We start from the raw sequence: 57,671 nt of genomic DNA, 5'->3' as shown, positions 1-57,671 counted from the left end.
GTCGTTAAAAACTTCAATAAAGCGCCAGGATGTTCAGGAAACTCAAAGCTAAATAAGCGTTCTTCTAACGGCTCAAGAGGATGACCACCGACCATATAGCGTACATGCAGCTTAGCGGTTTCATCTTGAGATAAATCTTGAACGTCAAAACCTTCTAACTCGAGGTTAGCAATAATCTCTGCAAGCTCTGCTTGACCACCCGTTAAACGAATGCCGGCAAACACCACCGCCACTTCTCGACTGCTAAAACGGTAGTTAAATTCGGTCATTGGCCGTTTTTCAAGTAGCTCACAAAAGCGTAAAAAGCTGCCAGGTTTTTCAGGTACTTTAACCGCTAATACCGCTTCTTTCTGCTCGCCAAGTTCACAACGCTCTGACACATAGCGAAGACTATGAAAGTTAACATTGGCTCCACTTAATATGGCTGCGGCTTTTTTAGGCGCGTCGCTACTGTCGCCCTGTAATGCCATATACTTTTTAAGACCCGCAATTGATAATGCGCCAGCAGGCTCAGCAATAGCACGGGTGTCTTCGAAAATATCTTTAACTGCAGCGCAAATTTCATCCGAGGTCACTGTAACCACATGGTCAACGTATTCACGTGCCAGCCTAAAAGGTTCTGTGCCGATACGCTTAACCGCGACGCCGTCGGCAAATAAACCGACTTGAGCTAACGTTACAGGTTCATCGGCTTCTAATGCGGCTTTTAAACACGCAGCATCTTCTGGTTCAACACCAATAATTTTGACTTGTGGCATAACGGCTTTGTAATACGCAGCTATCCCCGCAATTAAACCGCCACCGCCCACGGGCACAAAGACCACTTCAATATCACGCTGTTGCTGTACCATTTCTTGAGCAATGGTGCCTTGACCGGCGATAACGGCCTCGTCATCAAATGGCGCGATATACACACGCCCTTCAGTTGCCGATAAGTTTTTCGCATAGTCATTTGCTTGATCAAATGCTTGGCCATGCAACACCACGTTGCCGCCAAGTCGACGCACCGCATCAATTTTAATGTCTGGTGTGGTACTAGGCATGACAATCACTGCATTAATGCCACGACTTGCCGCCGACATAGCGACGCCCTGTGCATGGTTACCCGCCGAGGCACACACCACGCCTTTATCACATTCATCTTGAGTTAGCGCAGCAATACGGTTGTAAGCACCACGTAACTTAAATGAATGCACAGGCTGCATATCTTCACGCTTTAAGTACACCTGACAACCAAAGCGAGCTGATAACTTATTCATGCTCGACAGTGGCGTCACTTTAGCGACATCGTATACAGATGACAGCAAAATTTTCTGCAAATAATAATGCGCTAGATCTAATTGAGTTTGAGACGCCAAAGCCAACATGCTACCCCTCCAGTTTGGTGCGATCGCGTACTGCACCTTTATCTGCACTGGTCGCTAACAGCGCGTAAGCTTTTAACGCTAAAGAGACATAACGCTCACGAGCTACAGGCTTCCAACCCAATGGGCCTTTAGCGTTCATTGCGTCACGGCGACGAGTTAATTCATCGTCACTCACATTCAATTGAATGCTTCGCTTTGGAATATCAATGGCAATTTGGTCACCATTTTCAATCAATGCTATGGCACCACCGGATGCGGCTTCTGGTGAAATATGGCCAATTGATAAACCCGATGTACCACCAGAGAAACGGCCATCAGTGATCAGCGCACACTGAGTGCCTAAGCCACGTGATTTAAGGTATGTGGTCGGGTATAACATTTCTTGCATACCTGGGCCGCCTTTAGGACCTTCGTAACGAATCACCACCACGTCACCCGCAACAACTTCACCACCAAGAATACCGGCTACGGCATCATCCTGGCTTTCATAAACCCGAGCGCTCCCGACAAACATTAAGTTTGACTCGTCAACACCAGCGGTTTTAACAATACAACCATCCGTTGCCACATTACCCGCAAGTACTGCCAAGCCGCCTTCTTGACTAAACGCAAATTCACGTGCGCGGATACAGCCATTTTCACGGTCATCATCAACACTGTCCCAACGGCAATCTTGACTAAAAGCTTTAGTGGTCGGAATCCCTGCTGGGCCTGCACTATAAAAACGAATCACTTCTGGGTCGTTGGTTTGCTTTAGATCGTACTTAGCTAACACAGATTTCAAGTCGCCGCCGTTATCTGCTGCCACGTGTGGTACGTCGTTATGCAATAAGCCTGCTCTGTCTAACTCACCCAAAATACCCATCACACCACCAGCACGGTGTACATCTTCCATATGGTATTTAGGGGTTGATGGTGCAACCTTACATAGGTGCGGAACAAGACGCGACATACGATCAATATCAGTCATATCAAAGGCTAATTCAGCTTCTTGGGCTGCGGCTAATAAATGTAATACCGTGTTAGACGAGCCGCCCATGGCGATATCTAAAGCGGTGGCATTTTCAAATGCTTTAAATGATGCAATATTACGCGGTAATACATTTTCGTCATCGTACTTATAATAGCGCTCAGCCAACTTCATGACGCGACGACCAGCTTCTAAAAACAATTCGCGGCGATCGGCGTGAGTCGCCAACATTGACCCATTACCGGGTAATGACAATCCTAAGGCTTCTGTTAAACAGTTCATCGAGTTAGCAGTAAACATACCAGAACAAGAGCCACACGTTGGACAAGCGCTTCGTTCAATTTGTTTGCTGTCTTCATCGCTAACATTAGTATCAGCGCCCGCCACCATAGCATCCACTAAATCAAGTTTAATTAACTTGTCAGACAGCTTGGTTTTACCAGCTTCCATTGGTCCGCCAGACACAAAAATGACCGGAATATTTAATCGCAGTGCGGCCATTAACATGCCAGGGGTGATTTTGTCGCAATTTGAAATACACACTAATGCATCAGCACAATGCGCATTGACCATGTATTCGACACTGTCTGCAATCAGCTCACGCGATGGCAAGCTATACAACATACCGCCATGCCCCATGGCAATGCCGTCGTCTACTGCAATGGTGTTAAATTCTTTGGCAATACCGCCGACTTCTTCAATCGCGCTAGCAACAAGTGCACCCATGTCTTTTAAATGCACATGCCCTGGTACAAATTGAGTAAATGAGTTGGCAATCGCAATAATTGGCTTACCAAAATCGGTTTCTTTTACCCCCGTCGCACGCCATAGTGCGCGGGCACCTGCCATGTTGCGGCCTTCGGTACTGGTTGCTGAACGTAATTTTGGCATTGCAAATATCCTTGTGTAATGTGGTGCGGGTTACCTGTGTTATCACAAGTCACGCATTTAATTGGTAATAATATAGGCTTAACTGTTTGCTGCTTGCCCAAGAGACACCGCTGGCATCACTTTACATTGGGTGACATCAATTAATTTAGTGAGCTGGTTGCTTAACAGTTCGATTGCACGTTCAGCCTCAACCCATAACTCTACAGCCATACTAGCATCGTCATTGATGCGCATCTGCATTTGGGTGACTTTAAATCCACGGTGGCGAGTAACACGCAATACACGCTCTAGCACTTCTGGACGTTGTTGAACGGTTATTTCAAGATTATGCATCATGTTTGCTTCTCCATTTGATCCATCATGTCGCTGTTACTGGCTCCGGGTGGGACTAACGGCCATACATTAAAGGCGTCATCAATCGCGACGTGCAGCATGTAAGGGCCGCTGCTGTTAAGCATTTCATCTAATGCTTGCTCTACTTGATCAGCATGATTAATAGTGCGGCCTGGAATATCAAAAGCCGACGCCATTAATACAAAGTTAGGGTTATCAGACAAATCAGTCTCGCTGTAGCGCTCTTCAAAAAACAGTTGCTGCCATTGCTTGACCATGCCGAGCTTTTGATTGTCTATGAGTAAAATTTTAACTGGCAGTTTACGGCGTTTAATGGTCGTCAACTCTTGGACATTCATCATAAATGACCCATCGCCAGAGACTGTGACCACTGTGGCATCTGGGCGAGCCACTTGAGCACCAATGGCTGCGGGTAAACCAAACCCCATAGTGCCAAGGCCAGCACTAGACAAATGATCTTCAGGGCGACGAAACCACATATGCTGGGCCACCCACATTTGGTGCTGCCCCACATCGCATGCAACAACACTGTCTTCTGGTAATTTGTTGGCTAAACGACGTAACATGGCTGGCGCGTATATCAGCTCACCTGGATGTTGATAATTCCATTGGTGTTGACGCGCTAATGCGTCAACTTCTGCCTGCCATTGATTAATGGCGACTTTCCCTTTTACCGCAGCCGTTAATGCCGGTAAAACTTGGCGTAAATCCGCGGCGATAGCCACTTCGGCTTGGCGTAACTTACCTAACTCAGCAGCATCGATATCTAGATGTAACACTTTGGCGTTACTGGCAAAGCTGGCTAACCGCCCAGTGACTCGGTCATCAAAACGTGCTCCGACGACGATTAATAAATCACACTCTTGCACAGCGAGATTAGCCCCTTTACCGCCGTGCATACCCAACATGCCTAAATAGCCTTTAGTGCCATGGGAAATACTGCCTAAGCCCTTTAACGTGGCAACTGACGGAATACCTGTGACATCAATAAACTCACGTAAATGAGATACCGCGCCCGCCATACCGACACCACCGCCAACATATAACATCGGCTTTGCCGCCTGAGTAAGCAACTCGATGGCAGCGTCTAGCTCGGTTTGTGTTGCGTGAGGTTCATCTGCGACACTTTGCAATGGGGTTTTGTACTCAAGCTCAGCGATTTGAATATCTTTGGGGATATCAACCAATACAGGACCTGGTCTTCCTTCTGCGGCAACTTCAAAAGCGCGATACAATGTTGGGATTAACTCATTGATGTCGGTAACCATAAAACTGTGTTTAGTACAGGACAGTGACATACCAAGTACATCAATTTCTTGAAAGGCATCAGTGCCAATCACCGCTGTAGACACCTGGCCAGTGATGGCAACTAAGGGAACAGAATCAAGCAAGGCATCGGCTAACGAGGTGACTAAATTGGTTGCCCCAGGCCCTGATGTTGCAAAACAAACACCGGTTTTACCACTGGCTCGAGCATAACCTACAGCAGCAAATGCCGCACCTTGCTCGTGGCGGCTGAGTAGATGCTCAACAGGGCTACCATAAAGCGCATCGTAAATGGGCATAATGGCTCCGCCAGGATAACCAAACACTGTGGTAACACCGTGCGCTGCTAGCACTTTGATGACTGCATCCGCGCCGCGCATTTTTTGTCCTGCTTCCATATTTTTATCTCTACTTCGTCAATGTTTGCTTGCTCTACTGATGTGATATCTGGGTGCTGATTTTTTACTTAAGCCTAGAAACTAAAAACCCCCGGTCCTTTCGGAGCGGGGGTTTTGCAATCTTTGTGACTCTTAGGTCAGTCTAGTTGTCAAACGCCACCCCCGCTGTGACTTAATAATCACTACGGTAATAATCACGAGAATGAGCATGGCTGCGCGGTTTAACATGTTTTAGACTGTATCCTAAGTTTTTAACATTATTTCGTTCGCTTATGTTCAATAAACGTTACGGTATGACTAACAAGTACCATAAAAGATTTATCAAACACAACTAAAAAATCGTCTTTGTAAAAAAAATTCAGCTTCCCTGCCGAGACAATGCAAACAACAACAAAAACTTAACCAATGAGTTCGCTAAAAATATTATTAAACTCAATCTAACAATTTGTTTTTCCACTACCCAATAATGGTTATTGGGTTGCTTCTATTGATGCCTGTCCGACTACACATTTTTTACAACCAATCTCTGAACAGGTACTACATCAGTTTTTTAACGCTTAGCCCGCTTCAACAATACGCTTCATGTCTGTCATGTAACCGCGTAATTCAGCACCGATAAACTCAACATCTGTATGACGAATTTGCTCATTGACTTCAATTAAACGTTGGTTATCAACACCATTTGAAGTGTCAGCAAGACCAGCACCTAAGTACTCTGAAGACATAGCATTCACGTAGTCACGTAGCATGGGTACCGCAGCGTGGTTGAATAGGTAACAACCGTATTCAGCGGTGTCTGAAATCACCACGTTCATTTCATATAAACGCTTACGAGCAATCGTGTTAGCAATTAACGGGGTTTCATGTAGTGACTCATAATAAGCCGACTCTTCAACAATACCTGCTGCAACCATAGTATCAAATGCTAATTCAACACCGGCTTTGATCATCGCCACGAGGAAAATGCCTTTGTCGAAATACGTTTGCTCATCAATATGCTCAGACGTTGTTGGTGCATTTTCAAACGCGGTTTCGTTGGTTTCTGCTCTCCAACGCAATAAGTTAGCGTCATCATTAGCCCAGTCTTCCATCATGGTGCGAGAGAACTCACCGCTGATGATGTCATCCATGTGCTTTTCAAATAGCGGCTTAAGGATGTCTTTTAACTCTTCAGCCATATCAAACGCTTTAATTTTTGCAGGGTTTGATAAACGGTCCATCATGTTAGTGATGCCGCCGTGCTTAAGTGCTTCGGTAACCGTTTCCCAACCTTGCTGAATAAGTTTGCCGGCATAACCAGGCTCAACACCGTCAGCAACCATTTTCTCATACCCTAAAATGGCACCGGTTTGCAACATACCACATAGGATTGTTTGCTCGCCCATTAAGTCAGACTTAACTTCAGCAACAAAAGATGACATCAATACACCTGCACGGTCACCACCGGTTGCACTTGCATACGCTTTAGCAATCGCTAAGCCATCACCGTTTGGATCATTTTCAGGGTGAACGGCAATCAGTGTTGGTACACCAAAACCACGCTTATATTCTTCACGTACTTCTGTGGCTGGGCACTTAGGCGCTACCATAATGACAGTAATGTCTGAACGCACTTGCATGCCTTCTTCAACAATGTTGAAACCGTGCGAATACGCTAGAGTAGAACCTTGCTTCATTAATGGCATAACGGCATTAACAACATGGGTATGTTGCTTGTCTGGCGTAAGGTTAAGCACTAAATCCGCCGCGGGTACAAGCTCTTCAAATGTACCCACTTTAAAGCCGTTATCGGTCGCTTTTTGCCAAGATGCACGCTTTTCTGTAATGGCTTCTGGACGAAGTGCAAAAGAAATGTTTAGGCCAGAATCACGCATGTTCAAACCTTGGTTAAGGCCTTGTGCACCACAACCTAAAATAACAATGTTCCAATCTTTGATATATTCGCAGCCGTCACTGAATTCAGTACGGTCCATGAAGCGGCATTGTGCTAATTGAGCTAATTGTTGACGTAAATTCAGAGAGTTAAAATAGTTAGCCATCTGATACCACCTTTAAAATGTAAAATTTGGGACGCAATTTATGTTTGATGCAAACTCAAACTTTGCGATTGAGTTGACTATAACCTATCCACAGCATTGCTTAAAATGATATATTCGGCATGTGACGTTGCATAATATGCAACGTCACTATTCTGATGAATTTAATCCTCTTTATGGAAACGCTATTTATGGATATTCGCTCTCTAAAATTGTATTTGCACTTATGTGATAGCCTGCATTTTGCCAAAACAGCTGAGCAATCTCATGTCAGCCCATCAACACTAAGCCGAGCGTTACAGCGCTTAGAAGATGAAGTCGGCAGTAAATTATTTGAACGCGATAACCGCAGCGTGACCATTACTCATGCAGGATTAGAGTTTAAACGCTTTGCCGAACAGACCTTGGCAGACTGGAGCCAACTGCGCAGCCGTATTGACCCTAGCCAGCAATATTTACGTGGTAATCTGAATTTGTATTGTTCGGTCACCGCGGCATACAGCCATTTACCGTCTTTGCTTGAGCGCTTTAGACGCGACCACCCGCATGTCGATATTCATCTCACTACCGGCGACCCAGCTAACGCCGTGAGCCAAATCCAAAAAAATCGAACCGATATCGCCATTATTGCCTTACCTGAGGTATTTCCAAGTACCTTGCACTTTACGCCCATAGACAAAGTGCCTATTTCTGTCATCGCCCCATTGATGCAATGCCAAGTGCAACAATGGGTAAATCAAAGCCACATTGATTGGGAGAAATTGCCCTATATTGTGCCGGACCACGGCCCAGGCCGAAAACGAATCGACCAATGGTTTAAACAAATGGGTATAAAGCCCAATATTTACGCACAAGTATCTGGTCAGGAAGCGATTGTGTCGATGGTGGCATTAGGTTGTGGTGTAGGGATAAGCCCAGATGCGGTGATCCATAATAGTCCGGTACGCGAGCGGATCCAAACCTTGATTTCACCGGTTGACATTCCAGCCTTTGAGTTGGGCTGTTGTTGCAAAGAAAAACGCGCTAACGACCCCATCATTAGCGCGTTTCTTGAGATTATTTAGTGACGTTAACAAAGGCGCACAGCGCCTTACAGTCAATCACGCAACTCGTTAAGGCAATGGCGGTGATTCGACATCAATCCGCGTTACCAGTAATTGGTCGACTTTATAGGCATCTATGTCGACGACTTCAAACTTAAAGCCTGCATAGTTTACAAAATCGGTACGCTTGGGGATCTTACGCAGCATATACATCATAAATCCGGCAATCGTTTCGTAATTTTGATTATGGGGAAATTCCTCAATATGAAATGCCCGCATTACATCGGTAATGGGTGTCACCCCGTCAACTAACCAAGAGTTGCCATCACGGGCCACTATTTGTTCTTCGCTTTCATGTAATGACCAGGCGCCCATTACCGCACTTTGCAAATCATTGGTGGTTACAATCCCCACCACTAATGCGTATTCGTTCATTACCACGGCAAAGTCGGCACGATTATTTTTAAAATATTCCATCGACTCTGACAAGGTTAAAGTGTCAGGAATAATCAAACAGTTGTGAACTAATGTACTGCCCTTGAGCGTAATTTTTTCGCCATTAATGACTCGGATAAGCAACTCTTTTGCATCCACAAAACCTTTGATCATATCTAACTGACCATCACACACCAAAAACTTGTTATGGGGATTATTGGCAATCTTTTGTTTAATGTCTTCTTCGGTGTCTTGCAGTAAAAAATACACGAGGCTTTCACGTGCTGTCATGGCCGATGTCACAGACACCGACTGCATTTCAAACACGTTTTCCATCATTTGTTGCTCACCTTTGTCCATCACACCCGCTTCCGTTCCGGCGGTCATCATGGCGTAAATGTCATCGTGCGTTACTTGATCATTTCGTGCCGTTGGCACCTGCAATAATTTAAAAATAGCATTAGCCAAACCATTAAAAATCCATACAAATGGTTTTAAAATGGTAATACAAAACGCAATGGGCATCACAAAGGTGACCGCCACCTGTTCTGGGATCACCATCGCAATGCGTTTTGGCATTAAATCAGCAAACAAAATAAATAATGACGTCACCGTGACGAATGAAAAAACAAAGCTCAGTTGTAAGCCCCATTCATTCCCTAGCAGCGGTAATAGGATTTCCTCAAAGTAAGGGCGAAATGCCGACTCACCGACAATACCGCCCATAATGGCAACCGCGTTTAAGCCAATCTGCACGACAGTGAAAAAACTGCCCGGATGAGCTTGTAGCTTTAACACCTTAGTGGCACGTAAATCACCTTCATCAGCCATGGTTTGCAAGCGGATTTTACGTGATGCCGCCAAGGCAATTTCTGACATCGAAAAAAAACAGCTAATGCCAATGAGGCACAATATAATTAAAAAACTATCTGTAATAGTCATACATTCTCTTTAGCTTAGGCACTGAGCACTAAGTCATAATGGGGTAGCGATTTTCGCTCATAAAGCAGTTAACTTTGTTGAATAACAAAGGGACAAAAATTCGGTTTGGGCCATTTGGGGATGATTTCATGACGAAAATGCCAGGAGGGTGACATCGAGGCTATCAATCAAAATAAGGCAATCATCGCTTGCTATTTTCTACAGTAAAATAGCTGTTTTATTGGAAAAGTGAGCCGCAATGCTGGCGTTGTATCATCACGTTATGGCTGTATTTAAACGCGCGCGTATTCTACTCAAAAGCCAACAAGATAACCAAGGTTTAGTTAACATAATTGATTATATTTTGTCTTCTTATACCAACAGACTCACCATAAAATCAGCAAAAACAGCCAGCGCTGCTAGACTGTATGCACCCCTTCATTTGTATATTATTCAAACAAAAGGATTTTGTTAATGGCAATTGCCTGTGTGTTTACTCGAGCGAGTTGTGGTGTTGAAGCCCCTAAAGTGACTGTTGAAGTGCATTTAAGTAATGGTTTACCCGCATTTAATTTAGTGGGCCTACCAGAGGCTTCGGTCAAAGAAGCCAAAGAACGTGTTAGGTCAGCATTAATCAATGCAGGTTTTGAATTTCCCCAGCGACGCATTACTGTCAACCTCGCGCCAGCAGATTTGCCCAAACAGGGCGGCCGTTACGATCTGCCCATCGCCATCGGTATTTTAGCCGCATCCAATCAGGTGCCAACCAAAGCCTTACACCAATGTGAATTTGTCGGTGAGTTAGCCTTGTCTGGGCAAGTCAGACCTTGCACAGGTTTGTTACCTGCCATTATTGCGGCGCGTAATGATCAACACCATTTTTTTATGCCTATCGATAATCGTCACGAAGCGGAGCTCGTGGGGTATCACCACAGCTACTTTGTGGCACATTTACAAAATCTGGCCGCATTTTTACATGGTCAAGCACAACTGCCATTACTCGACACCCAACCAGAATGGATAGACGAATCGCCAGTTGCTGACAACTTATTATGCATGAGTGATGTCATTGGCCAATATCAAGCAAAGCAAGGATTAGAAATTGCCGCGGCCGGCTCGCACAACATGCTGTTTCTTGGACCACCAGGAACAGGAAAAAGTATGCTTGCCAATCGAATTATCCCGCTGTTACCTGCGTTATCGTACGATGAAGCCATTGAAGTTGCAGCCATTCATTCGGTAGCAGGCTTGCATATTAAGCCACAAGATTTTTTAAATCGTCCCTTTCGTTCTCCACATCATACTTGCTCATCTATCGCATTAATTGGTGGTGGTAGCCACCCTAAACCGGGAGAGATTTCATTGGCTCATCGGGGGATATTATTTTTAGATGAAATCGCTGAGTTTCCCCGTAAAGTACTCGACTGTTTACGCGAGCCCCTTGAAACCGGCCGAGTTGAAATCTCGCGTGCAGCGGCAAAATTGACTTTTTCAAGCCGATTTCAACTCATTGCGGCCATGAACCCAAGTCCTTGTGGTGATACCGAACGTGCTCGTTCGACCCCAGACCAAATTCAGCGCTACCTCTCACGTTTGTCAGGGCCGTTTTTAGACAGATTTGATTTAACGGTTGATGTACCCAAATTGCCCTCAGGTACCCTAACCCAAAAACATCAACCCGGAGAAACCAGTGTCGATATCGCCAAGCGCGTTAAACTTGCGCGAGAGTGTCAATTGGCTCGCGCGGGCGTACTCAACAGCGAATTAACTCCGAAACAGTTAAAACAAGACAGTAATATTAGTCAGCAAGACTTAGTGTTTTTAGAGCAAAGTGTGGTGAGTTTAGGGCTATCAGTACGCAGTTTTCACCGCATTCAACGGGTCGCACGCACCATTGCAGATCTACAACAATCAACCACGACCGAGCGTGAACATATTGCCCAAGCGCTTGGTTATCGGGCGATGGATCGCTTACTCGCCAAACTTAATCAACAATAAAGTCGATTTTAACTGTTGTATTTATTGAGCAATACCTCGACTACGAGTAACATAGCTCTCCGTTTAATAGGAGAGAAAAATGTCGCTGTTTTCGAAAATCAAAGGCTGTTTAGCTTTCATCTTTTATGTATTGAATACTGTCTTTTGGACAATTCCAATCCTCGTCTTTAGTATTGTCAAGCTGATACCCATTGGTCTTTTTCAAAAAGGCTGTAGCCATATTTTAGATAACTGCGCCACTGGCTGGATTAGCGTAAATACAGTGGTTGAAAGCATTTTTCACCCAATGCGTATTCACATAACAGGCGATCAGCAGTTTTCTGAACAAGAATGGTACATGGTCATTGCTAACCACCAATCATGGGTCGATATTTTAATCCTGCAGCGCGTTTTCAATCGTAAAATCCCATTTTTAAAGTTCTTCCTCAAACAAGAATTGATTTTTGTGCCTGTACTTGGATTAGCTTGGTGGGCGCTAGACTTTCCTTTTATGCGCCGTTATAGCTCCGCTGAATTGCGTAAAAATCCAAAATTAAAAGGAAAAGATATTGAAATCACTCGTAAAGCTTGTGAAAAGTTTAAAACTAAGCCAGTGAGTATCATGAACTTTGTTGAAGGCACGCGTTTTACCCAGGCCAAGCACGACAAACAACAATCGACATTTAAACACCTATTAAAACCAAAAGCGGGTGGCATGGCTTTTGCGCTTTCAGCCATGGGCGAACACATTCATAAATTAGTCGATGTCACTATTTATTACCCCAATGATGTACCCAGTTATTGGCAATACATTTGCGGCGCATTAAACGACGTTCATGTGCATGTTAGTATCAGTGACATTCCGCAAGCAATGCGCGGAGATTACTTAACAGATCGCGAGTTCAAAATTAGCTTTCAAGAGCAGCTTAATCAGATTTGGTTAAAAAAAGACAAGCAGTTACAAATACTTGCCGACAAAGTTAACCACAAGGTATAGCCAGTCATGCTAACGTTTTTACCCAGTACGTTGCTGTTTATTATCAGTTCGACCCTGCTGATCATTAATACCAGTTTATGGGGTTCACTGTTAACGATTGGCGGTATCATTAAGTTACTGCTGCCATTTATGGCTGTTCGCAGAGCGCTAACCACTGTCATGAACCGCTTTATGTGGGCGTGGGCGACGTGTAATGGCGGAATCTTATATTTAATTTCAAATATTGAATGGGATGTTAGCGGGTTAGATAAGCTCGATCCAAACGGTTGGTACTTATTAATTAGCAACCATGTCAGTGGGTTTGATATTGCAGCGCAAACTTACCTGCTCCGTAACCACATTCCTATGTTGAAGTTTTTTCTGAAAAAAGAGTTGTTATACGTACCTATTTTAGGCCTAGGTTGTTGGGCATTAGACATGCCATTTATGAACCGCACCAGCGCAGCGAAACTCAAAAAAAATCCAAAACTAAAAGGCAAAGATCTACAAACAACCCGTAAAGCTTGCGAGCGATTCAAGCATACCCCAACGTCAATCATCAACTATGTTGAGGGCAGCCGCTTTACCGAAGAAAAACGTCAGCGTCAAAACTCACCTTATCGGCATTTATTGCGCCCCAAAGCCAGTGGCATCGCCTTTACGTTATCAGCCATGGGCGAGCAATTTACCAACTTACTCAACATCACTTTGGTTTACCCAGAAACATCTGAACGCGTTTTAGGTAATGTGATGCATGGCAAAACCAGTAAAGTTGTCATGCGAGTAGAAGTGTTACCTGTCCCCCATGTTGATGCCAAGACCTATTTTAGTGACCCTGAGACACGAGTCGAGTTTCAACGTTGGCTTAATAAACTGTGGTTAGACAAAGACCAACTCATTGACGATATCATTCAGCAATATCAACAACAAAAAAGTCTCCCATAGCTATCACATAAAGTCACAAAAAATGTATATTTCGATTGCGTATCGCATATAAAGCTGTCAGTTTTTATGCATAAATATTAACCTTATTGAACGCAATCACTTGGTAAATTGTGAGTAATTGAATTTAAGGGATTTAACCAACAGTTTTCCTGTTAACATAACGTTAATATATAGCCTGTTTTACATAAAATAGATAAAGGTGAGATTTGAATTTTCGTGTATTTAAGCATTTAGCACAGTGGTTAATGTTACTGACATTGATGTTTTCAATGTCAGTTTCAGCGCAAAAAATAAATGCTAACGATAATCTTGCTGAGGTGAAGTTTGAGCACTTTAATACTGAAGGTGGCCTTAACCAAAACTCTATCACCCGTTTATTTATGGACAGCGCGGGTATGTTATGGATTGGCACTCAAGACGGCCTTCACAGTTATAATGGCGTCGATTTCAATCTGTATTTAAAAAAATCAACTAACAGTAACAGCATATCAGGTAACTTTATTACCGATATTTTGCAATCTCCCGACGGCGATTTATGGGTCGGTACCTATAACGAAGGTCTCAATAAGCTCAACCTCACCACCGGTGAATTTACCCAATATAAGCAAGCACAAGGTTTAGCTGACTTACAAATCACTAAACTATCCGTGATTGGCGATACTTTATGGATAGGAACGCATGCAGGGCTTTACTTATTACCACTAAAAACCGAAAAAATTACCCCGGTAAATTTAGGGGCAAATATCATTGCGGATATAACCAGTCTTGCCAATGTTGATAACAAGTACATCGTTGTAGGCACTCAAGCACATGGTACATTTGCGATTGACAGCAACACCATTATCCGCCTCGACATTCCCGCTAACATGAGCGTAAACCAAATAAAATCCAGTTCGGTTTACTCCGTATGGCTGGCTATAGACAATCAAATTTGGCGCTATAACCTCGACACCCATGAAAGGGAGCTCATATGGTCACGTGGAAACAACTATACTGAAAATCGTCGTATTACCGATTTTACCGTAGTCAATGCTAATCAAATTTTTGCGATAGGCCAAAATACTGGCTTATTCAAACTCGATTATATAGATGGAAAATGGGTGAGTTCTGTATACAAACACGACCCACAAGCACTGAGCAGCATTAGTGCCAATACTCTGCAAACATTAATGCTCGACCCCAGCGGCACCTTATGGATAGGTACTGGTTATTCAGGCATAGACAAACTCAATCTTGACCAACAATTTTTTAGCCATTATTACGACTATCAAACTGGCTCACCCGGAATGGCGAACATGATCCGTGCTGTATTTCGTGATGAACAGCAGCGCTTGTGGATTGGTACCGATGGCGCTGGTGTAAAATATTTAAAGCCGCACGATGCCAATTACTATTATATCAACGACCTCTTTGCCAATAAGCTCTCGCTTCCTATTGAAAACCTTGCATTAACTGTGCACGACATTGTTCAAGACAAGCAAGGCTTATTGTGGTTTGCCACCAACCTAGGGTTATTTACTCTAGACAGCAATAATAACTTAGAACAAGTACAACCGGCCAACGAGCAATTTCGAGCCGACACGCAAATTCGCAGTCTCGAGTTTGATAACAAAGATCGCTTATGGATCGCCACATCGCAAGGCTTGTACTTTATTTCAGAACACACCGGCCGCATGATGGCCTATAACTTTGGTTTTCAATCTGAGTACTCGCCGTATAAACATCAAATTATTACCCTGCATTTTAGTCAAGATTTTCTCTGGCTAGGCACTATGGGCGGCGTTGTTAGGCTTGATCCAGAAAAACAACAACTCAACTTTTTAACCCACGACCCAGACAATGTTTATAGCTTAAGCGATAACCGAGTAAGAGACTTTTTATTAACTGAAAATGGCGACTTTTGGGTGGCCACCCATGGCGGTATCGACAAGCTCACCGTTGAATATGGTAGCTTTAAATTTGAACGTATGGATGTCAATGCCGACAACAGCAGCAATACGATTTATGCCATTTTAGAAGATAATAAGCACGATTTATGGTTAAGCACCAACTCGGGAATATCACGTTTTAACCCAAGTAGAAAAAGCTTTATTGCCTATAATGTGTTTGAAGGACTGCAAGCCAACGAATTTAATGGTGCAGCAAAATTTAAAGAAAAAGACGGCTCATTATGGTTTGGCGGGATTAAAGGCTTAAACCATTTTGACCCAGAAAAAGTGCCGAGTCAGCGCCCTGAGAACAAACTCGCACTCACTAAGTACACCATTGGTGAAACCTCATATCCTATTCTCGACCTGAGTCACGCTCCCAAAATTGATATGCCCTACGAGAAACAGGTCATCACCTTTGAGATAGGTTCGCTCAACTTTAATTACCCAGGCTTAAATCGATTCAGCTATAAATTAAACGGTGTAGACAATGAGTGGCATAGCCTGACTCAAGGCAACCATATTACTTACACAAACTTATCACCAGGTGAATACACCTTAAACGTTCGCCATGCACTGGGTACCAACCAATTCAGTCAATACACGCTTAATGTTAAAGTGTCAGTCGTACCACCGGTTTATATGACCGTTTGGGCTTATCTATTATATGGCACCATAGGGTTATTAATGGTGTTGTGGTTATTGCTATCAAGACAAAAGAAACTCGCTAAACAACGCGAATTTGACTCAAGTATTCGCGCTTCAGAAGAGCGCCTTAAACTTGCATTATGGGCCTCTGGCGATGGCATGTGGGACTGGAATATTAAAGATGATAAAGTCTATCGAACCAATATGGTTGAGCCAGTCAATGCCTCTTTAAAAGACCAATTACTAACCCACAGTATTCACCCAGAAGACAAACCCAAAGTAGAAAAACTGCTTAATGACCACCTTAATGGTGACACTGAATTTTTTGAAGCCGAGTACCGTGTTGAAATCAAGCCTGGGCAATGGTCTTGGCTTTTAGACCGTGGTCAAGTGGTTGAACGCGATAGTAATAACACTCCACTACGGATGGCTGGCACCCATAAAGACATTACCAGCCGTAAGTTGACCGAAAACGAACTCAAACTGTCATCACAAGTACTGTTTAGCATGAACGAAGCGGTAGTGGTCGGAGAGCTCGATTATCAAGTCCGCTCAGTTAACCCAGCATTTAGCCGTATTACCGGCTTTAAACACCGCGATGTGGTGGGTAAACACTTCTTATTTTTAACCATGGGCAAACAATCGCGCGAGTTTTATAACTCAGTAGAAACTCAGCTACTCAGGCATAAACACTGGGCAGGCGAAATCAACATTAGAACGCGTGACCGCCGTGGTATCTTAGCTTGGCTTGAAATCAACCAAGTTATCGATAACAAAGGTGAAACCAGCCACTTTGTCGCAGTATTTACCGACATTACTGCACGTAAAAAAGCGGAAGAAGATTTACGTGTATTGGCAAACTTTGACCCCTTAACAGGATTACCAAACCGAACCCTCTTTCAAGACAGGCTCAACCAAGCATTAACCAAAGCCATTCGGGCTGAAAGTATAGTTGCACTATTATTTTTAGACTTAGACCGCTTTAAACATATTAACGACTCTATGGGGCACCACATAGGCGATTTACTCCTCAAAGCCGTTGCTCATCGTCTACAAAATGCAGTGCGTGATGGCGATACTGTTGCCCGTTTAGGCGGTGATGAATTTACTATTATTTTAGAGGGTGTCGCTAAAACAAAAGCGGCCACTATTATTGCCGAGAAAGTATTACAAGCGTTCCAAACGCCCTTCTTACTCGACGATAAAGCACTGACTATATCGCCGTCGATAGGGATCAGCTTGTATCCCGAAGATGCTGACGATACAACCTCGTTAATTAAATATGCCGATACCGCCATGTATCATGCAAAATCACTAGGGCGCAATAATTTTCAGTTTTACACCGAAAAACTCAACCAATATGCCACACGCCATGTTCAACTTGAGGCTGGATTGAAAAAAGCCCTACAGGACAATGAATTTCATTTGGTTTACCAACCCAAATACAATGTTAAAACGCAAAAGATTGTCGGCCTAGAAGCGTTACTTCGCTGGGAAAGTCAGGAGCTTGGGGTAATTTCTCCGGTAGAGTTTATCCCGCTAGCAGAAGAAACCGGGATGATTAATCAAATAGGTAATTGGGCCATTAACCAAGCTTGCAGCCAACTGGCCTTGTGGCACAGCCTAGGATTTGAGCATATTTCAGTTGCCGTGAATCTCTCGGCAAGGCAGCTCAAAGCAGACATTATTTCTACCATCGAAGTCGCCCTTGCGGTGTCAGGTTTGCCAGCACACGCACTTGAGCTTGAGCTAACGGAATCGATGATTATGGGTAACCCGCAAGATTCCGTTGCGGTACTTTCTCAACTCAAAGCCCTAGGCTTAACGATTGCCATTGATGACTTTGGTACCGGCTATTCAAGCTTAAGCTATTTAAAACGGTTCCCAATAGATACCTTAAAAATTGATCAAGAATTTGTGCGCGACATTACCGAAGATCCAGACGATGCAGCCATCACCAGCGCAATAATCACGCTCGCCCACAGTTTAGAGCTCAATGTGGTTGCCGAAGGGGTTGAAACTCACGAGCAGCTTAATTTCTTGCGCGACGGTGGATGCGATCAAGTACAAGGCTTTTTATTAAGCAAACCGCTGACGGCCATTAATTGTTTAGCGTTACTCAACCAAGAAAAAAACGATTAATACCAATCCCTAGGTAAAATAAAAGCTCCCAAGGGAGCTTTTATTTTACCTAATCAGCTGGTGTAACCTTAAGGCGCAACACGCTCAACCCGTTTAACCCAACCTTGCGGCGCAGCCACATGGCCTTTTTGTAAATCGGTAAACAGCTTATAGATACGTTGAATATGAGGACCCACTTTGCCATCACCTACGGTGATAACTCGGCCATCTTCAAAGATATACGAATTCACAGGTGATACCACTGCCGCAGTACCAAAACCACCCGCTTCAATAATTTCACCAGATTCAATGTCAGCAATAAACTTATCTAACATCACCGTTTCTTGTCTCACTTCACAACCAAGCATCTCACCTAACTCCATGATAGATTGCGAGGTGATCGACTTTAAAATTGTGTCGGTGAATGTTGGAATGATCACTGTGCCATCTTTTAAAATATGGAAGTGGTTCATTGCGCCAGCTTCTTCAATTTGCGTGTTGGTTGAATCTAAATACAACACCTGCGATGCGCCATACTCTACCGCAGCTTTGCCCGCACGTAGAGATGCAGCGTAGTTTCCTGCCGCTTTAGAAGCACCAGTACCGCCAGACACAGCACGATGAAATTGAGTGCTAATTAATAACCGAATACCGTTATTAACCCCTGAAGCATAATAAGCGCCTGACGGACTTAACATGACACAGAAAGTGTACTTTTGACTAGGGCTTACCGATAAACGGTCTTCTGTGGCAAAAATAAACGGACGAATATATAAACACGCGCCTTCTTGCTGTGGAAACCATAAACGGTCCACATCAATAAGTGCATTAATGCCTTTTAATTGCATGGCTTCATCGATATTTGGAATACACACAATATCGGCAGAACGGTTCATGCGTTCAGCATTCTTATTTAAACGGAAAGTATAAATCTCACCGTCTTCATGCATAAACGCTTTAGCGCCTTCAAAAATCGATTGGCCATAATGTAATGACATTGCACCTGGCGCCATTTCAAATGGGCCATAAGGCACGATACGCGGATCGCACCACTGACCATCACGGTAATCCATTAAAAACATGTGGTCAGTACGCAACTTACCAAAACCCACGTCGCCTTCTGGCATAAATGGTTCTGTGCGGCGCTCTGACGCAGATTTTAAATTATATTTTATGTCCATTGCATACCACCTTAAAAACTGAGCTTGCAGACTATTTAGGCTAGAGAATAATGTCAAGTCGAAGCCATAGATCCTAAATCAAAATACGTCAATTGAACGTAACAAGCATCAATATATTTATTCATACAGCAACCGACAAACAGTTATTGCATCACTCTATTTAGCTCGGCTACTGCGCTTAACTTACCTGCGCAGCGATCACCGATATTTCGACCAAGTATTCTGGCTCAGCAATGGCCGCTTGCACGCAGGCTCTTGCTGGGGCATGTCCCCGTGGTATCCATTGATCCCATACTTGATTCATAGCATCGTAATCGCCCATGTCTTTAAGGTAAATAGTCGCCGACAAAATATGCTCACGGTTCGAGCCAGCTTGAGCCAATAAGGCATCAACTTCTTCTAGCATGGTGGTAGTTTGCGTTTCAATAGCACTGAACTTGTCTTTAGCAACTTGGCCGCAGAGATAAACCGTATTATTGTGGATCACAATACTGCTCATCCGGGTACCAACATCGAGTCGGGTTATAGTCATAAAAAAGGCTTTTATAGTGTAGGTTAGCCGATGAAAATAGCGCGATCTCAGATAAAGCACAATAACCAGCGATTTATTGAATATATTTTAGCCACTTAGTTTTAAAGGCTATTCCTATAGGCCTTGTCACTGCTAGAATCGGGGTTCCATCCAGAAACGTATAGGACTCCCCATGAGCCTTGAATTATTGTCCCAACTGGAAACCAAAATCCAGGCGACTCTTGAAAATATTGAGCTACTAAAAATGGAGCTTGAAGAAGAGAAGCAAAAGAATGAAGATTTAGTAAAGCAGCAACAAGAACTGACACAAAAAAACCAACAATTGCAGCAAGACCTCAACTCATGGAGCGATAAGGTCAACGGCCTTGTTGGTTTATTGAATAGCGAAATGTAATTTGGTTTTACGTTGATTGCTGCGGCGCAGATTGTGCCTCAATCAGCGCATTTAACTCGCTGACAGCCTGCTTTACTTTTGGCAGGCTTTTTTGACTGTATAAAAAACGTCCTTTATCAAATTCAAGTAAACCTAAGTCTTTTACCCAAATAGCGCCACTTAGAAAGATCATAACATGCTTAACAATTAACTTGGGCGCATATACAGGGAACTTTCTCATATGGTTTCCTCCTAGAGCAAATACGTGCGGCCACGCGAAACGTGCAATACCATAAACGATGTTGAATATAATAATGTGACAGTCAAAAAAAATATTTACCTTGCTTCACGTTTCATATCCAACAAGGGGGTTCTTATCTCAAAATTTGACCTCACGCATGAATAAGAGTTTCATCCTTTACAAAACTTTCTCCTATTAATTAACACATGCTGTGAACCTGACAGCTTTACGACAATATAATGTCGCTTGCCAATATTTTGACGCCATGATACTATTCTTAGCGTTACTCAGGGTAAAAAAGAGTCATTTGACTCATCACCGTATCGTCTTTTATAGACATACGGTTTTTTTTTGCCTGAGATCAACATTCTCATCACGGTGTCACCCGTCGCCAGACAACAAAAAAGGAGCCTAAGCTCCTTTTTTAGTGTGACCCGTTTACGCCAATTAGGCGCTAAAGGGGCAGTAACATCGTTACTTTTTGTTCATTGTGGTTAAGTAAAATGCAATGTCTAGTAACTCGTCATAAGACTTAATAGAGCTAGTTTCAACACGGTATTTGCCGTTAACAACTAATGAAGGTACACCTGAAATTTTAGCATTTTCAGTATCGCGCTTCATTTTAGACATTTGTGCACTCACCATAAATGAATTGGCTGCTGCATCATAATCTTTAGCATCTACACCGTTGGCAATAAAGAGTGCTCTAATATCATCAGCACGAGTAAACTGTTGGCGCTTGTCATGGATTGCACTGAACAAAGCCGCTTCGATTTTCTTTTCAACGTTCAGTTGTTTTGCGACGGCAAATGCACGAGACATTTCAACGCCCATATCACGGCCAATAAAGTCTACATGCGACTGACTAAAGCTAACACCTTCTGGAATATTTGCTTCAATCTTTGGCACTACGGTTTTTGCAAAGTTGTAACAGTGTGGGCAATAGAAAGAGAAAAACTCCATAATTTCAGGCTTTGCAGACTCAGGGCCATCATTAATTACAGTGTAATGAACACCTTCTTTGTAATCTGCAGCCATCGCCGCCATTGGCGCGAGTAGCAATGCTACCGCCATCAATAATGCTTTTTTCATCTTACTTCCTTTCAATAGGCAAACTAATTATAAAAACGCTGAATCTATCATAGTCTAGCGTCAGCCTGAAACTCAATCGCTAGTTGATTGTATTTGTAACTAAATACATCCCGATAGTCATTATTAAAAAATGTTAATACCCACCCCGTTAATAATCTAAAACGTGCAGAGTGGCTCAAGCTTTTCAACTTCGATTAAGTTTTGAGCGTCACCCCTTGTCCATTAAGCTTGATTAAAGCTGGCTAAACTCAACGGGGCCTCATTCAAGGCGGCAAGTTGCTCTTTAAACGCTAAGGTTTGTTGCTCCCAATATTTAATGTCAGCAAACCAAGGGAAGTTCATTGGAAATGCCGGATCTTGCCATCGTTTGGTCAGCCATGCATTGTAATGGATCATTCTAAACGCTCTTAACGGCTCGATTAATGCCAATTGCCTTGTATCAAAATCGCAAAACTCTTGATAGGCATCAATTAAAATATCGAGCTGCAATAATTGCTGAGTCCTATCACCGGTCAACATCATCCAAATGTCTTGCACTGCTGGGCCTTGCCTTGCGTCATCTAAATCAACAAACCCTGGGCCATCGTCTGGAGTCCATAAAATATTACCAGGGTGCAAATCCCCGTGCAGACGAATCGTGTCAAAGCTGTGCTGTTGCCAAATCTGCTTAGCTTTTGTTAGCACCTGCTCTACCACAGTAAAAAAGGCGCTGCGCATACCTTCGGCGACGATGCCGCTGTCTTGTAAATAACGATAAGCGTCATCCCCAAGAATCTCAGGGGTTAGTGGCTCGCGATACACAAAAGGCTGTTTGCTGGCATATTGATGAATACGGCCAATGAAGCGCCCTACTGACTCTAATTGCTCAAGATTATCAACTTCAAAAGCGCGGCCACCAATTGATGGAAATAACGCAAATCGGTAGCCTTTAAACTCAAATAAGGTTTTATTTTCTATAATGACGGGCACAGCGATAGGAATGTCTTCAGCAGCTAACGCCAATGCATAGTCATGCTCTTCTTGTATTTGCGCTTCACTCCAACGCTGTGGTCGATAAAACTTAACCACATAACGTTGCCCACGGTCGCAACGGAACTGATAAACACGGTTTTCATAACTGTTTAATGCTAATAAACCTGTCTCAGGAAATATGCCAATACTTTCAATTGCATCTAAAATCAAATCGGGCGTTAGAGCCTGAAAATGAAATTCTGCGCTGCTATTATCCATGTAGGTCTTCTTCTGTTGTGTGAATATAGGATTTAAGCAAGCCAGATAAAAAATGCAACACATCGACATCTTTTGCACTGTCCACTGACAACCAACAAATATCACCATAAAACTCATAATGTAGCCACACCGGGCTACCTTCAAAGTTCAGCAACCATTGATGGCGATCTGCGCCCCATTGGCGTTCACAGATCTCACAATCCAATGCTGCCGCTAAAGGTTCAGCAAACCGTTCAAATTGCTCAAAATCAACTGCAGCTTGGATAACAATACTCTTCGCTTCAGGATCAAATTTAGCAGATAATAATTTCATAACATCACTCAATAAAAAATGGCGATCAAACTGGGTTAACTACTGCACGACATCACAAGTCCCTGGCCCCAGTCTGGTGGACGCTTGGCAAAATGGTCCATCTCTGGCTGCTCATCATAAGGACGAGTTAATAACTGCTGTAATTGTATAAGCTTGCTGTTGTCAGCTTTTTCTTCAATGTCGATAATCGCTTCCTGGGCAAGGTAATTACGTAAAATATACTTGGGATTATGCTGATTACGCTGCTGTTGCCATGCTGCAACATCGGCCACATCCCCCACTCGGGCTTGATAAGCTTGATACCAGCTATCAAATTCGCTCACATTCAACATGTCATCACGCAGTGAACTGTACTGGCTGCTAATGTCTATCTTGCCCATTTTGCGCAAGCTGTTACTGTAATCGAGTTGGTTGTTTTCGAGCATGACAGTAAATTGGCTAATTAATGCTAAATCTTGTTTTTCACGCTCTGCTTGCGCTGCGCGACCTAAATCGCTGTCGATACTTAAGCCTAATTTTGCCCGCATTAAGCTGACATAATGGCTCACCAAACTTGGTTGATAGCGATTAAGTGCAGCAATTAAATCATCAGATGGAATAATCGGAGTAAGCGCTTGAGCGAGGCGTTTTAGATTCCATAGGCCTATACCGGGCTGCTGGCCAAAAGCATAACGGCCGTCATGATCAGAGTGATTACAGATAAAGCCCTCTTTAAAGGTGTCTAACAATGCAAACGGCCCAAAATCAAAGGTATCGCCTACAATCGACATGTTGTCGGTGTTCATCACGCCATGGGCAAAACCTACGGCTTGCCAGTGGGCAATCATTTTAGCTGTTGATTGCACCACCTCGACAAACCATTGTTTGTAGCTTGCACTGTCGGCGCTTAAATGTGGAAAATGCTGAGCAAGGGTAAAATTAAGCAATTGGGTAAGCTTGTCTGGCGCGCCTTTTTCGCTATAACAAAAATACTCAAAATGACCAAAGCGAATATGACTTTTCGCTAAGCGTACTGTTATGGCTGCGGTTTCCTGGCTTTCACGCCACACGGGCAAGTCTGACCCTATTACCGCTAAAGCACGGCTTGTCGGTACAGATAGTGCCGCCAACGCTTCTGACACTAAAAACTCTCGCACCGCAGAGCGCATTACCGCTCGGCCATCACCATGACGAGAATAAGGTGTTGGGCCACCACCTTTTAAGGCCACATCCCACGCACCATTAGGGCCAATAGCTTCGCCTAATATAATCGAGCGGCCATCTCCTAACCTTGGGGTGTACCCACCAAACTGATGACCACTGTAAACTTGAGCATAATAGCTTGCACCTGGCGCAGCCGCATTGGCCGACAACTGCATCAATAACGCATCGTTTGGCTTTTCTAAACCAATCAGCTGAGCGGCATCATCACTCCAGCCAAGCCAGTGTGGGTTACTAATCCCTTGCGGGTAAACTTGCGTGTAAAAGCCGTCTAATTGCTCAAAAAAATCTTGTTTAAAGCGCATCTAACTCAGCCCCAACAACCTGGTGTTGACAATGTAATTGTTCATTATCATCTACCTGACATTGTTGAGCACACACAAAGGCTTGCGCTGCAGGCATTGATGAACCTTGCAAACGTAACATGCCAACACCTTTGGCCTGGCATTGGTCGAGCGTATCGTAATAACCTAAAATAAACTCAGTCTGCACCATGTTAGCTGAGGTTATTGCCTTTTCGGCATTCGCTGGATTATCTGCAACGTAAAACAGTGTCCACTCAGGGGTGCGCGTGCATCCTATCGCCACACTTAACCCAATTGCAGCCAGCAGTAATTTGCTTATCGTAGAAGTCATCAATGCCACCAAAATCCTTGATTATATCAACCACCAGCATCCATTAGTTTAGTCACAGATGCCAAATACAAAAAAGCGGACCGAGGCCCGCTTTCCTTTAATGGATATCATACCTGATATCCTTCACGCTGTATTAACTGAGTTAGCTTGCCTTAGCTTTCGCTTTTTCAATTCGACTGATGCGGCCTTCAAACCCCGTAACAGTACCATCCGTTAATTGATACTCAAGTGCCTGCTGACAAACACTAATAGCTTGCTCAAACTCACCGGTATCATTAAGCAGAGTGGATAACTGCATAAACGCCGGCGCTTTAATCTCATCACTGCCATTTTTGTCATGCTGTTGATATATCACACTGAATAAGTCTAAATAAAGCATCTTAAGTGCAGCACCATATTGACAATAATCAGCTTGTTTACGCATTTTATAGCAATGACCTACGACATCGGCTACGGCATCATGCTGAGCTTGTGGCTCGACGGCATTGTTTGCAGCCTCAACTAACTGTTTAAAGCTGTCGCTGGCCCAATCACCTTTAACTGCCGCTAAACTGACAAGCTTTTTATCACTCTCGCTTGAAGCTACAGCATTTGACTCTACAGGTGTTTCAGAGCCTGATGTCATTTTTGCTACTGACTCAACTTCTGGTTCTGGTTCTGGTTCTGGTTCTGGTTCTGGTTCTGGTTCTGGTTCTGGTTCTGGTTCTGCAGCGATAATCTCTTCAGGCTTTGGCTCAAGCTCAGATTCAGACTCAACATCCACCGTTGTCACGGTATCAGGGATAACCTCAGGCTCTGACGACGCGACATCCGTTGACTCAACGGCCTGGTCTTTTTGAGCAATATTTGATTCGCTGGGCGTGGCCACAGGCGATTTAGTGTATTCTGGGTTGGGTGCTTTTTTGTCGAGTTCTTGTTTAGCAACAGCCTGAGTACGTTTGTATAAATACAGGGCAATTGCAACCAATACGACAAATAAAATGACCTTCATTAGCATTAGGCGTCCACCTTACTGATTATGCGTCTTTACGCATAGATTCGTTATTACTCACGTATCAATTAACAGTGAGTCATTTACGTCATTAATAATAGTGCGCTGTTTTTTTAAGCACTAGTCATTATTATTTCAACGTGCGCTATAAAATCAAGTATTTATCCACTTTAAACTGTAACAAGCTATCGAATAAGGCACTATTGAAGTAGATTTAAGTGATTTTTGCGATCAATGGCACACTCAACCATAGTTTTGTGTTTGAATTCATAATTAGCGAATACGAATTTGTCAGCGGTTATTTTGCCGCATAAACTCACAATACCAGACTAATTTACTAAGGTATTAACCATGAGCGAAACTGAGTTACTCACAGGTCAGTTACTGTTTGAATTTCGTACCATCAAAGCCATGGTCAATATTTACTGTAAAGCTCACCATCCAATGAAACCATCACATGATGTGTGTGAACAATGCCGTGAGTTTTTAAGCTATGCCAACACCCGTTTAGACCGCTGCCCGTATGGACAAGATAAGCCAACCTGCAACAAATGTCCGGTGCACTGCTATAAACCTCATATGAAACAAAAAGCCCGTGAGATCATGATTTTTGCAGGGCCAAGAATGTTATTACCTCACCCCATTATGGCTATTAAGCACTTACTGGCTGAACGAAAACCCGCCCCCGGCTTACCGCCAGAAGGCGCATCTAATCGACATAAGCGCAAGCGTCAAATGTCGTGATCATGTTATTGGGTGTATAAATACCTGACATAACTCGATCATCAGTGCGGCTCTATGTTCAATCATGCCCCATCGTTTTTACAACATTTACACTAAAGCTAACCTACGCATAAGTATAAACGTTAATTAACTCGCACCGTTTAAGCGGTATTGGTAATCTATAGCCATATACTATGACAATGATGTCAATAGGTTCGTCAATGAGGTGATTTATGCAACGTTCAACCAACCTATTTTTTGCAAGCTTAGTTATGTTGTTAGGTGTCGCGTTTTCTGTACCCACTTTTGCTAATGAGAATGCTTATAGCGAAGCCGTCACAAACTTCAAGAAAGCCAGTGAGACCCGAGACTTTTTTAATTCAGCTTATGGCTATGCCATATTTCCAACCGTTGCAAAGGGCGGCATCGGGATTGGCGCAGCTTACGGTAATGGCCGTGTCTATCAGGGCGGTACATACATGGGTGATTCAAGCTTAACCCAGTTGTCGATAGGATTTCAGCTTGGTGGCCAGGCTTACAGTGAAATTATCTTTTTTAAAGACGCCAAAGCCTATAATGAGTTTACCAGCGGCAGTTTTGAATTTAGCGCTCAAGCATCAGCTGTGGCAATTAACTTAGGCGCCAATGCTCAGGTTGGCACCACAGGTAATTCTGCAGGCGCTGGCCAAGCAGGCAGTAATCATAATGCTGCAGCGGCCTACATTAATGGCATGGCAATTTTCACCGCGGCCAAAGGTGGCTTGATGTTTGAAGCAGCCTTAGCAGGACAATCGTTTACGTTTGATGCTAAATAACTCAACTAAGATCGACTTGTAGCTTAAAAAGCATTCAGGCTGCCATTGGCAGCCTGAATTGTTTTTAGTAAGTTGATTCTTATTGCAAATTGGTTTGTCAAAAAACAGTTTGCATACTAGATCACTCTAACCTGATTGGTATTGGGTTACTTATTTAAAACCCCAAATTCGTTGTTACTTATTGCCTGCCGCAGGCTCCTAAGCGAGAAGCCGCAAGTACCTCAATGTGGGCTAAACCAAAGACATATCTAATGGAGTTACTCATGTCCCCATGGCGCTGGTGGTAACGCAACCGGTTTGGTTAAATCAAACTCCACTTTAAAATCGCGATTTTCGCGACATAAACGATACGTAAAAGTATGCGCTTCAATCATCATCTGCCACACATTGGTGACCGATTGATCTAGGCCATTTTGTTTAAAATTGACTATCGACTCATCATCCACTGGGAACGATTGCATGTTGGCGGTACCGACATCGCGGGTGTCACCACCGTACATGGTGACCTTGTCTTCAGAGCCGTCTTTGTGGCGATGATCGTGCTTTAACTGTAAGCCTGTGTCAGTTTGGGTGATAACCCAAGTGCGTGAATGGTCTTCGCCGACATGAAATGGAATTTTTAACTGTTTATCGTTGCATTCGCGTACATGCATAATCAATGCTTTACCGCTAAAGCCATCATCTTCACTGCCTCCTGCAGTGATTTTACCAGCAAACGCCTGGCCGCAAAGTTTAACTATCGACTCAAAAAATTGTTGATGCTGCACTGAGTTCGCAGCGTTACTTGGGGCAGCGATTAATGCCGCACTACAGACTAATGCGCTAGTGAAGTAACCTCGTAATTGACTCGTTATAACCATGATGCTGATCCTTTGCTTATTGATATTATTCTTCCACACAGGTTACACGCTTTGCGAAGTGAGGCCTAGATAAACTAAACCCGCATAAAGGCGGGTTTGTTGTTTATCGCAAAAGCAAAAACGTCACTATTTTGCGTATTTAGACTTGGTGGCCCAACCGGTTTTAGCGGGTCGTTTAGCCCCTGGAGCGTTGGCTGGCTGACCGGTGTTTTTTGCCGTTGCTTTTGGCTTTTGCCCTGTCGGTTTAGCTTTAGGTTTATCAGCTTTTGACCCACCTTTACGGTCTTCAAATTGGTCAGCAGAAAAACGGGTCATGGCTTTTTGGCCACCTTGATTTTTGCCTTTAGCCGCTGGCTTTTGGCCCCATTTCACTCGATTTTGCTCATTACGCGTTTCTGGCGGCACCAAATGTTGTGGACCATTACCGATTAAATACTCTTTACCCATGGCCACTAAGGCTTCACGGATCATCGGCCAACCTGCTGGGTCGTGATAACGTAATAAAAACTTATGCAATTTACGCTGACGACCTTTTTTCGGCACACTCACCTGCTCACTGTCGTGCTTAACGTTTTTCAACGAGTTAAGCTCGGTATGGTAAATGGTTGTAGCATTGGCCATAGGCGATGGATAAAAGTTTTGTACTTGATCAAGCTTAAACTTTTGACCTTTGAGCCACAGCGCAAGGTTAATCATGTCATCATCGGTAGTGCCGGGATGCGCAGAGATAAAGTACGGAATTAAAAACTGCTCTTTACCGGCTTCTTTTGAAAACTTATCGAACAATTCTTTAAATTTGTCGTAAGTGCCCATGCCTGGCTTCATCATTTTACTGAGGGGGCCTTCTTCGGTGTGCTCAGGGGCAATTTTTAAATAACCGCCCACATGATGCTTAGCCAACTCTTTGATGTAATCTGGATCTTCAATCGCTAAGTCGTAACGCACGCCCGATGCAATCAATACCTTTTTAATCCCGGGAACATCACGAGCAGCGCGGTATAAGTCAATGGTGTGTTTATGATCTGTGCCTAAATGACCGCAGATAGATGGGTACACACACGACAAACGGCGACAGGTTTTTTCCGCTTTTTCGCTGGTGCAGCCTAAACGGTACATGTTGGCTGTTGGGCCACCTAAGTCAGAAATCACCCCGGTAAAACCAGGTACCTTTTCTTGAATGTCTTTAATTTCTTTAACAATCGACTCTTGCGAACGGCTTTGAATAATGCGCCCTTCATGCTCGGTAATTGAACAAAATGAACAACCACCAAAACAACCGCGCATAATGTTGATTGAGGTTTTGATCATGTCGTAAGCAGGGATTTTCTCTTTGCCATAGACCGGGTGTGGCACACGCTGATACGGCAAGTCGAATACTGCATCCATTTCATCTGTATTCAGTGGCCAGGCGGGTGGGTTAACCCATACGCCTCGGTTTGCATCGTGTGGCTGAAATAACGCTCGTGCACAACCTGGATTTTGCTCTTGATGCAAAATACGTGATGCGTGGGCATAAAGATATTTATCTTCGCTAACTTTACTAAAGGCAGGTAAAAGCACATAGGTTTTTTCCCATGGCTTTGGACGAGGCGGCTGAATGCTAATTGGCTTAGGCGCATCGTTATCAAAAATCTTATTGTCTGTTGGCCCAGATAAATTACTGCAACCCACATCATCTGCGCCATAAGGGTTCGGCAATGGCTCAATTTTATGTAACTGGTCAATTTTACGCGAGTCCATACCGCGCCAACCCGGCATGGGGTCTTTACGCATTACTGCAGTGCCACGCACGTCATCGATATCACTAATAGCTTCGCCTGCAGCAATACGTCGAGCTACTTCCATGAGTGGGCGTTCGGCATTACCGTAAATTAAGATGTCGGCTTTGGCATCAAAAATAACACTGCGACGCACTTTATCTGACCAGTAATCGTAATGGGCAATGCGGCGTAAACTGGCTTCAATACCCCCGATGACCACAGGCACTTCTTTAAAGGCTTCTTTACACCGCTGGGTATATACAGTTACCGCGCGGTCTGGGCGTTTACCGCCAATATCACCAGCAGTATAAGCGTCGTCATGACGCAGTTTACGGTCTGCGGTGTAACGGTTAATCATGGAGTCCATGTTGCCAGCCGTAACCCCAAAAAACAGGTTTGGTCGACCTAATTGCATAAAGTCTTCTTTGCTGGACCAATCTGGCTGAGAAATAATCCCCACCCGGTAACCTTGAGCCTCAAGCATGCGCCCAATCACTGCCATACCAAAGCTTGGATGGTCTACATATGCGTCGCCTGTCACGATAATAATATCGCAACTATCCCAGCCTAGTTTATCCATTTCCTTGCGGGACATAGGTAAAAAAGGAGCTGTTCCGTAGCATTCTGCCCAAAACTTGGGATAATTAAATAACGTTGACTCAACTTGCATGTATATAACCTAAATGAATGGAGAGAAGCGGGTACCGAGTCCGGTAGCAATAATAGCGTGCGGCCGAATTAACGGACGCGGAGTATAGCAGCACGGAGACACTAAGTGTGACTAAAAAAGCAGCAAAAGTGAAATATTTTTATTGGCAATTAACCCTATAAAAAGTGGTGATAAGCCAATACCACCACAGCCGAAGCGCTTATAAGCCTAGAAAGAAGCCAATATTAGCCACTGCTAACACTAAAAGCACAATCCAAGTGGCCAACACTCCCCAAAAGCGACCAAAGTGATAACCTCCTTGCCCTTGGTTTAGCCCAATTGCATGTAATAAACGCGCCACAATCCAAACAGTACCGATGCTGTGTATCAAGTAATCTGGCATGCCATTCAACTCTGCCAATGCTAACAAAATAAGCACAATAGGTGCATTTTCAATTAAATTGCCATGCGCTCTTATTGCAATAGACAGCCCTTGATGCCCACCGTCGCCGATGCCTATTTTATTTGCCCGACGAAATTTAACCACTTTATAAGATAATGCTAAAACCAGCAGCGCCGTTAAACCTGCATATAAACCCGTTACCATCAATGTCATCTGTTATTCCTTTAGTTGATTATATTATTATTTTGACATCTTCGATTAATACCACAATGCTATTGTGATGTTAAAACAACATTTTGAATCAGTTTGTCTATAAACACACGTACTAATCGGTTAGTATTCGCGCCAAAATAAGCCCTATACCCTAACAAGAGTGACTATCGCCCAGTGGATAATCAGGATTTTTTAGAAAAACGTAGATTTATCATTAAATTAGGTAAAGCTCTACATAAGTTTGGTACGCCTGCGTACCGCTTAGAATCCCACTTGCAAACGGTATGTAGCACGCTTGGTATTGAAGGTTATTTTTTAATTTCCCCTACTTCGATGACATTTGTGCTGCAACACGACACCGAACAAGAATATAACCATGTGGCTCGTGTTAAACCTGGCGATCTTGATTTAGGGTCATTGGCTCGTACTTTTGAATTAGTTGAAGAGCTCAGTTCAGGCCAGCGCACCTTACAAGAAGCACTGGAACGTTTAGAAGACATCGCCAATAAACCTAACCCGTATGGTCACAAACTGACATTGCTTGCTTTCGGATCGAGTGCTGGGGCATTTGCCATGTTAATGGGCACAGGTTGGCATGATGTTTTTTGGTCAGCCATGCTAGGTTTATTAGTTTACAGCTTGGTGTTTTGGGCTGAGCGTTCTAAACGCATTGCTGAAATGCTCGAGCCTATGGCGGCGGTAATGTGCGCAATTTTAGCAACGGCTATTTCTCAGTTTGACCCCAGCATTAATTTACCGGTGACCATTTTATCAGGAATTATTATCTTTGTGCCCGGCCTTGCACTCACGTTAGGCTTAGCAGAGCTTGCTGCACGCGATTTAATTTCTGGTACCGCACGCATTATGGATGCGGTAATGCAATTATTTAAATTGTATTTTGGTGCGGTACTGGGCATGACCATAGGTAAAGCCATTTTTGGAGAGGTCACCTATATTGACCCTGTTCCACTGCCTCGTTGGGCGATTTGGTCGGCCGTGCCATTATTGTCGATGTCGTTAGTGATTATCTTTAAAGCGCGCCTTAAAGACTCGCCTTGGGGTGTGTTTGCCGGGATTGTGGCCTTTTTCTCAGCCATGCTTGGTGGTATTTACTTAGGTGAGTCGATTGGTATTTTTGTTGGTGCATTGGCTGTTGGCATATACTCAAATCTCTATGCCCGCTGGATGAAAGCCCCTGTGTCGATAGCGTTATTGCAAGGCATTGTGATTTTAGTGCCCGGCAGTAAAACCTATATTGGTTTAAACGCGCTGATATCAGGTGAAACGATGCTTAACCAAGCGCATTTAGGCTCGCAAATATTTTTGATTTTTATGTCACTCATTGCGGGGCTTATTTTCGCCAACGTTGTGGTTCCGCCGCGTCGTTCGCTATAGTAGGTTAACGGCAACGCCATTAAAGGAGGGCTGCCAACTGGGCAGCCCTTTGTCATTTAGCTCTGGTGCAAGTCACGCTAAAACCTTTAAACACTTGACTATTTGTCAATACAAGTGTGTTATTAAGACAAGCGATAACGCAACCGCTTCATTCTTGTTACACTAATTTAACGTTTGGCGTTTCCTTAAAAAATATAACAAAAAACAATTAAGGACGAATTTATGCCAAGAGTCATAGTGGCAGCCTTTTTTTTCGTCATCTTGCTTTCTCACACCAGCGCCAGCGCTAATGATGAGCCGGTGGACACTTCACCTGCAGTATCGACAGTGAATAAACATGATGTCGACAAGGTCGCTAATATCGTCATTGTCAGTCACCCTATTTTTGATGAATCAGACCCCGATGCAATCTTTTTGCACCGCTGGGCAAACTATTTACACATCAACACTAAAGAATCAACCATTCTCAATAGTTTAAGCTTTGAAAAAGGCGATAAAATTAGCAAAAAAGATCTTGAAGAAGCCCAGCGTTTACTGCGTTATGAACCCTACATTCGCGATGCCGAAATCAATATTGCCCACAAAGACCCACTCGCCGCAAACGATGCTGAAGACGTGGTACTGGTTGAGACCTGGGATAATTGGTCCCTACTGCCCACAATGAGCTTAAGTAAAAATGGCGGGGATACTAAATATTCGTTCGGGATCAAAGAAGATAACTTAATGGGTTTAGGCGTACAAACCAAAATTAAGTACCAATCAAGTGCCGACCGCACAGGGTATAAATTTGCATTTGATGCACCTGTTAGGTGGGTAAAACATGGCAATATCGCAGTGGATTTTTATGACAATAGCGACGGTCAAGCCTCTGCATTAGCGTTTAACAAACCCTTTTATTCCCTCGATTCAAAAGACATGTATGGCGCTGCGTGGTCTACCGATACCCGTATCGACACCATCAGGCAAAATGGTGACGACATTAATGAGTTTGAACATATTATCGATTATGCCAATGTGGGTTTGGGTTGGTTAGTCAACAAAAATGATGACCATTTACATCGCGTTAGCCTAGGACTTACTCAAGAGCAGCATGTGTTTAATCACATTGATAGTTACCCTGATTCTGCATTGCCAAATGAACGCGACTTTACTTACCCATGGATACGCTACGAATACTTACAAGACCAATATAAAGTCTTAAACAATATCCATTTAATCAACAATAATGAAGACTTTAACTTAGGCTGGCACCACGTTGTCACGCTAGGGTTAGAAACAAACGATGTTGCCGACAGTTCAGCACTAGGCTATCACTTAACCTATTTAACTAGCCGAGGTTGGCAACAAGATAACAAATTATTATTAATGAGCTTATCCGGTAAAGCTGACATTCAAACTGGCCAGCAAGATTTTTATAATGTGGGTTTAGCCGCGGAGTATTTTCATCAAATTAACCCAAAGTGGACCACCTACTCTAAAGCCAAGATTGCCACATCACACAATAACTATCTCGACCAAACCTTTGCATTAGGCGATGAAACTGGCATACGTGGTTACCCAAATGACTATCAGCACGGCGATAATCAATGGTTACTCACCGGTGAAATCCGCTATTACCCCAATATCAATTTGTATCAATTGGCAGAATTAGGCTGGGCACTGTTTGCCGATGTTGGCCATGCCTTTGGCGGCCCAGACGAATTAAATGAAGTCAGCGGTCCCATTGGCAGCATCGGTATTGGTGCGAGGCTGTATTCTTCAAAGTCGAGCTATGGCAACGTTGCTCATATTGATATCGCCATGCCAATGACATCGGGTGAAGACACCAACGCATGGGAATTTCGATTCCAAGTGAAGGAGCATTTTTAAACTTAAAGTCCCCACTAAACAGCTGAGTTAAGTTTGCCTAGCAGGGATTATTAGGTATAAATGGGCTTAAAAGTGATGCGAGACCTGCAAGACCACTTCTCTCGGTGCGCCAGGGAAATGGCCATTACGCTCAGAAAATCCGCTCACAGCATATTCTTTATCGAATAGGTTTTTCACATTTAACTGAAACTGGGTTTGTTGCCATGTAGTGGTCCAGCTCATGTCGAACACAGTGTAAGGCTTGACAATTTGGTCGTCGGCACTGACCTGCTCACTGACATAATCGGCACCAAAAGCAATGGCTGACTGTAAACTGTCAATATCGTAACGGGTCCATAAACCCGCTTGATGGCGTGGCGCGTTGACAAATTTGCTGCCGTCAGCATAAGTGTCATCCACATCTCCCTGAGTCACACGTGCGTCGTTATAAGCGTAATTAGCCATAATGGTCCAATCGGCTGTAATGTCGCCCACAAGGGTAAACTCAAGCCCTTTACTTTCAACCTGACCTAAGCTGACTAGCGCTGCGATACCATCGTCGGCACCTGTGTCGTCAGGATTGCTCATAGCGACATCTTTTTTAGTGATTTGATACGCTGCTAATGTGGTCATCACGCTGCCGTCAAACCACTGGTTTTTAACCCCTATCTCAACTTGTTCACCAATTTCTGGGTCCAAACCACCATCGGCATCAGCATCTTCTTGGTCGCCGATAGACGTTGGGTTAAAGCTTTCAGAGTAGTTCACATAAAATGAAGTATCTGGCGAGTATTTATAGACCACACCAGCGCGCGGTGAAATATGATCGTCGCTGAATTCAAAACCACTCTCTTTGTCATAATCATTAAAATGATCGTATCGCAGGCCGACTAACAGTAACCATTTATCGGTTAAGGTGATTTGGTCTTGAGCATAAAAACCCATACGCTCGATTTTTTCACCGTCACGATTTTGATCCGTTAAGGTATAATCGGCCGGATCGCTTTCGCCATAGTTCAATTCAAATATATTTAAATTTGCCACCCCATCGGCTTCGTATCGTGCTCGCCAATAATCATATTCGCTGTCGACATGGTGGTAATCTGCACCAAATAATACCGTTTGTTCAATTATGCTATCTAGGCGATAAACAAAATCTGAGGTGACACTCACCTCTTGATTAGCACGGTATTGCTTGCGGTATTCACGTTTAATGGTTTCATCATCAACATTAGCCTCTCCGTCACCATTAACATCAACCCAACCTTGCGACTCGTGATAACCTTGAACACGCTCGTTATCAACAAACCGCACTGTGGTATCAACGCTTAAGTTATCGCTAAAAAAGTGTTGTAGCTGTGCTTGTAATACCGTGGCTTCTAGGTTTTGATAATCAGATGCTTCATTGGCGTTATAGCTTGGGTCGACTAGAAAATTACCATCATCATCTACTGGCACACCGCGTAAACGACTGCCGCCTAAATCTTGCTTAATGTAGTCAATGGTTGTGGTTAAGCTTGTGTCTTCGTCAAGTTGAAATAATAACCCTGCCGTTAACTCAGTATTTTCGGAGTCGGCATTATTACGAAAACTATCTTTTTGCTCATAAAAAGCCCCTGCTCGATACGCGATGTTCTCGGTTAAACCGCCTTTAGAATCAATCGAACCGCCGACCCTATCGTTGTCACCTACGGTAAAGGTTACTTCGGTGTCTTGTTCAAAACTCGGCTTTTTGGTGACATAGTTAATCATACCACCCGGTTCTCCACCGCCATAAAGAGCAGCGGCAGGGCCTTTTAATACTTCGACACGCTCAACGTTGAATAACTGCGGTACCCCAAACCCTGAGAAAGGGTCACCACGTACACCGTCATAAAACACATTGCTGTCATCACGAAAACCACGAAAGGTCACGCCTGAGTAACTATAGGCACTTACGCCTGCGATAGAGCGGTATAAATCGGTAATTTCGCGAGCGGCTTGGTCCACAATAAGCTGTTCATTTAGCACTTGTACCGATTGCGGCAAATCCATGATATCGGTTTCAACTTTGGCACCCACAGACGTAGAAGATTCACGATAAAAGGTTTGCGCTCGGCCCATAACAGTGATTTTTTCGATTGATTCTGTCGCCTCTGTAGTAGTAACAGGCTCAGTAGCACTGACACTCATTACAGGTAGCAATAGGCTGAACAACCCAAGATTAACCATTTTCAATTGCATAACACTCTCAACGACAACACTAAAATTTGGCGGCAATATAGCACCAAACGTTAATGACAACCATTATCATTTGGTAATTTACATTTGTTTGTGTTGTTGGCGAAATGTTGGAATTTATGATGATTTTACAAATATTGGTAAAAACAAAAGAGGTGAGTTGGCCGATATGCCGCCATGTCCTAGTAGAGCGCGGAGTGGACCGTTATTTGCTGATAACATTTTTCAAGCTTTAGCTTTAACCTATAAAAAAGGCCTCGCACTACTGCGAGGCCTTTCATATTAAAGAGGTGAGTTGGCCGATAAGCCGGGTCCTGTCGTGGACAGTTATTCATCTAGGCCTGCAATCGCTCACAGGCTCAAGCAACCTACCCGGTTCCTACGCGAGCAGCGCATATACTATTTAAAGTAATGGAACCCTATTTGGTCTTGCTTCGGGTAGAGTTTACCTTGCTACGGACTATTGCTAGCCGCACGGTGCGCTCTTACCGCACCCTTTCACCCTTACCACTTTAGCCAAAGCTAAAATGGCGGTCTCCTCTCTGTTGCACTTGTCGTCGGTTCACACCGCCCAGGCGTTACCTGGTACCCTGCTCTTTGAAGCCCGGACTTTCCTCCCCGTACCTAAGTACGCGGCAACTGTCTGGCCAACTCGGCGCGGATTATAGCGTAAGCACGCCAACAAACCAATGCTAAAAAGCATTCACGCTTATAAATCCAACTCTAGACCGTATTTATACAAGGCATTTTTCTTTAAGCCGTGGATCTGCGCTGCGATAGCGGCCGCTTTTTTAAGTGGTAATTCTTCACTTAACAGTTTTAATGTTGCCACAGCAACAGCTGGAATACCTTCTTCATCCGATAAAGCAAAACCATGGCACATTAACACAATTTCACCTTTTTGCTGGTTATCGTCAGCTTGCACCGCGCTAAGCACTTCTGCTGCGGTTCCGGTTAAAAATGTTTCAAAGGTTTTGGTCACTTCGCGTGCCATCACCACTTGCCTATCGTCGCCCAACACTTGTGCGATTGCGCTTAAGCTGTATACAATCCGATGCGGTGATTCGTAAAAAATTAATGTGCGGGGATCTTCTTTAAGCATTTCAAGCTTATCGATACGGGCTTTTTCTTTTGAAGGTAAAAAACCTTCAAAACTAAAACGGTCTGACGGCAAGCCCGATGCACTTAACGCGGTAATAGCAGCGCAAGCGCCGGGTAATGGCACCACGCGATGGCCAGCTTGACGCACATGATTAACGAGGTGATAACCTGGATCTGAAATCAATGGTGTGCCCGCATCTGAAATCAATGCTATCGATTTGCCTTGATTAAGTTGCTCAACAATCCATTGTGCGCGGTCTCTCTCATTATGATCATGCAAAGCCGTTTTACGGGTTTCAATGCCAAAATGACTGAGCAGCTTGCCGCTGTGCCTTGTGTCTTCACAGGCAATTAACTCGACCTGTTGCAACACCTCCAATGCACGAGCGCTGATGTCGCCTAAATTGCCAATAGGGGTGGGAACAATATACAGCGCGACCATTTGGTCCATAATTACCTCGATAATGAATCTACCTGATACTTTCGCCCAGCGTAAGAGCAGGTTAAACTAGTGCCAGTATCTTAACAGAGTGAAGCCAAGTGTTAAAAAGACTGAATACGACAAAATTTGTGTGCGCAATAATTTTCTCTGTCTTATTGGTAGGTTGTGCTACCGAGCAACAACGAAAACAAAGAGAATATGTCGAAATAAGCACATCATTGGTTGCCGCCGAACATCCGGCTAAAATCTACTTAACCGAAGCCAAAAATAGCAGTTTACCAGAAAAGCGTGACCGTTATTTATTACTCGCAGCACATGCCTACATTAATAACGGCAATGTGAACTCAGCGACCAACATTTTAACCTCGATGCAAAAGTCGATGGTTAATGTGCCGACGCTTCAGGCTGAACATATTTATTTGCGTGCACGCATTGTTGAGAAGACCAATGGCAGTGAAGCCGCATTAGAGCTAATGCAGTATCCACCGCATTGGCAATTACCTCGCTGGCAGATGGCGAGCTACCATCAATTTAAAGCAAAATTATTTAAAAATACTCAGCAACCAATTGAACAAGCTAAGCAGCTTAGCCTATTGAGTAACTACTTACCTAAGTCTGAAACCACTGCGGTTAACGATGTCATTTGGTCTTTATTGCAACCACTGCAAGAAGAAACCGTGCAGTCTTTTATGCGTGACCCTTCAAATCCTATTTTTGCAGGTTGGCTACAACTGACGTTTATTGCGAAACATTATGCGGTAGAGCCTACTCAACTTGTACGTTACTTAGGTGAGTGGCAACGTAATAACCCTTATCACCCAGCAGCCATTAAATTACCAGGCGACTTGGAAAAAGCCTTAAGTGCCAAACCATTTAGACCACAAAATATTGCCGTGTTATTACCCCTTACCGGTCCACGAGCGATTGTGGCAGATCCGATTCGCCAGGGTATTATTGCCAGCTACTTGTCTGAATACGACAACAATGTGGCCATTCATTTTTATGATACGCAACCAGGCGCTACCGCAGCTTACAATGAAGCCGTAACCCAAGGTGCCGAGTTTATTATTGGTCCGTTACTACCAAATGAAGTTGAAGAGCTTCAAAAAATGAATGACAAGCGGACCAATACGGTGCCGCAATTATACTTAAACCAAACAGAGCATTTTACTCCGCAACCAAACCAGTTTTATTTTTCGCTATCACCGGCGCAAGAGGCTAGCGATGCGGCCCATAAATTGTTTAATGATGGCGTTAAATTACCTTTACTGCTTGCCAGCAATGATCCCATTGGTAAACGTATGGCCGACAGTTTCAAACAAACTTGGCTTACATTGACCAGCAATAATGCCGAAGTTCACTATTACGACGCTGGCGACCAAATGAAGCTAACGGTGCAAGAGGCATTAGGTGTAAAAGACAGTCAAGCACGTATTAGCAGAATGCGTGACTTGCTTGGTAGCCGTTTGGAATCTGATTTCCGCTCTCGCCAAGATATTGATGCCATTTATATGATTTCAGGCTCGCAAGACTTAGCGCTATTAAAACCATTTTTAGACGTTAACTTTAGTGTGTTTTCAGAACCAGTGGCGTTATACACCACCAGTCGTAGTCGATTAGAGAATGAGTCAACCCAAGCGGCGCAAGATCTCAACAAATTAATGATCAGCGATATTCCTTGGTTAATGCGCCCAAGTAACGAAACCCAAATGGTATCTGAACTGTGGAGCAGCTGGAGTAACAGCCAAAAAAGGCTCTATGTTATGGGCTTTGATTCATTAGATCTCGTGAACCGTTTAGCACAAATGCGCGCGTTTCCAGGTTACCAATTTATGGGGCGCAGCGGTGCACTGTCAGTGAAGCAAAATGGCGTAATTGATCGTCAATTATCTTGGGGACAGTACAGCCAAGGGCAATTAAAACCGCTATGAATCGCGGCCAATTAGCTGAGCAACGAGCGCGAACTTATCTTGAACAACAAGGTCTGACGTTTGTAGCCGCTAATGTGCGTTACCCGTTTGGTGAAATTGATTTAATCATGCGCCAACAAAATGAGTGGGTGTTTGTAGAAGTGAAATATCGAGCCTCAAATCAATTTGGAGGCGCATTAAATGCACTGACTAAAAAGCAAATGACTCGGATCCGCTTAGCTGCAGATCACTATTTACAACGACAAAAATTGAATCCACCTTGTCGCTTTGATGTCATCGCGATGAATAATGATGAAATAAACTGGCTACAAGGCTGTTTTTAAGCCGTAACTGATTACCATTACTTGGTTTTATGGCATCATATCGGCCAAATTACCGATGCAGCTCAATGAGCCAATAGTCTATTTTGTTTCGGCATAGATAGACATAAATTAGCGTAAGGATTGTTACATGTTAGAACGTATTAAAGATAGTTTCACCGAATCGATTCAGACCAAAATTGATGCAGCTGAAGCACTACCAGAGTCAATTGAAAAAGCGGCTGAGATGATGGTGCAATGTCTACTTGGCGGTAATAAAATCCTATCATGTGGTAATGGCGGTAGCGCAGGCGATGCACAGCATTTTTCAGCTGAACTGCTTAACCGCTATGAAATCGAACGCCCGCCCTTACCGGCAATTGCACTTAGCTGCGATACCTCAACGATTACCGCCATTGCAAATGATTACAGCTACGATGAAATTTTCTCTAAGCAAATTTTAGCACTAGGCCAACCAGGTGATATTTTACTCGCTATTTCAACCAGTGGTAACTCAGGCAATATCATCAAGGCCATGGAAGCAGCGTTAAGCCGTGATATGACTATCGTCGCTTTAACAGGTAAAGATGGCGGTGCAATGGCTGGTTTAATGAGTGCTGGCGATGTAGAAATCCGTGTGCCTTCAAATGTGACTGCACGTATTCAAGAAGTACACTTATTGGTTATTCACTGCTTGTGCGACAACATTGACCGCACTTTATTCCCGCAGGATGAGCTGGCATGATCTCTAGATTATTAGTTATCTCGGTACTTGCATTGCTTCAAGGTTGTGCTGGTGCGGTCATGGTGGGCGCGGTTAGCGGTGCCAAAATGGCCAATGATGAGCGCAGTATGAGCACACAAATTAGCGATACTAATGCTGATTTTACAATAGCTAGCGCTTTGTCAAAACACGATGACTTAAATAATCAAACCAATATCGCCGCAGTTGTGATGAATAGCAATGTATTGCTAATCGGCCAAGCGCCGAACTCTATGCTCCGTGATAAAGCGATAAAAGTAGTACAAGAGTTAGATATAGGTGGCAAAATTCACAACCAAATACGCATTGGTACGCCAACCTCATTTACCACGCGTAGCAACGACACCTGGGTGACCACTAAAGTTAAAGGGCGCATGCTCAATGAAAAGTCCTTGGATATTACACGTATCAAAGTGGTAACTGAGAATGGTGAAGTGTTTTTGCTGGGGTTAATTGATCGCAAACAAGCTGATTTAGCGGTTGAGATTGCTCGAAATACCGCAGGCGTTCGCAAAGTGGTTAAAGTATTTGAGTATGTCGAACCCGAAACTTAACCCTGTGATGCCATGATTGAATTAAAGCCATCGATCATCGATGGCTTTAGTGCATAGTCTACTGACGTTATACAATTAAACCGATTTTCTCGTAAACCTTTTTAATGGTGACTTCTGCACGAGCCTGAGCTTTTTCAGCGCCTTCGGCCATGACTTGCCTTAAGAATGCATCATCAGCACGATATTCTTTAAAACGAGCCTGTAGTGGTTCAAGCATGCCAACAACAGCCTCACCTGTCGCCACTTTCAAATGGCCATACATCTTGCCTTCAAACTCAGCTTCTAATGAAGCAATAGATTGTCCAGTACAACCAGACATTAAACTAAGCAAGTTAGATACACCGGGCTTTTGCTCAATATCAAAACGTACGACAGGCGGCTCTTCGCTGTCTGTCATGGCTTTTTTTACTTTCTTTAAAATCGCTTTAGGATCTTCAAGTAAACCAATTACGTTATTACGGTTATCATCTGACTTAGACATTTTTTTCAATGGATCTTGCAGCGACATGACCTTGGCACCGTGCTCTGGAATAAACGGTTCAGGAATGGTAAAGGTATCGCCATAAGCATTATTAAAACGAGTTGCAATATCGCGCGTTAACTCTAAATGTTGCTTCTGGTCTTGACCCACCGGGATTTCATTCGCTTGATAAAGCAAAATATCAGCCGCCATCAATACGGGGTAACCAAACAAACCCACGTTAATGTTATTGGCATGCTTTTGCGATTTATCTTTAAACTGGGTCATCCGGTTAAGCTCACCCATTTGGGTATAACAGTTTAATGCCCAACCTAACTGAGTGTGCTGTGGCACTTGCGATTGAATAAACACGGTGCTTTTTTTCGGGTCGACACCACATGCAAGGTATAGCGCTAGGGTGTCTAAACAGGCCTCACGCAACGCTTTTGGATCTTGGCGAACGGTAATGGCATGTAAATCAACAACGCAATATAAGCAATCATGGCTATCTTGCATGGCAACCCATTGACGTAGTGCGCCCATATAATTACCTATGGTCAATTCGCCTGATGGCTGTGCACCGCTGAGAACTATGGGTTTAGTCATGTGTTTTATTGCTCCAGATTATCTTATAAAATTCAAATTATTGTGACTGTAAGTATTTACCGATGTCGGAAAAATGTTCACATACTGCGTCAGGATTACTTAGGCCGATATCTTCGCCGTAGTTGTAGCCGTAGGTCAAGCCAATCGACATGACATTTGCAGCTTTAGCGGCCAAAATATCATTCTTTGAGTCGCCCACCATAAGTAATTGCGTAGTGTCCAACTGCCATTGTTGTAATAAATGTTGCAGCGGCATTGGGTCAGGCTTCATTTTAGCCAGTGAGTCACCTCCCAATACTTCAGAAAATAACCCATCAAGGCCAAAAGCGGTTAATAACGGTACGGTAAAACGGTACGGTTTATTGGTCACTATTGCTAACTGATAGCCTGCTTGCGTTAACTGTTTTAATGTCTTTAGAACATGTGGGTACAACAGACTATGCTGCTGTAAATGCTCACCGTAATAATGCATAAAACGCGGCATAACTTGCTCTAGTTGTGCTTGCAGCTCTGCACTGTTCTCAGGCTTTTCAGAAGCAAAGCTCAAGGCTCTTTGCATCAATACTTGAGCACCATTACCCACCCAGCTGCGCACTAAGGCGTCCGACACTTGCGGCAAATTACACTCGGCCAAGGTGGCGTTGGTCGCAGCGGCTAAATCAGGCGCACTGTCTATGAGCGTACCGTCTAAATCAAACGCAATTGCTTTAATATTTGCCCATTGGCTCATCAGATACCTCGTGAAAACTTAAGAATTAAGAGTGTACTTTTGCCAATTCAGCACGCATTTGATCAACCACAACTTTATAATCTGGTTGATTAAATATGGCAGAACCGGCAACAAACATATCGGCACCCGCCGCGGCAATTTCTGCAATATTGTCAACTTTTACACCGCCATCCACTTCTAGGCGAATATCAAAGCCGCTAGCGTCGATACGCGCGCGAACTTGACGAAGCTTATCTAACGTGCCCGGAATAAATGACTGACCACCAAAACCAGGGTTTACTGACATTAATAAAATCACATCAAGTTTATCCATAACATGATCAAGATAATGCAGAGGTGTGGCAGGATTAAACACTAAACCCGCTTTACAGCCAGATTCTTTAATTAACTGCAACGTCCGGTCAATATGCTCAGATGCTTCTGGGTGAAACGTGATAATTGAAGCCCCTGCTTTAGCAAAATCAGGAATGATACGATCAACGGGTTTTACCATTAAATGAACATCGATATCGGCAGTAATCCCATAGTTGCGTAATGCTGTACAAACCATAGGACCAATAGTCAGGTTAGGAACGTAATGATTGTCCATCACATCAAAGTGAACCACGTCAGAACCGGCGTCTAATACCGCTTTGACATCGTCACCTAAACGGGCGAAGTCGGCAGATAAAATTGATGGTGCAATTAAAAATGGGCGCATAATCTTCTCTATAGGCAGATCAAAGTGACGACATTTTACCCTTTGCAGTCCCAAGCCTCTAGGCTCTAATGGCAAAAAAGCCTTTCAATTAAGGATATTTATCAAAAATTAGACCAGAAGTCGGATTTGTTGCTTTTTGCCAATAAAGCAGTGTTCAATAACTAAGCTATTTTGCTATAATAATTGAGCTATAAAATGAAGCGTTGCATTTTAACGCTTGTTTAATGCAAGCTTTGTTATAACCCTAAGCTGATAACCGCACAGCATTGGCACTATTACGCTGTGATTGCTATATTAATGCGGTGACAACATGTTAGGTATTAGACATAAACCACGGATAGGGCAAACCTTATGGTTAAGCAATTATTGAGCAAGATTTCTGGTCGTGATGGTAAATTATTACCAGCACCGATTTATGCTGTATTTGCAACATCTGCCTGCGCGTTGTTGTTGAGTCAAGCCATGATGGCCCATGAGGTGGAAACCGCAGAAACTAAAGCGTGTGTTTGCGACAACACCAAAAGCTACAACAACAGCCTACCAAGTAGTCACCCATCTAACCGCTGTGCAGAGCAATCAAACAATGTTAGCTGGGGAAACTGGGTTACAGGTAATAGTCGCTCTAGTCAATTTCATTTTATCGACCTACTCGAATTGCTCCACGGCCACAAAGACAAGCCCCTGCAAGATATGCCCACCTCTAGTAGCGTTGAAAAGATATAGCCATCATGTCATTTTGGCGCGTATTCAGTAGCACAGTTGCAGCGTTCTTTGGGGTGCAAACTGAACAGAATCGTCAAAAAGATTTTCAATCTCAATCACCACTTCCTTTTATTATCATGGGAATTATTTTAGCCATAGGCTTAGTGATTTCATTAATACTGATTGTAAACCAAGTTCTTAACTAAGACCTGTTGTTCTTTAAGTCATTATGCATCAAACCTAATCATCATGGCGATAGTGATGATCATACAGGGCCATAATCTCATCGACTTTATTACGTGAACTGCCTTTTTGGCTGATGTTACGTTGCACCGAAATCGTTGAAAAAGCGGCGCCACGATATAATTCACGCGTAAGAGGGATATCGTGGTTACTAATCAATACCGGAATATCACGCTCGTGGGCAATATGTCTTGAATGACGTGCAAGTAACGCTTGATCGTCTAGGCTAAACCCAGGACCAGCATAAGTGGTAAAACTGGCGGTAGTTGATAAAGGTGCATAAGGCGGATCACAGTAAATCACATCACCACTTTTAGCAAAACCGAACGCTTGCTCGTAACTGACACATTTGAACGTGGCCTGTTGTGCCTTGAGTGAAAAATAGCGGATTTCAGCTTCAGGAAAATACGGTTTTTTATACGATCCAAAAGGGACATTAAATCCACCTTTACGATTGTAACGACACAAGCCATTAAAACCATGACGGTTCATATATAAAAAATACACTGAACGAGTAAAAGGATCGCGTGATAAATTAAATTCGGCACGCACACGATAATACGCATCTTTATTGTTCATCTCATCGACAAACATTGCTTTTGCAGCCTTGATATAGGCCTCAGGCTGTTGTTTAACGATTTGATAAAGATTAATCAAATCTTGATTAATATCACACAGTAAATATTGCTTGTAGTTGGTATTCAGAAACACGGAACCGGCACCGACAAAAGGTTCAATAAGACGGTTTCCATCTGGGAGGTGCTTTGCTAGCTCATCTACGAGTTTGTATTTTCCGCCTGCCCACTTTAGAAAGGCTCTATGCTTTTTTATCATGAATAGGAACTATGCCAGCAAATTAAAGCTGATGATTGTACTCTGTTTAATGCTATTTATCATCGGCTAAAAAAGATTTATTGTTTTGGATATTGATATTTTTTATCTAGACGCGTCACCGCTAACAGGTTATTCCAGTCGCTTATAATCCGTTAAATCAGCCCATTTTCTTACCCAAGGCGCAGCTAACCGATATTCAGTCTGTATCTGTTGTGCTTTTATAGCAGCCTCAGCGGCTGTATTAAAATCGCCAAGGAAAATCACATATCGTTGTTTATGACTCATCACATACACTTGCGTCTCTTGCGCCAACTTAGTCAAAATTGGCGATAAAGATGATTTATCGTTCACACTCACGAGCTGTAAGGTAAACCCTTTTATTTTGGCTGGCGTGTTATCTCTTTCAACAATTTGGCTAGGCTGAGCAATTGCTTGTGCCTGCGCTTTAGGCAGTTTCCCTTGAAACGACAGCCCATCTAAAGAAGAGTTAACCTCGACATCGGTATGATTATCAGCGGGTACAATATCCGTTTCTACGACTTCAGTCTCGGTAACTAAATCGGCTTCAACTTGTTGCTGTATAAGCGCATTAGCTTGTTGTTTAGCAGTATTTTTTGTTGCAAGCCATTGTCGATGTTCAAAATACTCAGCTAAAATCTGTTTACCGTAATTGAATAAAAATTGGTTGGCTTTTTGGCGTTGTGCAGCTTGCTCTACAGTAAGCTCAAGTGTAGAAACGGGCGAATCCGTCAACGAGGTATACTGGTAAGCAAACCACATGGCAGTTAACAAAATGGCGATAACAGCAAAATATGTTGCTACTTTAGCGCTGAACGACTGTTTTTGCGCATCAACTGCTGGTGCTTCTAACGCCAAAGTTAATAAATCGACAACCTCTTTAGGAGTGCCATTTTGTTTTTCGAGTTGTTTATGAATGATTTCTCGAGGAATAAAAGGCGTTTTTTGGCTGCGTAATAGCAAGCTTTGATAAAGGCCATCACGCTCTGCACTCGGTAAAGGCTCGATAGTCACCTGTAATAACAGTGACCGAGTTTCATCAGTAAGATCCGCCATAAGCGTACGCCAGAAATTCGGCTCAACTGTCATGGTTACCGCCACAGACTTGCCCGCGCATTGAATTTGGCTTAATAAAATGCATTCTGCCCAAATATCTTTAGGCAAATAATCAGCATCATCAATAATAATATGCAGCGGCTTCTTAAGGCTTGATTGAATTCGAAGGACCGTGTCCATCAAAGGACGTTCGTCATCAAAAATGGGGGCTGAGATTAATTGCACTAAAATTTTACGACGAATTTCAGCGCTATCGGCGTGTTGCGGACAGATAATCAGTGCCGAATTATAGTCCTCAAGCTCACTTGCTAGCGCGGCGGTAAGCGTTGATTTACCGGCGCCTTTCTCACCACATAACACAAGCAGTTGCTCACTATAACTAGTGATATGCTGTAAACGCTGTACTAGCGCTTCTTGAGTGGGAAGTAACAAAAGACCTGAAGTTGTCAAAACGTCACCACACTTAATTTACGCGCGACTGATAACCTGATTAAGTAAGTCTTCACTTACCTCACTAAATACATCAGCTTGGCCAATTTGGGTTGGTAAGACTAAACGAATTTTTCCGCCTAGTACTTTTTTATCACGGCGCATATGTTTGATAAAGCTTTGAAAATCCATAGAATCTGGCGCAGCGACCGGTAAGTCAAACGCTTGCATCAACAAGGTTATACGCTCAACACTCACTTCATCTAATAGCTTCATTTTGTATGCTGTTTGCGCCGCGAGTATGGTACCTGCAGCAACAGCTTCACCGTGCAACCAAACGCCATAGCCCATTTCAGCTTCAATTGCATGACCAAAAGTATGACCAAGATTAAGCAACGCACGAACACCTTGCTCAGTTTCATCTTGCTCAACGACATCAGCTTTAATTTGACAGCACTTTGCAATGGCATAGGTTAATGCATCGGTATCAAGTGCTTTTAATGCTTGCACATTTTGCTCAAGCCACTGAAAAAAATCACCATCCCAAATAATGCCATATTTGATCACTTCAGCCATTCCTGCAGCAAACTCATTTGCGGGTAATGTCTGTAAACACAAGGTATCAATAATCACTGACTTAGGCTGGTAAAATGCACCTATCATGTTCTTGCCCATAGGATGATTCACCGCTGTTTTACCACCTACAGATGAGTCAACTTGAGAAAGCAAGGTTGTCGGCACTTGAATAAAATCAATACCTCGCTGATAACATGCAGCTGCAAAGCCTGTCATATCACCAACCACACCACCGCCTAGAGCAACCAACACAGAATCTCGAGCAAAATTATGCTCAAGTAAACCGGTAAAGATCCTGTCGAGGTGTTGTAAGTCTTTGTATTTTTCGCCGTCAGGCAAAATAACCGTTTCAATAGATGTGCAGGCACTCATCGCCTGTTGTACCTGTTCAAGGTACAACGGAGCAATGGTGTCATTTGAAACAATTAAGGCTTTTTTATGCTGTAGATAGCGAGTAAAAACCTCGCTGTCACTCATCAAATTCTGGCCAATGTAAATGGGGTAACTTCTATCACCTAATTGAACCTGAATCTGTTGCATGAATTCTACCTAAAAGCCTAGTTGCTCGATAATTTGGTTTGCGACAATCTTCGCGCTTTGTTCATCTGTCTTAACAATGACATCAGCAATCTCTTCGTATAAAGGATTACGGATTTCAGCTAAGCTTTCAAGAACTTCGCGTGGATCGTCTACTTGTAACAACGGACGACGTTTATCACGCTGAGTACGCGCGACTTGTTTGTCGATAGTTGTTTCTAAGTAAACTACTATACCTCGAGCAGAAAGATAGTTGCGGATATCTTTACTCTGAACAGAACCACCACCTGTTGCGAGAACGATACCTTGCCTTTCTGAAAGATCAGCGATGACTTGTGCTTCACGACGACGGAAGCCTTCTTCACCTTCAACATCAAACACCCAGGCAATGTCTGCACCGGTACGTTGTTCAATCTCGTGATCTGAATCGTGGAAATCTAAATGCAGCATTTGTGCCAGATGGCGACCAATTGTGCTTTTACCTGCGCCCATAGGGCCTACCAGAAAAATATTACGTTTTTCAGCCATTTCGTATACGTCTGAATCTTATATGGAAGAATGCCTTATCGACTTAAACTCAAGCCGACCTATAATTTAACCTTGCTCTAATGAGACTTGACGAAGGATTATCTCAGTTTAGGGCCATCGCTTGCAAGTCATCGCAGCGATTTATACTGATTTAATTAATTTTCGACAGATTATGCCAAGTGTGAACCCCTTGGCAAACAGAAACACTTGCAACAAAAAAGCCAGCTTTTAATGCTGGCTTTTTATGGTCAACGTTAACTGATGTAGTTGTCTATACTACAGTTTTTCAGTTACGATTTTAGGTGTCACAAATATCAATAACTCTTGACGCTCATTGGTGTCCGATGTGTTTCTAAATAAGAAGCCAACTAATGGAATATCACCCAAAACCGGCACTTTACTCACACTACTGATAAGATTTTGCTGATAAATACCACCCAGCACAATCGTTTCACCATTATTCACTAACACCTGAGTACCAATTCGCTGTGTATCAATCGCTACCGCTTCACCCGTGGCTGTTGCAACGGTTGTACCTTGTGAATCTTGAGTAATTTCGAGATCAAGGATAACGCGATCATCAGGGGTAATTTGTGGTGTTACACGTAATGATAACACTGCTTTCTTAAAGGTTACGGTTGTTGCACCGCTAGAGGCTGATTCTACATAAGGAATTTCAACACCCTGCTCAATGTATGCCGACTTCTGGTTTGAAGTAGTAATACGCGGGCTAGCAATGATCTCACCTTTGTTTTCTTGCTCTAATGCACTTAATTCAAAATCAAGTACAGTACCATCAGCTAACTTAGCCACATGAAAAGCAATGCTGGTAGCCGATGTCGCTGATGCCGGTAAGTTTACATTTAAGCGGTCATCTAGACTTGGAATCGTACCACCGGCAATGTCACTTGCGCCTTCAAGCGTACCCGAGGTGCCATCTGAACCTTGTTGGTCAGTAATACCCCAGCGTACACCTAGGTCTTCACTGACATCATCTTTTACTGTCACCATACGAGCTTCGATTAATACTTGCTTGATTGGGATATCGAGCACTTCAATTAAACGATGTACGTTTTCTAAAATGTCAGCCGTATCTTTAACTAATAATGTGTTAGTACGTTCATCAACGGCAACACTACCACGGTTAGATAATAAGGTTGATTCTGGTGTTTTCAATAACTCGGCTATATCTAGGGCTTTTGCATAGTTAATTTGTAAGTACTCAGAATATAGCGGCGCTAATTCTTTTACTTCTTGTTTATTTTTAAGGTCATTACTTTCACGGATAGCCAGCTCTTCACTTGGCGCAACCATTAAAATATTACCTTCAATGCGTTTATCAAGGCCTTTAGTTTGTAAGATTAAGTCTAACGCTTGGTCCCAAGGTACATCGTCTAAGCGTAAGGTAATATCACCTTCTACAGTGTCACTTGTCACTAAGTTAAAATTATTATAATCCGCAATAATTTGTAAAACGGTACGTACTGAAATATTTTGGAAGTTCAATGACAATGAGCGACCATTGTATTTTTTGGCTTCTTTAGCCACAGACACTCGTTCAACTTTATCTACGCTGACTTTAAATATATCGCCGTCTTGACGGTAGTTGTAATCATAGTTGCCTTCTACATCAACCATAATTCGCGCTGTTAAGTCATCTTTAAAGGTTTCAAAACTATTTACTGGGGTGGCAAAGTCTTGCACGTCCATTACGTACAATAAATCATTACCAATGTCAGTATTGTATAATTTGATTTCTAGTTTTGACCCCACTTGTTCAACGTTTGCAGCAACAGAGCGGTTATTTAAATTAAATAATATCTCACCACCACCGGTTTTATTTCGGCGAAAGTCGATACTTTTAATACCATTAACAAACGGGTTACTAGCTTGATCTGGGCCTGCTACATCATCGTTAATGGTTAAGCGATAACTGTTACCAACAATTTTTCCTTGGTATGGCTTAACCTGGCTTAAGGCAACAACAATTTGCAAATCGCCACCTTGTTGTTGAGCACTTAGTTGCTCTACACCGACCTGGTCTACCGGTATCACACCTTTATTTAGGTTTGAAATTGTATCTGCAAAGTTAAGCATGATCTCTGCTGGGTCAGCTGACAAATCCACCGTAGGTGATGTCACTGCTGACTCGAATACAAATTCGACTTCTAGTTGGTGATCAACAATAGAATGATATTTTACATCCATAAGGCGATTAGCTGCGAATGCACTTGGCACAATAGCCACGAACAACACTGCACTTATAAGCGCTTTACACAATGATGAGTTTGTTATTGCTTTTTTCATCGCGGCAGAAGATTCCATTATTCCCTCATCCTTCGCACGTTATTTTCCTGATAATTCTAAGTTGCTAGATCTTTCTGCCCAGCAACCTGAACCATCAGGGATTAATTCAATAATTTCGATAAATTGCGGAGTAACCTTTGCAATTCGGCCATGATAAAGCCCTAAATATTCACCCACACCTAAACGATACACATTAGCATCAGTTGATTCGACTAACGCCCAAATAGTACCGTCTTCACTTAGTGTTCCACGCATCCTTAAATTGTCGAGTGCATAAGTCTCTAAGCGTCCCTTACGACGTTTTAAGTCTGGTTGTAAACAGTCCTTTGATGTATCGATGACTTCTTCTGTTAACTCCCTTGAAGGCGGAACAAAAGGGCTACGCATAAGTTCTGCTTGATATGCAAAATGCTCGAACTTAGGTGTTTCTTTTAAAGGCGGTATACGTGCAACATGTTGCGCCTTAGTAGTAGTAACAAATAGCTCTAAATCACTACGATCGCCAATACAACCAGTTAATAAAAACGACATAATCACAAAAAGAGGAAGTAATTTCATTATTTCTGCCCCTTATTTGTCTGTGGTGGTAACTCTGCACCTTCTTTAAAGCGATAAGTTTTCGCAAGAATATCCATTGATAAACCGCCAGTATCATTTCGCTTGATAACAAAATCGTGCAAGCTTACAATTCGCGGTAGTTTCGCAACACCACTGACCATATTACCTATTTGATGGTAATCGCCTTGAACAGCCATTTTGATTGGGAACTCGATATAAAAATCTCGTTCAATTTCGTCGTCCCAATCTAAGCTGTTAATTCGAAGTCCAGCATCCGTTGCGACAAATGTTAAATCATCTAACAGGCCTGGCATTTCATTTTCTGACGGTAACATTTTTAATAATTCAGCAAACTGTGCTTCCATTACCACCAATTGTTCGCGGTAAAGTTTTAAGTTTGCAGCTAAGCGATATTTACTTTCAAAGTCTTCACGTAATTGTATCTCTTTACGTTGCTCCGCTTCCATTACATCAATGGTATCTGAAATAAACAAATAATAACTGGCGCCAATAACACATATGGATAAAAACGCGGCAAACACAATTTTAACGAGCTTAGGCCAGCCGCCGATGTTCTCAAAATCGATATCATTAAATTGGTCTAGGTCGAGATTCATTTTCTCGCTCCTTGGCTGGTATCGACAGCGGTTGATTGTGAGTCATCACGAATAGTCACACGCAGTTTGAAGCTTTGTAATTGTCTTAACTCTTCATTTTGCGTCACAATCGACTGCATATTAGGATCATTTAAATAAGACGATGTTTTCACTTTTCTCATCATATTGGCGACGTTGTTATTCGATTCGCTACGCCCTTCAATCCATAAGATGCTGCCCTTCTTTTCAATACTCGAAAGGTAGATCCCTGGCGGCACGATACGAACGAGTTCATCTAATACATGAGTAGGTAAATTACGTGATTGCTGCAAATTAAGAATAATTTCAGTACGACGCTCAATGTCTTTTTTGCGCTCAGTGATTTTTCTTATTTCTGCTATCTGTGTGTCTAATAAGTCTATCTCGGATTGAAGATAGGCATTACGCTGACGTTGGTCATCTGTCACTAATTCTAAAAAGCTGAGAAAAAGATAAACCAGTAATGAAGTCACTAAAAAAACAAGCGCAAGTATACCGATATAGTCGCGTTTTTGTTTTTCTCTGGCCTCTTCACGCCATGGTAAAAGGTTTATGTTCGCCATTGAGCGTAACTCCTCAACGCAAGACCACATGCCACCATATACTTACTTATAGTAGGTTGAAGTTGGCTTTTCATGGTGTCATCTGCGTGTAAACAGCCTTGGAAAGGATCGGCGACAATGGTATGAGCACCTAACTCATTGGTGAGTAACTCTGCCATTCCCTCTAGCTTAGCTGTCCCGCCGCAAAGAACGATGTAGTCAACTTTTTCACGACCACTTGCAGTACAGTAAATTTGGAGAGTACGCTTTATTTGTTGTAATAATTGAGTTTGAAACGGTGACAAAACCTCGAACATATAATTTCGAGGCAGTTGATTGGTGACCTTAGCGCGCTCAGCTTCGTCATGCGGCATGCCGTAAAATGACAAAATGGATTGAGTAAACAATTCACCCCCAAAGGCTTGCTCGCGTATAAAGGTGGTCTCACCTTTTTCGACAACAGAAAAGGTGGTCATATTCGCACCAATATCGACCATGGCAATTGATTTATCTTTAGCGCCTTCAGGTAACTGGCCGTAAATCAATTCAGCTGAGCGACCTAACGCATAAGCTTCGACATCAACGACTTTTACATCTAATTCGATAGCATCTAACGCATCAACGCGAGAATCAATGTTTTCACTACGGCAAGCACTGAGTAATACATCAACTTTAGTCGGGTCGGTGATATTGGGGCTGAGTCGCTCAAAATCGATGCTGACTTCATCTAACGAATAAGGAATAAGGTTGTCAGCTTCGATTTCAATCTGAGCCTCCATCTCTTCTTCGTTCAACGCCGTATCCATATAAATGACTTTGGTCATAACGGCTGAGCCGGAAACAGCAACAGCAGCAAACTTTACCGATTTAGGTAAAATGCGTTTAATCTGTCGCAATGATTCCATTACAGCTTCAGAATCTCGAATATCATGATCGACCACAGCTCCCTTCTTAACAGGAACCGATGCATGATTTTGAATTTTATATCCATCAGCAGTCTTGCCCAACAGAATGGCTTTTATTTCATGAGACCCGATATCAATCCCAACCATCTGAGGTGCTTGCCGCTTCCAAAGTTTAGAAAGCATAGTCCGTCATCACAATTCTATTATTATTTTATAAGAGATTAGCACATAATCAACTCGTTATAAGTATTTGTATAAAATGTTTCTGCATTTTACAAATACTATTTTAACTTAATCATGTTTTACTTCACCAAAAACTCTTCGGCTTATATACTAACGCCACTATTTTTGTTTTTTGGAATTATCGAGTGAAGTGGTTTAAACGTTTATTAATCGCCTTTTTTAGCCTATCACTTTTAGGTGTCGCCGCCATTACAGCAGCATACTTTTATGTATTGCCCGACTTACCTGATGTTAATTCATTAAAAACGGTTCAATTGCAAACCCCGCTGCGCATTTACAGCAAAGACGGCAAACTTATCTCACAATTTGGTGAGAAACGTCGTATTCCTGTGGAGTATGACGATGTACCAGTGCAATTAATTAATGCGGTACTCGACACCGAAGATGCACGCTTCTTTGAACACAGAGGCATTGACCCTATTGGTATTATTCGTGCTGCAACCATATTGATTACCACAGGTAAAAAAAGCCAAGGTGCCAGTACCATTACTCAGCAGGTAGCCCGAGGTTTCTTTTTATCAAACGAAAAAACTTATATTCGTAAAGTAAAAGAAATCTTTTTAGCATTAAAGATTGAAAAAGCACTCTCTAAAAAAGAAATCTTAGCACTGTATTTAAACCGTTCATTTTTAGGTAACCGTGCTTATGGCGTCGGCGCTGCAGCACAAGTGTATTACGGCAAAGAATTAAATCAGCTGTCACTACCTGAAATGGCAATGATTGCAGGTCTACCACAAGCGCCTTCAGCCGCTAACCCAATCCGTAACCCTGAACGCGCTATCGCGCGTCGTAACTGGGTATTAAGCCGCATGCTTGAAAAACGTAATATCACTCAAGCGCAATATGAAGAAGCCATTAACAGCCCTTCTACTGCAAAATACCATGGAGCAGAAATCGATTTATACGCACCTTATATTTCTGAAATGGCGCGCGACTACATGATCCAAAAATACGGTGAAGAAGCTGCGTACACTAATGGGTATAACGTTTACACCACCATTTCATCTGATTTGCAGTTAATGGCTCAAGAGTCTTTGCGTGACAATGTATTCGCCTATGATCAGCGTCATGGTTATCGCGGCCCAGTTACCGAGTTATGGACAGAGACGCCATTAGCGCGTGATGAAATCATCGCAACATTAAAACGCACTTCAACTATGCAAGGTATCATCCCTGCTGCGGTAATGAGCGTGAGTGATCAACAAGCACAAGTGCTCAACAGTGAAGGACAACTGATTACATTAGAATGGAAAGGCTTAAAGTGGGCACGCAAATTTATTAGTGACAAGCGTCAAGGCTTGCCACCCAAACAAGCAAGCGACATCCTCACCGCGGGACAGCAAGTGTGGATCCGCGATAACGGTCAATATTGGCAGTTATCTCAAATCCCATTAGTATCAAGTGCAACCGTGTCACTTGAGCCTCATGATGGAGCAATCAGAACCTTAGTCGGTGGCTTTAGCTTTAGTCAAAGTCAGTTTAACCGTGTCACCCAGGCTAAGCGTCAATTAGGCTCTAACATTAAACCATTCATTTATGCTGCAGCGCTTGAAAAGGACTACACCTTAGCGACATTAATTAACAATGCGCCAATTAATAAACCCGATACACGCCAGGGCACAGCTTGGCGACCTAAAAACTCACCAGATATTTATGGTGGTCCAACGCGTTTACGTGTTGGTTTAGCTCAATCGATTAACGTTATGTCGGTAAGGGCTATGCGTCATGCTGGGTTAGATAACACCATTAAAGAACTGGTGAAATTTGGCTTTGACCCTAACGATCTGCCCCGTAACGAATCACTTGCATTAGGTTCTCCTTCAGTAACACCTTTGCAAGTTGCTACTGCATTTAACGTTTTTGCTAATGGTGGATATTTAGTTGAACCGTACTTTATCGATCATGTCACGGACGGTTATGACAATATGATTGAACAAACGATTCCTGCGATTGCTTGTCATAAGCCACAAGAGACAACGCAGGTGATTAACAATGTTGATGACCCATTTGCCGCCATGGCAGAAGAACTCTCACAACCAGCATTTGAACAACGCGAGACCATTGAAGCCAATGATAATGTCGAGGATCAAACAACACAGTTAACGGCTGAAGAAAATACCTGTAGCAACCCTAATGCACGATTTGCTAAACAGATTATTTCTGAGCAAACAGCCTTCTTGATCACTGAAGCACTCAAAAGTGTAATATGGGGCGGCGGTGATTGGAGTAAAGGTACTGGCTGGAACGGCACAGCTTGGCGTGCTGCAAAGCTCATTAAGCGTCATGACATAGCCGGCAAAACTGGGACTACAAACGAATCGCGAGACACATGGTTTAGTGGTTTTAACCCAACGCTAACCTCTACATTTTGGGTTGGATTTGATGATCATGGTCGTCAATTAGGCCGATCTAGTTGGATGGCAAACGGTGAACCGGACCAAATATCAGGTGCTGAAGCGGGTGCAAAGACAGCTGGGCCAGGTTGGAACGACTTTATGAATAAAGCGCTTGCTGGCACGCCAGAACATCCTGTCATTCCGCCGCAGGGCATTGTTTCTGCACGCATTGATTTAGCCACAGGTAAATTAACCCGCAAAACAGATCATACAACCACATTTGAATATTTTGTTGAAGGTACAGAGCCTAAAGAATACGTCACTGAAACTCAGCAAAGTGGCGATATCTTTATCGACAATGTTGCCGAAGACTTATTCCAATAAACGTATCTTAATTAAATAAATAGCCATTCAATCGAATGGCTTTTTTATTTGATAACACGAATAGGACCAATTATACCAATCCGCATTAGAATGTGCTCTTTTAGCGAAAGTTATCAGTGAGGTATTCGAGGCTGCCTTTTGAGGGCATAGTGCACTAGGTTATAGTGCACTACGTTAAGAAAGGCTAACAAAGAATACCACACGGATAAATTCGCCCTTCGGGGCTGCGTCACAAACCCCATTACGGCTTCAAATGACTTTGATGTAGATGACTACACCTGCAGTCATTTTCATTGTACTG

49 protein-coding genes and 1 other RNA gene (1 of these 50 running past the window's edge) are annotated in these 57,671 nt (G+C 43.2%); 17 read left to right on the top strand and 33 right to left on the bottom strand.

What is annotated here, in order from left to right; all coding sequences use genetic code 11:
* The 5 genes from ilvA to ilvC form a co-directional block, all read right to left on the bottom strand.
* A protein-coding gene (ilvA, locus tag PQR79_RS18205) for a threonine ammonia-lyase, biosynthetic (protein ID WP_238104463.1) crosses the window boundary here: on the bottom strand, window positions 1–1,367 show its 5' portion. Its footprint begins 202 nt before the window's first position; only the first 1,367 of its 1,569 coding nucleotides appear in the window; the start codon lies at window positions 1,365–1,367; the stop codon falls past the left edge of the window.
* Window position 1,368: 1 nt separating this feature from the next.
* Window positions 1,369–3,228, bottom strand: a complete 1,860-nt coding sequence (gene ilvD / locus PQR79_RS18200) for a dihydroxy-acid dehydratase (RefSeq protein WP_238104465.1) — start codon at window positions 3,226–3,228, stop codon at window positions 1,369–1,371.
* Window positions 3,229–3,306: 78 nt separating this feature from the next.
* A complete protein-coding gene (gene ilvM, locus PQR79_RS18195; RefSeq protein ID WP_188922183.1) occupies window positions 3,307–3,564 on the bottom strand; it encodes an acetolactate synthase 2 small subunit in 258 nt (85 codons plus the stop codon).
* Window positions 3,561–5,246: an acetolactate synthase 2 catalytic subunit gene (gene ilvG, locus PQR79_RS18190; RefSeq protein ID WP_238104467.1), complete on the bottom strand. Its 1,686-nt coding sequence runs from the start codon at window positions 5,244–5,246 to the stop codon at window positions 3,561–3,563. Before ilvG ends, ilvM begins: the two co-directional genes overlap by 4 nt.
* A gap of 557 nt (window positions 5,247–5,803) precedes the next feature.
* Window positions 5,804–7,285, bottom strand: coding sequence for a ketol-acid reductoisomerase (gene ilvC, locus PQR79_RS18185; RefSeq protein ID WP_238104469.1), 1,482 nt, complete (start codon window positions 7,283–7,285; stop codon window positions 5,804–5,806).
* A 188-nt stretch (window positions 7,286–7,473) separates the two neighbouring features.
* Here ilvC and ilvY point away from each other — a divergent pair, with 188 nt between their 5' ends.
* Window positions 7,474–8,346 carry an HTH-type transcriptional activator IlvY gene (gene ilvY / locus PQR79_RS18180; RefSeq protein WP_238104471.1) on the top strand — a complete coding sequence of 291 codons (873 nt, stop codon included), beginning with the start codon at window positions 7,474–7,476 and terminating at the stop codon, window positions 8,344–8,346.
* Window positions 8,347–8,394: 48 nt separating this feature from the next.
* Here ilvY and paeA read toward each other — a convergent pair whose 3' ends face one another.
* Window positions 8,395–9,702 carry a polyamine export protein PaeA gene (gene paeA / locus PQR79_RS18175; protein WP_238104473.1) on the bottom strand — a complete coding sequence of 436 codons (1,308 nt, stop codon included), beginning with the start codon at window positions 9,700–9,702 and terminating at the stop codon, window positions 8,395–8,397.
* Between the two features lie 453 nt (window positions 9,703–10,155).
* Between paeA and PQR79_RS18170 the strand changes: the two genes are divergently transcribed.
* The 4 genes from PQR79_RS18170 (at window position 10,156) to PQR79_RS18155 (ending at window position 18,297) form a co-directional block, all read left to right on the top strand.
* The gene (locus PQR79_RS18170) at window positions 10,156–11,679 is read left to right on the top strand and encodes a YifB family Mg chelatase-like AAA ATPase (protein ID WP_238104476.1); all 1,524 of its coding nucleotides are present in this window, start codon (window positions 10,156–10,158) and stop codon (window positions 11,677–11,679) included.
* 79 nt (window positions 11,680–11,758) lie between these two features.
* Complete coding sequence (gene yihG, locus PQR79_RS18165; RefSeq protein ID WP_238104478.1) at window positions 11,759–12,655, top strand: 1-acylglycerol-3-phosphate O-acyltransferase, YihG family; 897 nt, start codon at window positions 11,759–11,761, stop codon at window positions 12,653–12,655.
* Window positions 12,656–12,661: 6 nt separating this feature from the next.
* Window positions 12,662–13,579: a 1-acylglycerol-3-phosphate O-acyltransferase, YihG family gene (yihG, locus tag PQR79_RS18160; RefSeq protein WP_238104480.1), complete on the top strand. Its 918-nt coding sequence runs from the start codon at window positions 12,662–12,664 to the stop codon at window positions 13,577–13,579.
* A gap of 269 nt (window positions 13,580–13,848) precedes the next feature.
* Window positions 13,849–18,297, top strand: a complete 4,449-nt coding sequence (locus tag PQR79_RS18155) for an EAL domain-containing protein (RefSeq protein WP_438270819.1) — start codon at window positions 13,849–13,851, stop codon at window positions 18,295–18,297.
* A 68-nt stretch (window positions 18,298–18,365) separates the two neighbouring features.
* Here the strand turns inward: PQR79_RS18155 and PQR79_RS18150 are convergent, their stop codons facing one another.
* On the bottom strand, window positions 18,366–19,457 hold the full coding sequence (locus PQR79_RS18150; RefSeq protein WP_238104484.1) for a branched-chain amino acid aminotransferase: 1,092 nt from the start codon (window positions 19,455–19,457) through the stop codon (window positions 18,366–18,368).
* A gap of 178 nt (window positions 19,458–19,635) precedes the next feature.
* Entirely contained in the window at window positions 19,636–19,989 is a 354-nt protein-coding gene (locus PQR79_RS18145) for a RidA family protein (protein ID WP_238104486.1), read from the bottom strand.
* Between the two features lie 172 nt (window positions 19,990–20,161).
* Between PQR79_RS18145 and PQR79_RS18140 the strand changes: the two genes are divergently transcribed.
* Window positions 20,162–20,383 carry a cell division protein ZapB gene (locus PQR79_RS18140; RefSeq protein WP_238104488.1) on the top strand — a complete coding sequence of 74 codons (222 nt, stop codon included), beginning with the start codon at window positions 20,162–20,164 and terminating at the stop codon, window positions 20,381–20,383.
* A 7-nt stretch (window positions 20,384–20,390) separates the two neighbouring features.
* On the opposite strand, the gene PQR79_RS18135 is transcribed toward PQR79_RS18140, so the two are convergent.
* The 7 genes from PQR79_RS18135 to PQR79_RS18105 form a co-directional block, all read right to left on the bottom strand.
* Window positions 20,391–20,603, bottom strand: a complete 213-nt coding sequence (locus PQR79_RS18135; RefSeq protein WP_238104490.1) for a DUF1107 domain-containing protein — start codon at window positions 20,601–20,603, stop codon at window positions 20,391–20,393.
* A 474-nt stretch (window positions 20,604–21,077) separates the two neighbouring features.
* Window positions 21,078–21,695, bottom strand: coding sequence for a thiol:disulfide interchange protein DsbA/DsbL (locus PQR79_RS18130; protein ID WP_238104491.1), 618 nt, complete (start codon window positions 21,693–21,695; stop codon window positions 21,078–21,080).
* A 222-nt stretch (window positions 21,696–21,917) separates the two neighbouring features.
* Window positions 21,918–22,925, bottom strand: a complete 1,008-nt coding sequence (locus PQR79_RS18125) for a serine/threonine protein kinase (RefSeq protein WP_238104493.1) — start codon at window positions 22,923–22,925, stop codon at window positions 21,918–21,920.
* A complete protein-coding gene (locus tag PQR79_RS18120; protein WP_238104495.1) occupies window positions 22,918–23,238 on the bottom strand; it encodes a DUF3630 family protein in 321 nt (106 codons plus the stop codon). The genes PQR79_RS18125 and PQR79_RS18120 overlap by 8 nt, the downstream gene beginning before the upstream one ends.
* Before the next feature lie 35 nt (window positions 23,239–23,273).
* Complete coding sequence (locus tag PQR79_RS18115) at window positions 23,274–24,743, bottom strand: protein adenylyltransferase SelO (protein WP_238104497.1); 1,470 nt, start codon at window positions 24,741–24,743, stop codon at window positions 23,274–23,276.
* Entirely contained in the window at window positions 24,733–25,074 is a 342-nt protein-coding gene (locus tag PQR79_RS18110) for a hypothetical protein (protein ID WP_238104499.1), read from the bottom strand. The genes PQR79_RS18115 and PQR79_RS18110 overlap by 11 nt, the downstream gene beginning before the upstream one ends.
* A gap of 142 nt (window positions 25,075–25,216) precedes the next feature.
* Complete coding sequence (locus PQR79_RS18105) at window positions 25,217–26,071, bottom strand: hypothetical protein (protein ID WP_238104501.1); 855 nt, start codon at window positions 26,069–26,071, stop codon at window positions 25,217–25,219.
* A 345-nt stretch (window positions 26,072–26,416) separates the two neighbouring features.
* Here PQR79_RS18105 and PQR79_RS18100 point away from each other — a divergent pair, with 345 nt between their 5' ends.
* A complete protein-coding gene (locus tag PQR79_RS18100; protein ID WP_238104503.1) occupies window positions 26,417–26,809 on the top strand; it encodes a nitrous oxide-stimulated promoter family protein in 393 nt (130 codons plus the stop codon).
* A gap of 251 nt (window positions 26,810–27,060) precedes the next feature.
* Entirely contained in the window at window positions 27,061–27,603 is a 543-nt protein-coding gene (locus tag PQR79_RS18095) for a YSC84-related protein (RefSeq protein ID WP_372940668.1), read from the top strand.
* A 257-nt stretch (window positions 27,604–27,860) separates the two neighbouring features.
* Here the strand turns inward: PQR79_RS18095 and PQR79_RS18090 are convergent, their stop codons facing one another.
* The 3 genes from PQR79_RS18090 to PQR79_RS18080 all read right to left on the bottom strand — a co-directional run bounded on the left by PQR79_RS18090 (window position 27,861) and on the right by PQR79_RS18080 (window position 31,488).
* Entirely contained in the window at window positions 27,861–28,463 is a 603-nt protein-coding gene (locus PQR79_RS18090) for a hypothetical protein (RefSeq protein WP_238104856.1), read from the bottom strand.
* A gap of 126 nt (window positions 28,464–28,589) precedes the next feature.
* A complete protein-coding gene (locus PQR79_RS18085) occupies window positions 28,590–30,893 on the bottom strand; it encodes a YgiQ family radical SAM protein (RefSeq protein ID WP_238104508.1) in 2,304 nt (767 codons plus the stop codon).
* A gap of 199 nt (window positions 30,894–31,092) precedes the next feature.
* Window positions 31,093–31,488: an MAPEG family protein gene (locus PQR79_RS18080; RefSeq protein WP_238104510.1), complete on the bottom strand. Its 396-nt coding sequence runs from the start codon at window positions 31,486–31,488 to the stop codon at window positions 31,093–31,095.
* A 174-nt stretch (window positions 31,489–31,662) separates the two neighbouring features.
* On the opposite strand from PQR79_RS18080, the gene PQR79_RS18075 reads away from it, so the two are divergent.
* Both PQR79_RS18075 and PQR79_RS18070 read left to right on the top strand, forming a co-directional pair.
* The gene (locus PQR79_RS18075; RefSeq protein ID WP_238104512.1) at window positions 31,663–32,883 is read left to right on the top strand and encodes a threonine/serine exporter family protein; all 1,221 of its coding nucleotides are present in this window, start codon (window positions 31,663–31,665) and stop codon (window positions 32,881–32,883) included.
* A gap of 222 nt (window positions 32,884–33,105) precedes the next feature.
* Window positions 33,106–34,752: a BamA/TamA family outer membrane protein gene (locus PQR79_RS18070; protein WP_238104514.1), complete on the top strand. Its 1,647-nt coding sequence runs from the start codon at window positions 33,106–33,108 to the stop codon at window positions 34,750–34,752.
* A gap of 66 nt (window positions 34,753–34,818) precedes the next feature.
* On the opposite strand, the gene PQR79_RS18065 is transcribed toward PQR79_RS18070, so the two are convergent.
* The 3 genes from PQR79_RS18065 to rsmI all read right to left on the bottom strand — a co-directional run bounded on the left by PQR79_RS18065 (window position 34,819) and on the right by rsmI (window position 38,503).
* Window positions 34,819–36,954 carry a TonB-dependent siderophore receptor gene (locus PQR79_RS18065; protein WP_438270830.1) on the bottom strand — a complete coding sequence of 712 codons (2,136 nt, stop codon included), beginning with the start codon at window positions 36,952–36,954 and terminating at the stop codon, window positions 34,819–34,821.
* 284 nt (window positions 36,955–37,238) lie between these two features.
* Window positions 37,239–37,606: RNase P RNA component class A (rnpB, locus tag PQR79_RS18060), an RNA gene on the bottom strand.
* 54 nt (window positions 37,607–37,660) lie between these two features.
* Window positions 37,661–38,503 carry a 16S rRNA (cytidine(1402)-2'-O)-methyltransferase gene (gene rsmI, locus PQR79_RS18055; RefSeq protein ID WP_238104516.1) on the bottom strand — a complete coding sequence of 281 codons (843 nt, stop codon included), beginning with the start codon at window positions 38,501–38,503 and terminating at the stop codon, window positions 37,661–37,663.
* A gap of 89 nt (window positions 38,504–38,592) precedes the next feature.
* Here rsmI and PQR79_RS18050 point away from each other — a divergent pair, with 89 nt between their 5' ends.
* The 4 genes from PQR79_RS18050 to PQR79_RS18035 all read left to right on the top strand — a co-directional run bounded on the left by PQR79_RS18050 (window position 38,593) and on the right by PQR79_RS18035 (window position 42,041).
* Window positions 38,593–40,425, top strand: a complete 1,833-nt coding sequence (locus PQR79_RS18050) for a penicillin-binding protein activator (RefSeq protein ID WP_238104518.1) — start codon at window positions 38,593–38,595, stop codon at window positions 40,423–40,425.
* The gene (locus tag PQR79_RS18045; RefSeq protein WP_238104520.1) at window positions 40,422–40,748 is read left to right on the top strand and encodes a YraN family protein; all 327 of its coding nucleotides are present in this window, start codon (window positions 40,422–40,424) and stop codon (window positions 40,746–40,748) included. Before PQR79_RS18050 ends, PQR79_RS18045 begins: the two co-directional genes overlap by 4 nt.
* A 127-nt stretch (window positions 40,749–40,875) precedes the next feature.
* Entirely contained in the window at window positions 40,876–41,469 is a 594-nt protein-coding gene (locus PQR79_RS18040; protein WP_238104522.1) for a phosphoheptose isomerase, read from the top strand.
* Complete coding sequence (locus tag PQR79_RS18035) at window positions 41,466–42,041, top strand: BON domain-containing protein (RefSeq protein ID WP_238104524.1); 576 nt, start codon at window positions 41,466–41,468, stop codon at window positions 42,039–42,041. The genes PQR79_RS18040 and PQR79_RS18035 overlap by 4 nt, the downstream gene beginning before the upstream one ends.
* A 67-nt stretch (window positions 42,042–42,108) precedes the next feature.
* On the opposite strand, the gene trpS is transcribed toward PQR79_RS18035, so the two are convergent.
* The 3 genes from trpS to rpe are packed head-to-tail and all read right to left on the bottom strand — an operon-like array spanning window position 42,109 to window position 44,537.
* A complete protein-coding gene (gene trpS / locus PQR79_RS18030) occupies window positions 42,109–43,107 on the bottom strand; it encodes a tryptophan--tRNA ligase (RefSeq protein ID WP_238104526.1) in 999 nt (332 codons plus the stop codon).
* 37 nt (window positions 43,108–43,144) lie between these two features.
* The gene (locus tag PQR79_RS18025; protein WP_238104528.1) at window positions 43,145–43,837 is read right to left on the bottom strand and encodes a phosphoglycolate phosphatase; all 693 of its coding nucleotides are present in this window, start codon (window positions 43,835–43,837) and stop codon (window positions 43,145–43,147) included.
* Between the two features lie 25 nt (window positions 43,838–43,862).
* Window positions 43,863–44,537, bottom strand: coding sequence for a ribulose-phosphate 3-epimerase (gene rpe, locus PQR79_RS18020; RefSeq protein WP_238104530.1), 675 nt, complete (start codon window positions 44,535–44,537; stop codon window positions 43,863–43,865).
* 351 nt (window positions 44,538–44,888) lie between these two features.
* Between rpe and PQR79_RS18015 the strand changes: the two genes are divergently transcribed.
* Entirely contained in the window at window positions 44,889–45,260 is a 372-nt protein-coding gene (locus PQR79_RS18015) for a hypothetical protein (protein ID WP_238104531.1), read from the top strand.
* 5 nt (window positions 45,261–45,265) lie between these two features.
* The gene (locus tag PQR79_RS18010; RefSeq protein WP_238104533.1) at window positions 45,266–45,445 is read left to right on the top strand and encodes a DUF2970 domain-containing protein; all 180 of its coding nucleotides are present in this window, start codon (window positions 45,266–45,268) and stop codon (window positions 45,443–45,445) included.
* Between the two features lie 34 nt (window positions 45,446–45,479).
* Here PQR79_RS18010 and PQR79_RS18005 read toward each other — a convergent pair whose 3' ends face one another.
* From PQR79_RS18005 to PQR79_RS17965, 9 genes are all read right to left on the bottom strand, one after another.
* On the bottom strand, window positions 45,480–46,316 hold the full coding sequence (locus PQR79_RS18005; RefSeq protein ID WP_238104535.1) for a Dam family site-specific DNA-(adenine-N6)-methyltransferase: 837 nt from the start codon (window positions 46,314–46,316) through the stop codon (window positions 45,480–45,482).
* A gap of 129 nt (window positions 46,317–46,445) precedes the next feature.
* The gene (locus PQR79_RS18000) at window positions 46,446–47,840 is read right to left on the bottom strand and encodes an ATP-binding protein (protein ID WP_238104537.1); all 1,395 of its coding nucleotides are present in this window, start codon (window positions 47,838–47,840) and stop codon (window positions 46,446–46,448) included.
* Between the two features lie 18 nt (window positions 47,841–47,858).
* Window positions 47,859–48,935, bottom strand: coding sequence for a 3-dehydroquinate synthase (aroB, locus tag PQR79_RS17995; protein ID WP_238104539.1), 1,077 nt, complete (start codon window positions 48,933–48,935; stop codon window positions 47,859–47,861).
* 9 nt (window positions 48,936–48,944) lie between these two features.
* Window positions 48,945–49,460 (bottom strand): shikimate kinase AroK, encoded by a 516-nt coding sequence (aroK, locus tag PQR79_RS17990; RefSeq protein WP_160051903.1) that lies wholly within the window; start codon window positions 49,458–49,460, stop codon window positions 48,945–48,947.
* 276 nt (window positions 49,461–49,736) lie between these two features.
* Complete coding sequence (locus PQR79_RS17985) at window positions 49,737–51,785, bottom strand: type IV pilus secretin PilQ (protein ID WP_238104541.1); 2,049 nt, start codon at window positions 51,783–51,785, stop codon at window positions 49,737–49,739.
* A gap of 21 nt (window positions 51,786–51,806) precedes the next feature.
* A complete protein-coding gene (locus PQR79_RS17980) occupies window positions 51,807–52,325 on the bottom strand; it encodes a pilus assembly protein PilP (RefSeq protein WP_188925534.1) in 519 nt (172 codons plus the stop codon).
* The gene (locus PQR79_RS17975; RefSeq protein WP_238104543.1) at window positions 52,325–52,942 is read right to left on the bottom strand and encodes a type IV pilus inner membrane component PilO; all 618 of its coding nucleotides are present in this window, start codon (window positions 52,940–52,942) and stop codon (window positions 52,325–52,327) included. Before PQR79_RS17975 ends, PQR79_RS17980 begins: the two co-directional genes overlap by 1 nt.
* Window positions 52,939–53,523 carry a PilN domain-containing protein gene (locus tag PQR79_RS17970; RefSeq protein ID WP_238104545.1) on the bottom strand — a complete coding sequence of 195 codons (585 nt, stop codon included), beginning with the start codon at window positions 53,521–53,523 and terminating at the stop codon, window positions 52,939–52,941. The genes PQR79_RS17975 and PQR79_RS17970 overlap by 4 nt, the downstream gene beginning before the upstream one ends.
* A complete protein-coding gene (locus tag PQR79_RS17965; protein ID WP_238104547.1) occupies window positions 53,511–54,590 on the bottom strand; it encodes a pilus assembly protein PilM in 1,080 nt (359 codons plus the stop codon). Before PQR79_RS17965 ends, PQR79_RS17970 begins: the two co-directional genes overlap by 13 nt.
* Before the next feature lie 185 nt (window positions 54,591–54,775).
* Between PQR79_RS17965 and PQR79_RS17960 the strand changes: the two genes are divergently transcribed.
* Window positions 54,776–57,370, top strand: coding sequence for a penicillin-binding protein 1A (locus PQR79_RS17960; RefSeq protein WP_238104549.1), 2,595 nt, complete (start codon window positions 54,776–54,778; stop codon window positions 57,368–57,370).
* Window positions 57,371–57,671 lie beyond the last annotated feature (301 nt).

This window comes from Shewanella metallivivens (genome assembly GCF_028750675.1).
Classification (GTDB): Bacteria; Pseudomonadota; Gammaproteobacteria; order Enterobacterales; family Shewanellaceae; genus Shewanella; species Shewanella metallivivens.
This window is presented reverse-complemented; position numbering and strand designations above follow the sequence as displayed.

What these genes read in the sequence shown, in the direction of transcription:
- ilvD (WP_238104465.1), bottom strand. Translation starts at nt 3,228, where the DNA reads ATGCCAAAATTACGTTCAGCAACCAGTACCGAAGGCCGCAACATGGCA.
- ilvM (WP_188922183.1), bottom strand. Translation starts at nt 3,564, where the DNA reads ATGATGCATAATCTTGAAATAACCGTTCAACAACGTCCAGAAGTGCTA.
- ilvG (WP_238104467.1), bottom strand. Translation starts at nt 5,246, where the DNA reads ATGGAAGCAGGACAAAAAATGCGCGGCGCGGATGCAGTCATCAAAGTG.
- ilvC (WP_238104469.1), bottom strand. Translation starts at nt 7,285, where the DNA reads ATGGCTAACTATTTTAACTCTCTGAATTTACGTCAACAATTAGCTCAA.
- ilvY (WP_238104471.1), top strand. Translation starts at nt 7,474, where the DNA reads ATGGATATTCGCTCTCTAAAATTGTATTTGCACTTATGTGATAGCCTG.
- paeA (WP_238104473.1), bottom strand. Translation starts at nt 9,702, where the DNA reads ATGACTATTACAGATAGTTTTTTAATTATATTGTGCCTCATTGGCATT.
- PQR79_RS18170 (WP_238104476.1), top strand. Translation starts at nt 10,156, where the DNA reads ATGGCAATTGCCTGTGTGTTTACTCGAGCGAGTTGTGGTGTTGAAGCC.
- yihG (WP_238104478.1), top strand. Translation starts at nt 11,759, where the DNA reads ATGTCGCTGTTTTCGAAAATCAAAGGCTGTTTAGCTTTCATCTTTTAT.
- yihG (WP_238104480.1), top strand. Translation starts at nt 12,662, where the DNA reads ATGCTAACGTTTTTACCCAGTACGTTGCTGTTTATTATCAGTTCGACC.
- PQR79_RS18155 (WP_438270819.1), top strand. Translation starts at nt 13,849, where the DNA reads ATGTCAGTTTCAGCGCAAAAAATAAATGCTAACGATAATCTTGCTGAG.
- PQR79_RS18150 (WP_238104484.1), bottom strand. Translation starts at nt 19,457, where the DNA reads ATGGACATAAAATATAATTTAAAATCTGCGTCAGAGCGCCGCACAGAA.
- PQR79_RS18145 (WP_238104486.1), bottom strand. Translation starts at nt 19,989, where the DNA reads ATGACTATAACCCGACTCGATGTTGGTACCCGGATGAGCAGTATTGTG.
- PQR79_RS18140 (WP_238104488.1), top strand. Translation starts at nt 20,162, where the DNA reads ATGAGCCTTGAATTATTGTCCCAACTGGAAACCAAAATCCAGGCGACT.
- PQR79_RS18135 (WP_238104490.1), bottom strand. Translation starts at nt 20,603, where the DNA reads ATGAGAAAGTTCCCTGTATATGCGCCCAAGTTAATTGTTAAGCATGTT.
- PQR79_RS18130 (WP_238104491.1), bottom strand. Translation starts at nt 21,695, where the DNA reads ATGAAAAAAGCATTATTGATGGCGGTAGCATTGCTACTCGCGCCAATG.
- PQR79_RS18125 (WP_238104493.1), bottom strand. Translation starts at nt 22,925, where the DNA reads ATGGATAATAGCAGCGCAGAATTTCATTTTCAGGCTCTAACGCCCGAT.
- PQR79_RS18120 (WP_238104495.1), bottom strand. Translation starts at nt 23,238, where the DNA reads ATGAAATTATTATCTGCTAAATTTGATCCTGAAGCGAAGAGTATTGTT.
- PQR79_RS18115 (WP_238104497.1), bottom strand. Translation starts at nt 24,743, where the DNA reads ATGCGCTTTAAACAAGATTTTTTTGAGCAATTAGACGGCTTTTACACG.
- PQR79_RS18110 (WP_238104499.1), bottom strand. Translation starts at nt 25,074, where the DNA reads ATGACTTCTACGATAAGCAAATTACTGCTGGCTGCAATTGGGTTAAGT.
- PQR79_RS18105 (WP_238104501.1), bottom strand. Translation starts at nt 26,071, where the DNA reads ATGCTAATGAAGGTCATTTTATTTGTCGTATTGGTTGCAATTGCCCTG.
- PQR79_RS18100 (WP_238104503.1), top strand. Translation starts at nt 26,417, where the DNA reads ATGAGCGAAACTGAGTTACTCACAGGTCAGTTACTGTTTGAATTTCGT.
- PQR79_RS18095 (WP_372940668.1), top strand. Translation starts at nt 27,061, where the DNA reads ATGTTGTTAGGTGTCGCGTTTTCTGTACCCACTTTTGCTAATGAGAAT.
- PQR79_RS18090 (WP_238104856.1), bottom strand. Translation starts at nt 28,463, where the DNA reads ATGGTTATAACGAGTCAATTACGAGGTTACTTCACTAGCGCATTAGTC.
- PQR79_RS18085 (WP_238104508.1), bottom strand. Translation starts at nt 30,893, where the DNA reads ATGCAAGTTGAGTCAACGTTATTTAATTATCCCAAGTTTTGGGCAGAA.
- PQR79_RS18080 (WP_238104510.1), bottom strand. Translation starts at nt 31,488, where the DNA reads ATGACATTGATGGTAACGGGTTTATATGCAGGTTTAACGGCGCTGCTG.
- PQR79_RS18070 (WP_238104514.1), top strand. Translation starts at nt 33,106, where the DNA reads ATGCCAAGAGTCATAGTGGCAGCCTTTTTTTTCGTCATCTTGCTTTCT.
- PQR79_RS18065 (WP_438270830.1), bottom strand. Translation starts at nt 36,954, where the DNA reads ATGCAATTGAAAATGGTTAATCTTGGGTTGTTCAGCCTATTGCTACCT.
- rsmI (WP_238104516.1), bottom strand. Translation starts at nt 38,503, where the DNA reads ATGGACCAAATGGTCGCGCTGTATATTGTTCCCACCCCTATTGGCAAT.
- PQR79_RS18045 (WP_238104520.1), top strand. Translation starts at nt 40,422, where the DNA reads ATGAATCGCGGCCAATTAGCTGAGCAACGAGCGCGAACTTATCTTGAA.
- PQR79_RS18040 (WP_238104522.1), top strand. Translation starts at nt 40,876, where the DNA reads ATGTTAGAACGTATTAAAGATAGTTTCACCGAATCGATTCAGACCAAA.
- PQR79_RS18035 (WP_238104524.1), top strand. Translation starts at nt 41,466, where the DNA reads ATGATCTCTAGATTATTAGTTATCTCGGTACTTGCATTGCTTCAAGGT.
- trpS (WP_238104526.1), bottom strand. Translation starts at nt 43,107, where the DNA reads ATGACTAAACCCATAGTTCTCAGCGGTGCACAGCCATCAGGCGAATTG.
- PQR79_RS18025 (WP_238104528.1), bottom strand. Translation starts at nt 43,837, where the DNA reads ATGAGCCAATGGGCAAATATTAAAGCAATTGCGTTTGATTTAGACGGT.
- rpe (WP_238104530.1), bottom strand. Translation starts at nt 44,537, where the DNA reads ATGCGCCCATTTTTAATTGCACCATCAATTTTATCTGCCGACTTCGCC.
- PQR79_RS18015 (WP_238104531.1), top strand. Translation starts at nt 44,889, where the DNA reads ATGGTTAAGCAATTATTGAGCAAGATTTCTGGTCGTGATGGTAAATTA.
- PQR79_RS18010 (WP_238104533.1), top strand. Translation starts at nt 45,266, where the DNA reads ATGTCATTTTGGCGCGTATTCAGTAGCACAGTTGCAGCGTTCTTTGGG.
- PQR79_RS18005 (WP_238104535.1), bottom strand. Translation starts at nt 46,316, where the DNA reads ATGATAAAAAAGCATAGAGCCTTTCTAAAGTGGGCAGGCGGAAAATAC.
- aroB (WP_238104539.1), bottom strand. Translation starts at nt 48,935, where the DNA reads ATGCAACAGATTCAGGTTCAATTAGGTGATAGAAGTTACCCCATTTAC.
- aroK (WP_160051903.1), bottom strand. Translation starts at nt 49,460, where the DNA reads ATGGCTGAAAAACGTAATATTTTTCTGGTAGGCCCTATGGGCGCAGGT.
- PQR79_RS17985 (WP_238104541.1), bottom strand. Translation starts at nt 51,785, where the DNA reads ATGGAATCTTCTGCCGCGATGAAAAAAGCAATAACAAACTCATCATTG.
- PQR79_RS17980 (WP_188925534.1), bottom strand. Translation starts at nt 52,325, where the DNA reads ATGAAATTACTTCCTCTTTTTGTGATTATGTCGTTTTTATTAACTGGT.
- PQR79_RS17975 (WP_238104543.1), bottom strand. Translation starts at nt 52,942, where the DNA reads ATGAATCTCGACCTAGACCAATTTAATGATATCGATTTTGAGAACATC.
- PQR79_RS17970 (WP_238104545.1), bottom strand. Translation starts at nt 53,523, where the DNA reads ATGGCGAACATAAACCTTTTACCATGGCGTGAAGAGGCCAGAGAAAAA.
- PQR79_RS17965 (WP_238104547.1), bottom strand. Translation starts at nt 54,590, where the DNA reads ATGCTTTCTAAACTTTGGAAGCGGCAAGCACCTCAGATGGTTGGGATT.